The sequence below is a fragment of the Xenorhabdus innexi genome (assembly GCF_002632485.1).
GTDB classification, from domain to species: domain Bacteria; phylum Pseudomonadota; class Gammaproteobacteria; order Enterobacterales; family Enterobacteriaceae; genus Xenorhabdus; species Xenorhabdus innexi.
Genome location: NZ_NIBU01000019.1, coordinates 1 through 56,247, shown reverse-complemented (window position 1 = coordinate 56,247; position 56,247 = coordinate 1). Strand labels below are relative to the sequence as shown.

Genomic DNA, 56,247 nt, shown 5'->3' with positions numbered 1-56,247 from the left:
TTCGTCAAGGGGGTACTTTTCTAAAGATGAGACTTTTATTCCACTTTGTATAACCTTCTTAATTTTTTTACAGATAGTCTGAATATAGCTATCCACATCAGACGTGCTGAATACGGTCTTTGCGAGTACAGAGACAGATTCGTTATTGTAAGTTAATTCAGAAAGTAAACCTGTTTCATTGCAAATAAAACAGCCGTGCCCTTTACAAACAAGACAACGCGGTCTTGAGTCATGATAATTACCTGACATATCTTTCTCCTCTTGAAAATATATCTTTATTTTCTCAAGTACGGTATGTATGTCAAATAACAGATAAAAAAATAGCTCCATTATAATGGAGCCGAACTGTCTGATTAAGAATGAGTAATTAATCATTCAATATTTTGTACTACCAATCAAATTCGATTAAACCGGAAACTAAGAAGGCATCTTGGTCAAAAACGATAGAATAAAGATCAGGGTAATTCTCTTTTATTCGTTGCAGATTATTGAGAAAACCATCTGATAAGTCAAGAGTATTTGCTATCTCCTCCATACACTCTAAATGTTCGTCTGTTGCCAGACAGATTTCGATACCTTCCTTATAAAGACGTATTACTTTCTCAGGCATACGTACAACCATATCCCCTTCATCGTGGAAACGCTCAGTGTACTGTGTGAGTAATTCCATATCTGACTGTGATAAGTGTGCTGTAGAAATAACAGCAGACGTTCTCGTTTCGAGTTGAAGCTCTGGCATAAGAATTATTCCTAGTCGGTAGTTAATTGCGAGACAATACTATTTCGAATGCTCTCAGCGGATTGTTCAGATGTCGTATTCTGTCCGAATACCCAAATATGATAATCGATCATGTTTATGCGAAACGCATACAGTGCCTGCTCTGGTATATTCTCAATCTCTTCAGGAGTCATTGCGAGAATATGACTCGATGGGCCTTTCCGCACTTTCAGGACATTCGTTATATACACAATATTTGTCGGATTCACCACCTGTCCGGCTGGCAAAGTAATAAATTTTGCCATCGTTTTTCTCCTGTTATCCATCTGCGTGAATTATCTGTTATAAAAGATATGTTTTTCATAACATATATAGGTATCAGTAAACCGATCCTGTGTATAGGCATCCCAATCAAAATAAAGTCGGCATATCTCAGGGATCGCCTTATCATCTAAAAAATCACCTTCATACTCTATAACAAAATCGGACTCTGATTCCCCTTGAGCCAGAGTGGTAATATAGGCATTTTCAAAGGTCGCTTTATCGACAATATAAAGAAGATTCGTACAATACGCATAATAGGCATTGTGACGATCATCATTTAACTGAGAGAGTACGTCGATATATTCCCAGTTCACATGCCCTTCTTTGTTCAGTGCCTCTTTAGGAATGTCTATCCAATCGGGAAAAAAATAAGTATCGTCCTCATCTAGCTTTCCACAAGTTGCCTTTACGTCCTCTAAAAATTCCTCTTCATCGTAATAGTCCAATAAATCGAACCACTCTCCGTTACCTGGATCGCGCTCGAAACGTTTTTTTGTCGTGACAAAAATAGAAGGTGTCATATTTATACCTCACATATAAATCCTATTTCTTTCTCGATGAATATTATTTTCTTCCTGTATGCACCTATGTCAAATAAGCGTGGAATATCCTCCATGAACTTAATGACATAGATGCTATTTTGGTTTCATAACCGGGAAGTGTTGTCAGGCAGGGAAATTAATCAATTAAGGCTCGTATGGGTGTCCAGATTTCTTGTCCTAATCCTGCACCGTAATCGAGTAATCCTTCGTATTTACGACTAAAGTCCTCCGCCATTCTCTGTTCTTGTTCATAGGTTTTAAACATGAAATGATTCAGTAAAAAGAGTGTTACTGTAATACCCACTTGTTCTGATGATAAATCGTCAAAAGATTCACCATTAGGTGACCATAACGAATAACGCTTAGCAGGACAGATTAATATTCCACCGTTAGACAATTCATAATATGAATAATAATCGCCATTATAATCCGTAGCATATTTGTCCATCCAGTTATAAAGGTATGTCTCAGCGTTCATAAAATAACGCCCAAAGTGATGTGGCAAAAACTGCATTCTTTTGGCGTCGCTGACTTCTTTTTTCGTAATGGGTTCTCTCTCTGAAGACATAATTAATTCCTCAATGAAGGGTGTGATTAAAGATAAATAGCTGTCGTTAAAAATAGTGCTATTTAATTAATTTAATGAGGTTATTTTCTCAGGTAGGGTTTATATGTCAAATGAGGGAGGTGAAAACAACCCATGCGATAATTAACATGGGCTATTTATTCATTTTTGATGGGAAGTATAATCACCCAATGTCATATCGACATAAGCAGGCTCTGTAAGGGAACATTCTTCAGCAGAAATAATTGACGAAACAATCAATCGCATCGGCTTTTTTTGATTATCAATGTAGGGAACAGAGACTTCAATTGTCTGCGTGTACAATTGTCCCCATTCACCGAGTTGGATCGCATTCTTTCCACTGACTAATTTCGTTCTATTAATCAAAGAAGCGGTAGCTTTCTCACGATCCAATTCTTTCCCTTTTCGCAATTCGGCATCAATGACTTTTTGTGCCGCCCAGGAATCAACGGTTGCACAATAATCTAACGCTTTTTGAGAGGGTGTTTTAGTGGCAGAGAGGGCTATGCCGGGAAAACATAATAATGTTAACAGGATAAACTTTTTCATACTCATTCCACAATTAATTCTCTATCGACAGAACTAATGATAAATCCAAGCCATTTAAAACTCTTTTTTATATTTCGATGAATATTAAATAACATTAAAACTTCAACTTTATATTTTAAGTTTACATTAAAGCGATGGAAAGAGAGGTTATATTATTTTATCCCGAATAATATTGGTTATTTTTATCTACCTAATGGCAGCATCAATGTATAGGGTTCTAGCGGTGATTGGGTAAAACCAAGACGGGAATAAAACATGCGGGCATTCTCATCAAGAGCATGGACAATTATCGCTGAGATACCAATTTGTTCCGCAGTACTGGCGACACGCTTACAGGCATCCTGTAGCAGCAATGCGCCCAGTTTTTGCCCCTGATATTTTATATCGACAGCCAAGCGGCCGAGAAGAATAACGGGAATAGGATTCGGCATATTACGTTTAAGCGCGGGGATTGCATCAATATGATGAATTGATCCTGCGCTCAGGCAATAATAACCGATAACGTCTTTTGTCCCCTTTTTACAAATAACAAAGGTACGGCTTGCACCGAGCTTATTATTCTTTAAAGCCCGGCGTGCAAGCCATTCATTTAATGTTTCGTGCTGACAATAAAAATCACTGAGATTGTGGTCAGCCGTGAGTAATTCCGGTGCGCTTATTCCCACGGTGCTTTATACTCCATCAGTTTTTTAAAGCCTTCATTTTCAGAAAGGGGTTTCTCCAGCATCTGCATGAACGCTTGATATTTTTCCTCGTCAACGAAAAAATGACGTTGCTCAAGGATGGACTCTTCGGCTGCGCGACAAGCGGCATCCAAGATAAAATCAGTCCGCGTCTTTGAATTCAGACTGGCTGCGTGGTCAATCAGATCCCGTTGAAAGGCTTTTGCCCGGATATTAATTGGCGTTTCTTTCGGTTGTGTTTTCATACATCACCTGTATAGCTAATAGATATACAAAGAGTATAACAGGTTGTGTAGCTAATAGCTACACAGCGCGAATTCTTTCAATCATACAGAAAAATATGCGTCATGTAAGACGTCACCCATCGGGGTTCCGGGCTGAGTCGTGCGTGACCATGCTTTTGCCGCCGGGAAAATTTGTATCCATTTTGATAGCGTTTCGCGGCCATCTATCGTGCGGGGTTCGGGCAACCGGACATCGATATAGGAAAGAATACCCTCTGCACCCTCAAATTGTTCCGGTTTTGCCTCAATGCCATCGGGATTACCAAAAAAGGAGGAGATCAGACGACTGAATGTGAATGACCCTTTCAGCTCGATCACATCAAAGCGTGCTTCGTAGAATTGTGCGCGGTCAAAGAAGCCATTGAGTAAGATTTGTGTCCCCTGACACTGGTAAAACTCGGCATCATAGAATTGCCCCACCAACTTGGTTTGATTAAAGATACAATTCACGAACACCGTTTCATTGTACATGCCGTCTAATGTCGCGCCGGTAAAATCCTCATCGACAATCACATGTCGTGAGTAATCCTTGTTCAAACGGCGTTTATCAGCGGCTTCCATCCGATACACTTCCCGCGTTGGCCGCACTTTTCTAGCCGCACTTTTATCGTCCGACCCCGCTACATTACCGGGATCTGATAAACTCATGGGATATTGCGGACACATTGTCGCAATGGCGGCCTCTCGGAGCTGATCAATCACTTCGGGTTTGGCACCATGTTTCTTCGCGTTCACAATGGTATACCATATCTTGTCCAGCTCACCCTTTTTAACCATCTCATCCAGTAAGCCCATCGCCGCATAATACTGAGGCGCATCGGGATGGTGTTTAAAATACCCCGTTAGCAACCCCGCCCGCAGTAAACGCGGTGCCGTCATACCCACCTGCTTCTCCAAATCCGGTTTCAGGTAGTTCGTCGCAACGCTTGTCCGCTGTACCCCTAATAAACGCGCAATACCCACCGTATTCAGATCCAGTATTTCCATCCATCCGCGCACATCGGACGCTCGTGGACACGCAGCATTACTCGGTGCTAAACGTAATAGCTCCCGTGTGTGCGCCAGACTGCCCTTTATATAAAACCACAGTGTTTCTTTTAGCTTCGGGTGCATCTCTTCTGTGGGTTCTTTTAAATAACTGTTCTCGACGAATCTTGCCCCTTGTGACATTTGTCCCCCTTCTAGACACTTATGTCTTATCACTGTTGTAGAATTCTATGCCTAAACCGTCAGAAATTCTGTTATTCCGTTGGCGGCCATTGTTGCGCAGCATGAAGAATACGTAAAACCATCAGGATATCCCGTTCAACACGGTATATGAGTATATAGTGCGGTCTGACCACGATCTCCCGCGTCCCTTTCAGCCTGCCACGCTTGTACATCTCAGGTTGCAGACAAGCCCGCTCTGCCGATGCTTCAAACTCATCATCAAGCACAATCGCGGCCTGTGGATTATCCTGAGCGATATAATCCATGATCTGCTCCCTGTCCGCCAAAGCCATAGGTTTCCACTCAAGGCGCATTATAATCCCTTACGTAGACTGTCTTTTTTGGACGCAAAATGACGTTTAGCATCCTCGTGGGCTATCGCAGGACGCGGATCGTCAATGGACGCTTGCACCTGTGCCTTGAACCACTCGTCATAGGCAGCCGCTTCATGTGCACGTTTTAACGCGACGGCTCTATCGGGACGCGCATTCTTGCTCTGGTGTTCTGCGCTGTAGTTGGAGGCGTCAACATTAAACTGGGCAATCCCGATGCTTTGCAGATAATTCACCAGCGTTTCCAATTTTTTAAACAGACGTACCTGACCACTGCGCTGGGCGGCTAGCGCACACTCTGCGATGCCATACTTTACGGTCACTATCCAGCCATCAAGTGTACTCACAACCTGTGCATCACGCACCACACCCGCGTCAACCAAGCGGTAGAGGGTAGAATGATCTATCGTTTCTGTTGTCATAAGTTACCTCGAAAAGTTGCTGTGCAAGTTACAACATTAAGTATTGCAACTAATTGTAGCTCGCACAATAAAAAGAATAAAAAAGCACTGTGATTGTGTTTGTGTATATTTACGTGTAATCTGCACGATATGTTAATGGAGGAAATCAATCATGACAGTAAAACAAAGAAATACCCAAAGTGTCACAATGACCATAGAAAGAGGTTTACTGAGTCGGGCACGTGAGGCAGGCATCAATTTCAGCGCAACCTTTTCCGCTGCTCTGGATGCAGAATTACGTCATTATGAGGCGAAGAAATGGCAGGAAGAAAACGCAGAAGCTCTGGAAGCATTAAACCGTTTTCATGATGAACACGGCTGTTTCAGTGATGAATACAGGACATTTTAATTATGCAATTCACCGTTTATTGTAATACTGGAAGAACCTCTGTTTATCCTCTGTTACTGGATGTCACCAGCGACATTATTGGGCAATTAAACCGAAGAATTGTTATTCCATTGCTGCCTATTGAAAAATATCCCGATAACGCTCGCCCGGAGCGAATGATCCCGCTTGTCAGACTGATAGACGACAAAGAATATGCGGTCATGACGCATGAATTGGCAAGTGTACCTGTTCGCGCTTTGGGTGCGGAATTTTGTGATGCAACTCAGTACCGTGACAGAATTAAGGCAGCAATGGATTTTATCTTTGATGGTATTTAGAAATTTGTAAAGGAGTGTGCTCTATGACTGAGACTGCTGCGATAGTCATTTCTTTAACGCGGATAAGATCCCTTCAACAACAAGGAGGATCGCAGTAAACTTCATCGTCTCAGGCCACTCCAGCACAATATGCTCGATCACCGTTTCATTATGCCTAATGCCTACCTGCTCGTAATATTTTTTCACGGCATCCGATACTGCATCCGGCGTATCCCTACTACCACGATAATAACTTGCACTCGGTGCATCACGACAGCGTACTTCGATGCATGGCGGGTGTATATCAGTTGCCGGTATAAATTCCCCCTCGAGTACATATACTCTCGACAACGTTCCCTCTTTCGATAAATCCAGTAAAACATATTCTGGTAGCATCTTTTCAATCACTTTTGTTATATTCATTTTTAAATTCTCCGCTTAATCGGGTAAAGAAATAAAAAGAACGTCCACTGTGGGTTCATTGATAAATTCAAAATCTAATGACCATTTTGTCACAACCAATTCTTCCTGTTTTGGTCGCCCGGCCATATCCTCCGGCCAAATTACATCACACAAAATTGCAATGGATCTGAATGTGGGATGGTCTACTAATATTTGGCGTGCGGTAATGACATCATTGTTGTCATACGTCACCGTACAATAACCATGATTTGGAAATATCACATTCACTATAAATGAATCACTGGTTTCAAAATCATTAACATCAAATGTCACAGAACGCGTATCATTTTTCATGCGTGTCTCCGATATTACGTGAATTATTTTTACTATAACGTCGCTTGAACCTGATGATTTATGCAATCAGTTTTCGTAATTCGCCATCTTGATTTATTCCCGTTATTGTCGCTTCTATATCCCAACGTAGTGCTTTTATACTGCGACTCAATTCCTGATAATCCAGTACGAGGCTTCGAATAATGCTGTCTCTGCGTGATATGCTCTCGTCATATTGCGTAGGAAACGTTGTCGGCTCTGCACCTTTTAATAACAGCATATGATGTGTAATGGCCTCACGGACAAATAGAGATTTGTCGATATTCTTCTCCCGCAGGAATATATCTAATTCGCCGATCAATGATTCGGGAAGTTGTATATTGAGTTCATTGTATTTCATGAAATTAACCTTTTTAGAGTGCATAGGAATAATCTATTTTTTCAAGCAATGAATGTATGTCAAATAAAAAGGTTTCTATTTTGGTTTTGCATAAAAATGAAATAAAAGAATAAAGCGTACTATTTGATTTTGCTCTAACGCTTTCTAAAAATATTTAATTAAATCAATGTCTTATAAGACGCATCTTTAAGAGTGGTAGCATTTTTTGTTGTTTAAAATCAATGTATTGCATTGAAAAACTGCACACTACATGACACTTGCCAAAAATTGAAAAAAAGATCTCCTTAAAAATAGAAATGCAAAAAAGGGGAAAACAGAAAAAATGATTTTTGACACTTCAATTTTTTCATAGATGTTTTTTGCAAAAAACAGGGAAAAAATAGCACGTTAGGTAAATCAATACACGATACACTTATATATATATTTATAATTAATTAATGATATTATATATATACATCTTTTTTCTTTCTCTATGCCAATTATATTACGATTTTGATATGAAAAAATCGCTCTGTACAAAGCGCAGGCAGAGATAGTACGTGACATGCCGTGCGCCAGTACAGATAGCAAACGTTAGCACAGTTTTTATTTGCTGCGCACCCTTTAAAAACAATGAGTTACTGGCGACGCGACATAACAGCATCCGGTGCGCCTGTTATGTCGTATGATTAAGTACTTGATAATAAAAGAAATAAATAAAGCCAGTTGTTAACCGATTGTTAAAATATGTTAATAAAATGTTAAGCGTGCTTCCGGCTTGTACAGAGCGGCGTGCTCCTCGGCGCGTACAGAAAGAATCGCATTACAGGCTGCGCACAGCATGATTCTGCGTACAGACGGAACTGCTCTATGTCATAGAACATAGTTGCCCCACGCGATTTATACAGCGATTTGATAAAAATTTGAAGTGGAGTAGTAGCATTTCAAAATAATACTAGTGACTTCTTATTCATTAATAATGAATTATTATGCAATTTTATTGCGTATCACATACCCGCATTTTCTGTCGCTCAATAACGGCACCTTACCTATGTGATCGTAAAAAAGAAAAAGAGGTTAAAAAAATAAAGGAACATGATTGCGTTTTTGAAATTGAATTTTTAGAAAATGAGATCGTTTTATCTTGTCTTATTGGTCGCATGGTGTTTTTATATACAGTGTTTATATGTTGTTTAATAGTATCTTAGGTTTGACATAGGCGAATAAATGACCTATATTGATTACATGCTAGGCAATATTGCCACTTATAGAAGAGGTTTATCATGTTAACCAATACCGTTAAGACTCAAAAGAAAACAGCAGCAACGGCAACGATTGCCGCCGCCGCGATTGCCGAGATGAAAAAAGCGAAAGAGACAGTAGAAAAACATGACCAGTATAAACTTACTGGACTTACAGAGCGTAAGACGTTAATTAATGAAGTCTATCGCGTTGCAAAAGCTGACCATAAATTAAAAGCGGAAGTTTTTATTTTTTATGTCACGCAAATTGTGAAGAAAGGATCTGTCTTAGAAACGGTTCTACCCTTCTTTAAACAAGAAATTAAGGATATGTTTGATAGGGGTGAGCTGAAAGTAACCGCGATAGATAACAATACAGACGAATGCGTTAATGCAGAGGTGGTATTTAATAATCTAAGGCGATTATTTAATGCGGCGAAAAGTCGCTATGATACGGCGAAAAGTAGTAGTAAAGGTACGGATACGCGCGACGACGAGATCAAAGCGAAATCGTTTCTTGCCGTAACAAAGATGAGTGATATTGCGGAGGGGTTTACGATGCTCCCTCAAGCCCGCCAATATAAATTGATAAAGTCACTCTTTTTGCAGCTTGATCAAACTAACCGCATGGCCTTACTGCTAGAACTGGAAGCAATGAAAGAGCAACCGATCCCCGAAATTGACGACATTAAGTAATAATCAATAGACGGTATTAACTGCCTCGCACTAGCGGGGCTTTTTTGTGTCTATAAGTCAGCGTTAAAAGGCACAATGCTATCAATATCTTTAAGGCTATTTGATAAATCACATATAATAGGACTTTTGATAGAGTAAATTTGCGCATCTCAAAAAGTATACTTTTTGATAGATTAAAAATGCGTCAGTTATTATCAGCCTCGCACTATGCGGGGTTTTTTTGTGTCTGATAGCAAAGGGAACATTCGAGTGAAATAAGGGTAATAGAAGCTGTCACGCGGCGTTATGTTGTCATGTGATTATAATATTAAACTATAATATCAAGGGCTTATTTCGCGTTTTGTCTGGCGTCCAGAATACCTTTTAGCCGCGTGGGAAGCCCCCCTTATGGGAAATTCGGTGGCCGGTACGCCCGTCGCGCGGTGGGGCAACCTCACAAGATCCTCATCGTTTTTCTAAATATACCGATGCCCCCTATGTCAACCAACATGTCCCGATGTCAAAAGCACTCCCCTCCCCCTATTTTTATAATGAAAAACGAACATTTCCGATGAACGTTTAGACTGTTATACTTGTGTTAGTGATAAACGTATTAAGGAATGTCAATGAGACACTATACTATTGAAACTATTCTGGACGATATGGAAAAAGCATTGGCTTCAGTGCCAAAAATAAAGTACTTGCCTATTCCTTTGTCTATAGAAATGCATAGAGGAACACGGGGGCTGGAACGGTCTTACCCACTTGATGAGGTGAAACACCTGACAGATCACGACTGGGAAAAACTGATTATTGAAGCCCGTAAAAAAGAGATTGTTGTTATCGGGAAGAAAGATGAAACACAGCAATCTATTCAGTTTTGTCGCGGTGAATTCCAAATGACAATGCAGGATATTTATCTTGAAGCATTAGGTAAAATACCTTATGACGAGGGTGATCAAAGTTTTTATGAGTGGCAAAGAATCAACGTACCCGCCACGGAGTTAGGAAAATTACTCGGTGTCAGCGTGTTCTATGCCTGTTGTGCACCGGGGGGCGCTCTTGAGGGAACAGAGATTCCCCAACATATCGGGGAGCAAGCGCAACAAGCGTATCTGATCATAACGTTTCGACATCATCTTCGGGCGATCAATCACCGGAACCATGAACAGACGGAAGAAAAATAAAACGTCACTATTTTTCTCACCGGTGATTTTACCCCTGATAACAAATCGACTATCAGGGGCGTTTATTTAGAACTTTCCTGCCAGATTATTATAAACGGTGGATGTCTCAACGGTTTCCGTTATTTCAGGAGAAGCTGACGTGGACTCCGTTTCAGGTATCATGCTTGTCACTGTATTGATCGGAGCATTATCCGGTTTCCAGCCAGTCGTTTGACAAAGCAACGTATAAAGTTGTTCTGGAGTGAGTTTGCCATCATAAAGTGTGGTGATTAATATCGGTAAGCGAGGGTCAATTTGATGAAGCGCGGACATTAAAATAAGCGCATTGCGTTGAAATGTTCCCCGTTCCCGCTGTGGGATAGAACTCATCACCTGACTAGCATGACGATCTGCCGTATGGTCAAGTTGCAAGTAGCTGATAACTTTTTGTCGTGTGGGTGTTTGAGTGGTCATAGCATTATGATCCTTTTTGTCTCATGTACATCGCAATTTCTCTGGCTTGTGCGGTCTGTGCATTAGGAACGACAATGATTTTTTCCTTTGGAATCGGCCAGTTTTTCCGAATGGATGGTTCAATCACTTCCGCTGCTCCCCCCACGATCCAGACACGATTAACATCACGAAAATCGGATAATTCGTTGATAACAAGTTTGTTTAACTGTTCTATCGCTTGCTTCATGGTATCTAAAACGAACGGAATTTTGGCATGGTTATTGATAACCTGTTTTAAAAAATCGGTGTTATTGTGTTGGCGAATAACTTCATCAACCATATATTCACTCATATTACTATCTGCCATTTGTAACGCGGACATAACAGGCTTTGTGACAAGATTCATACCGATATTGGAATTGCCGTGAATATTGGTAATTTCTTCAAACTGTCCGAGAATAATGGCGTTATCTATAGTTGTACCGCCTAAATCAATCACCAGCGATTTTTCCATTGGGCCAACATTATATTTCGCTACCGCAGAAAAAATCGCAGTCAGTGATTCCGGCATGACGTCAACGTTGCGGATAGGAAAGCATTCACCGTTATTCAGCTTAATCGGACGAAGCACATTGGCGATTTTACGTTCGATGTTCAATGTGTTTTTCTGACAGTCTGCATTGTAGTACTCACTGATAGGCAGTGTGACGGTGAGATCAACGGGTTGTAGTGGAATGCCACTGGTTAGTAATGCATGGTGTATCGCCAGCAGATTCAGATCATTGTATTGGTATTCAATATTGGTACTGCTTAACGAGCGGCTATCAGCGTACCCAAAGGTATAGTTGGTATTCGCAATTTCAAAATTAAATAGTTGTCGTTTACCTATTCCGCTATTGACGGCCCATCCTTTACGAAAAGAATGCAGTGACGTAAACGTCTCTAATTTATCGTCTTCAAACCAGGCTAATTTAACGGCGGTAGAGCCATCATCACAAGCAACATGCATTTCAATACCCCTTTTTAATTTCTCAATTTGAGTCATACAAAAGTTAAAATTATAGCGTACAAAATCCATAAGTGCAAAATCGAACACACAAAGATATTTATTGAGTCTTTCAATGACTCAATTTGAGAAATATTCGTATGTTCACAAATAAGCGCACCGATAAAATCTCATATTGAGTCATACAAAGTTATTTATTGAGTCTTTATTGATATAGAAAGACAGAACATTAAAAGTTGTTGGTTAAGAGGTATACTGTTAAAAAATTGGTCTATTAAGGGTGATAAAATGAACGGCTGTGAAAATGATCGCACATTAGGTAATCGTCCCATGCGCCGTGGTAAACCCGGAGAATCTGCGTATGAATTTTGGAAAGAGCACCAGCCTTCGGGTTCGGATACATCGGAGTGTGCCTTTGAAAAATACATGGAAGGGAAGACCGGAGAATCTGCGTATGAATTCTGGAAAGAGCAGCAATCTCGGGGTTCGGATACATCGAAAAAAGCCTTTGAAAAATACATGGAAGGGAAGACTGGAGAATCGGCATATGAATTCTGGAAGTCGAAACAACCTGTCGGAGCCGATACATCAGAAAAAGCCTTTGAGAAATATATGGAAGGGAAGACTGGAGAATCGGCATATGAATTCTGGAAGTCGAAACAACCTGTCGGAGCCGATACATCAGAAAAAGCCTTTGAAGATTCGATGAAAGGAAAGGTAGGCCCTACGATAGAGGATAAAATCAGCGCAAAAGATGCATCAATTATCACTACGCAGACCACGGTTGATGAAACACATAAAACAACGACAATTGGCGTTCAACTGTCCAATCAAAAAGGGAATGCACTGACTTTGGAAAAGGATGGGCTCTTTAGTGCAGGAGGAACAGGAAAGGGGGCTTCCGTTAGTGCTAAAGAAGATAATGTACTATTTAGCGAAGATGATGGCCTTTATGTGCCAAAGCAATCTTTTCTTTACACACAGTTTCAGGTGAAGACAGATAGTCAAAAACCCGATGATCCTACCAAAGTCAGTTTATTCATTGCTAATGACGTTTCCAACGGGCTGACATATTCAGAAAAGGGATTGTATGTCGTGGGGATTACGAAAGAGGTGGCTCGCTATTTGTCTGTTGCGGCGGATTCTGAGGTGGGCGATCTGAGTGCTAATACGACTGCGCCTCATGGGGGGATCGCGCTAGGGGTAAATGCAACGGGAACAGGTGCGCAAGCTATTGCTCTTGGTATAAGTGCACAGGCCATATACGATCAGACTATTGCCATCGGACTCAGTGCACAATCAACAGAAAAAGGCGCAATTGCGATTGGTAAAAAGAGCAGTGCATTTGAAAACGCGATAGCGGTCGGCAATGAAGCACAAGTGACTGCGAAAGGAAGTGTCGCTATTGGATATCAAAGTAGCGTGACCACTCCGGATACCGTATCGATAGGCAACGTTGGTGCAAATTTGCAGAGAACACTCACCAATGTCGCAGCAGGAACATTGCCTTATGATGCGGTGAATGTGGAACAGTTACAAAAAGTGGTGAATGTAAAGGAATTACCTTCAACAAAAGAAAATCCGGTGGATTTTAATACGTTGTCGGGGCCAATGACCTACATTATTTGGGAAGGTGACTACGATGCAACAACGAATCCGACACCGAATACCATAAAAAATGGGCCAACCTCTGATCCTTCTGCCAAAATAAGAGTGATAGTCAGTGGTAATGGTTCGTATCAAATCGCACTCATACCAAACGGTGTTGTTGTAAGAGATTTTATGAGTGCTAGTATTGACTTCACTCAGTGGGCAGATCTTTTAAACAGTAATATGGCTCAAATTTATATACAGGATATTGCAGGGTCGTATTGGCTGGCTTCGAATAATATTTTCAGTAAGGATCAAGAAGATAAAGTTTTCACAGAAGGTAAACCTGATGTTATTTTTTCTGGCTTTAAAAAAGTCAATCCGCAGGACAAAATGGGGGAGTATAGAGGAGGCGTAATAGGCTTTGCCCATGATGGTCGTGTAAAGCTCTATCTTGATACGACGATTTTAGGAGATACATTGCCACCGCAGGATCTATACAGTTTGGCGACTATTTCTGATGCGTATAAAAATAATAAAGATAATATTGTCTCACTTCTTCCCGCAGACGCATCACTGGGGGATGTGATAAAGACCTTAAATCAGGTGATTCAGTTGTTGTCGAACGCAAATATGTTGACTCTTACGTCGAATAAATAGGATCATTTTTTGTGCGCCCCTGATAGGTGACCGGTGGTTTATAGGATTTACCATCATAGTCGGATTGATAAGATTGTGTATTATTCGTTTGATTTTTATTGGTAGCACAATCTGTTACGCGGACAGAAAGGGCTTCGCTGTCTTTTAATTGGATTCTGTTGTCGTCTAATTGATTCATGTTATCCCCCAGGAGGTATCTTTGACTTTGGCGGTATCGTGAGTAAAGCCATCGGGTTGTGAAGCGTCTTTCCAATTCTGACTTACACGGCAATCTGAAATAACCTGTCCTTTTGTGTACGTAATAGTACTGGATATTTGACATGAATTATTGTGATTATGTCCATCACCAACGATGGTGCCAAGACCTTGTGAGACAGGTTGATACATGGCCGGATTGCGTATTACATTAGCCGTACCCACAATAACATACATAAGGGTACAATTTTCTGCAAAAACATTGCCCTCACCCGTTTCATGAGGGGGATGAGGCTTATTATCAGGGACAAAATTAAGTGCACACCCTTTTTGAAAGAGACAGCCTTTACCAAAATAACAGGGATTTGAAAAGGAACAGCCAGGTGCGAAAATACAGCCATTACCAAATCGGGTGTAACGGGGAAAATTTTGGGCTGATTTAATAATAGTACCATTAGGATAGGACATATGACCTCTGAGGAATCGCGTATGTTCGGTGATAAGCCATTACATCTTATGCTGGGGCCAGATGATTTTCCTTTTTCGTTATTTGATGAAGAACAGCATGATCCGCTTTCCGCAATTAGTCAATTAGCAGAAACAACGTGGAGTGACACGGAAAAACTCTGGTCTGATGAGCGTACATTTCCGGATAGTGAACGGTCAAGCCAGGTGATCCATGATCGATTGCGCAGTGAATTGCAGACGATGTTGGCGACAGACGTGACATTGGCGCGAGATATTGCCTACTTTGGTGATAATAAAATTAGTCTTATTTGTAAAGCATATAGTCTGTCGGATGATGATGTGCTTTTAAAACTGAAAGAAGACGATTTTGCTTTATTGGTCAAAACGTTCCGAAAAGACATGGAAAAAGACGTGAACGGGATGTTACGTGCCAGGGCGAAGTTAATGGTGGATGCACAACTTGATGCCATCCACGATTTAGTGATGAATAAGAATACAAAAGATTCAGATCGTGTACGCGCCTTTACTGCAATGGCACAGGTGGCTGATGCCATACCGCGTAATGAGAAAAGCGATATGATAAATCCCGGCTCGGCGGCGAATATCGTGTTTAATTTTGGTGACCAGAGTCCCTTTTCACCGAAGTTAAAAGCCGTATCGGAACAGGAGATTGTGATTGATATGGAGGCGGATTAATGGCGCGTCTCGAAGTAGATTTAAGTTTTGATAAACATCAAACGCTATTACAGATGCACCGAAGTAATGCTTATATCCGGGGCGTCATTGGGCCAGCGGGATCGGCAAAAACGACGAAGGCATTTAAAGATTTGATCATCCGTTCTCTCATTCAGTCTCCGGCCAACGCAGACCGCACGCGTTATACCCGTTGGGTCGTCATTCGAAATACCAACAAGCAGTTAAAACGTAACACATTAGAAACGTTCAAACTGGCAATGGGTGGCCTTATGAATTACAGCCATGTGGTGGAAAGCCCCAATATTCTGGCGACGTGGCAGATGGATTTACCGGATGGAACGCGCATTCACAGTGAATGGCAATTTGCCGCAATGGACAGTGAAGCGGCATTAGGGGACGCGCTGGGTGCCGAAATGACGGGGGTGATGATTGATGAAGCCTCAGAGATACCTGAAGAAATTGTCGAAGTGATTTCAACACGTATCGGGCGTTATCCGTCAGCGGTGCGGGGCACTCCTACCTGGACAGGTATGTTATTTACCACCAACGGCCCCAAAGAAAGCCATTGGCTTTATACCTGGTCATTACAGAAAAAGCCTATCTGGGAAAAAATCGAACGCGAAATTGGTCGCCCGTATTTTGAATTATTCAAACAACCGCCTGCCTTGTTACGGCCGAAAGATCCCGGCGGAGAATGGATACCCAATCCAAAAGCCGAAAACATTCATAATCTGGCTGACGGCTATAATTATTATTATAAGATGCTGGGAAATTCCGATGACTATATCCGGGCTTATGTTGAAGGAATGTTTTCCCCCCTGAAAACAGGCAAGGTGGTGTTCCCGGAGTTTCGTGTTCCGCTTCATGTTATTCCCCGCAATAGTGTTCGTATTCCTGATGGTGCCCCGGTTTATCTTGCTTTTGACTTCGGACGAACCCCCGTCATGCTGATAGGCATTGGGACGAAGACAGGGCGTATTGTGATCACGGATGAAGTGATGGGGGAGGCGATGGCCGTCTCCACCTTGTTTGACGGTTATTGTCGTCCGGTTCTCATGCAGAAGTATACGCGTAATGTTATTGCGGGCGCGTGGGGTGATCCGGCGGGGGCCGATAAAGGACAAGCCGTAGAGCTGTCTCCTTTTGGTGTATTGCGACAGCGAAAAATTCCCATCTCCGTACCGTGGGATACCCGAAATAAACTGGAGCCGCGTATTGAAGCGGTCAGTCGTCGTCTCCGAACATTAGACAGCGAGGGAGTACCTATGCTGCAAATATGTGACAACTGTGTCATGACCATTAAAGCCATCGATGATAAATATATTTATGAAAATATCAAAGGTAAGACGGATACCGTCATGGAGACGCCGACAAAATCCCATATTGGTTGGGTGTCGGATCTGATGGACGCATTACAGTACTTATGTTTGGGTTATGATGTGGTGAACAGTCGCAGCGACAATGCCCCCGATGAACGGGTAAAACCACGCACCCGGTATCATTTTGTCCGGAGGAAAAGAGTATGATTAAGGGGTTAGATATTGATGGAACACGTGTTCTTCTGAACAGAATTCAATCAAATGTTAATGACTTACTGCAAATATGCGATACTATTGAGGGCAGTCCGACGAATGGGACAGAACTGCCCGAAGCCGTTACGACGCTTTGTCAGACGTTAATTCCGATAGAAACGCAGATGGCAACCGTATGGACATTACTGTTTGGATCGGCATCGGACATTGTGAAGAGTTATTTCCTTGCGACGAAAGAACCCGATATGGCAGTTGTTTATAACTTTATCTTAGTCACTGCACCACACTTAACATCACGTTTAAGATAGGAGGTTATATGTATTACGCGCGTTGTGGTAATCGTAAAACGGGTTGTCCTGCCCGTAGCAAAAAATACAGGGTGTAAATACGATGGCGAAGCTGTCACGCAGTAAGGAAAAGATGAATGCGACACTGGGAAATTTGATTGTTGCACGTTATACGCAAGCAGCATCGTCAAACAGTGATGCACATCGCCGCTGTCAGCGTAGCCTTGACCTGATGAAAGGACAGATTGACTCGGTGCCGGTAGATCCAGACGATGATGAGATTGAAGTTGCCATGAATATTACCGGCCCGATCACCCGAAATGTCCATGCACAGATTGAAGAAGTCCTTGACCCTATTCTTGAACAGCCTTTTGTTTTAGAAACCGATCCTGTTGCTCAGTTACCTGCGCCTGTACAGGATGAATTAATGAGTGCCATTGAAACCAATATCCAACGTATCATTGAAATGACGGGAGGCGATGAATCGTTATTCTCGAACCTGTTAAAGAATATGACGCAAACGGCGCTGACGTTTTATAACGAGGCAGCGAAGACAGCGGCAGATAATTTGTATCCGGTTGTTTTACAAAAGCTGAAAATGGCAAATTTCAAAACAGAATTCAGTCAATGGCTGTATAACTATGTTGCGTATCCGTTAGCCATTCTGAAAGGCCCCGTTTATGAAACCCGGAAGATGAAAGAATGGGACGGTATGGCAATGGTCTATCAGGATAAGATGGTTCATCGCGTCTATAATATTTCGCCCTTTAATATTTTCCCCTCCCCGAATGCCAAAGATGTACAGTCCTGTGAATATGTTATCGAACGTCAGCGACTCACGTCGAGTGAACTTCTCGATATGTCAGGCACCGTGGGTTTTGATGCCGAATCGATATTTTATGTCTTGCAGGATCATGAAAAGTACATTTTACCTTATGAAGCCACCGGTAGCGAAATAGAGCCGGATGCATTGGGTGATTCCGGCATTGCCAGTGTCTCTGACTTATCGTGGATAGGTATCTATGATGTCTTGATCCATTATGGCCGAATACAGGGTGCAAAATTAAAAGAGTACGGGGTTGATATCAGTAATGAATACCGACTTTATGAATCTGAAATATGGGTGTTGGCCGGTACAATTATTAAATGTGTTCTGAACCCTGATCCACTGGGGCGTCGGCCATTTTATACAGCGGCCTTTTACCATTTACCGGGCGAACTGTGGGGAAGCAGCATTCCGGAAACGATTGAAGATGTTCAAATCCAATGTACGACGGCGGGGCGCGCACTCGTGAACAATATGGATTTTTCTGCTGGCCCATTAGGTGAAGTGGATACGGCTCGTGTGAAAGGGGAAGGTGACCCGACTGAAATTTATCCCCGTAAGATTACGCCGGTTAAACAAGATCCGTTCAGCCAGAATGCACCGGCTTACCGGTTTTATACTATTCCCAGTCTTGCCGGAGAGCTGTGGAGTATTTTTGATAAAGCCCATGCGTCTGCTTACGAATTAATCGGGATACCCCGGTTGGCGTTCGGACAAACAGAAGGTGCGGCTACGCTTGGCCGAACATCGGGGGGCGTCTCTATGATGTTAAATCAGGCGAGTAAGGCGATTAAGCAACCCTTACTGTATGCAGAAAATCATGTGATTGAACCCATCATACAACGCTTTGTGGACATAGAATTACAGTTTAATCCGAACCCTTCGCTGAAAGGGGATGTGAATGTCCGGGCCAGTGGTGTTCGTGGAATGCAAGAAAAAGAAAAACAACAAGGGAATCTGACTTGGGTGTTGCAGTCTCTTGCACCGTTTGCCAAAGGATTTGAAGTGCCTCCGGCATTTGTTATGCGTATTCTGGAGCAGCTTCTATCACAGATGGGCGTTGATACAAAAGGATTACCCAATATCGCACTACAGGATGCCATGAATCAGGATCAGGGTATTATCGCGTCACTGACAGGCATGGCGGACAATGTGGGCGCGGGGCAAAGTGGGACAATCGAGGGGGCACCCGCGATGAATAACAGTGATTATACACAACCGCTGGATGGGCGGAGTGCGCAGGCGATCCAAACGATTAACCAGATGAATCATTCTTTGGGGAGATAGTATGGCGCAGGTAAAATGCCAGTACTTTGATTTTTCAATCACCACATTTTTTGAACCCGAAGTTTGCGAACCGCCTGCAAAGAATAAAAACGTCTGCTGTCCGGTCACTCAGCTTAGAAACATGAAGTATTCCGGGACACCGAGTGATACGGATGATAAACCGAATGGATTATCGCAATACCGTTTTATTACCAATACGATGATTCAGGTTCATCTGATTTGTGAGGATGTACCATTTTGCGAATCAGCAATCATGCTACGTGTGCAGAGAGTACTGGCCTGTCAGATAGGGTGTGAGACAGATTATAACGCCATTCTGGAACATTGGCGTGGCAGTGGCATGATGCTGCCACCGGGCGAATATATCATTGATATTCCGGTTGGCATCGCTTACGGCGCAGATCCGTGTGGCTTTCATATTGAAAAAACACCGGCAGGCCATGTTACCGTCGTAATAGAACCGGTAACGACGGAACATGTCTGGGCGATGTTGTATAACAACGCGAAGTGTTAGGAGAAGAAAAATGTCTAATTGTTGTTCCCCTATATTAACGCTTGAGCAGGTCAGTAATTATATTCAGTCGGTGATTAATCAGAAGATAATCTGTAATGAAATACAAGCGGGCCTATTGGATTGTCAGGGAAATGTCCTCGCGCCCGCAACCCACGTCATAAAATGTGATCAACTGAATAAATTGGCGCAAGATGCCATTCATAACGGCGATATTGCTATTCCGGGGATTGTGGCTTTCTCGTTTGACGGCGAACGTATCACGTTAGTAGATCAGAGGGGGACAACTCACGGAGTGAATCTCGCGTCAATCGTGCCACAAAGTGTAACGACGATGGGCATGACGGTAACGCTGACCCTGAAAGACGGTACACAGCTAACGGCGGATTTCACAAAAGCGGTGACAGAGGCCATTGCTGGTAAAACGCTCAAAAGTGCGGTTTTAACGAAAGATAATCACCTTGAACTGACGTTAGGTGATGGCAGTAAAGTCACTACGGATTTAGGTCAATTACTGAATGATGCAACGGTAACCAGTGGCAATATTGATACGAACGGGGATATCGAATTAGTCTTAGGCAATGGTAAGGTGATTAAAGTACTGGCAGCCGCTTTACGACGCGTTAAGATTGACCGGGATAGCCCACTGACCGGAAACGGTGACGATGTGCCTTTGAATATCGACTTCACGCGTGTCTGCTGGAAAGTGATTGATTCCATCACAATGGACGATACCGGGTTGCATATCAAGATTGATAACCAGTGCGATGCCATAACCTTATCGATGGATGAGATAAAAAAAGCCTTAGTCAATAAAGTCAAAGTGTGTGTTGCAAATACGGGTTTTATCACGGGGGATGGGACGGAAGGCCATTGTTTGGATCTGGATTTGCAAAAGGTGATTAACGCGTTTGTTGCCAATCAGAATGTCATGACGACACTGATTAATAGCCTGAACAATAAAATTAAAGTCAGTGTCAATAATTCTTTGACTGGTTCGGGTATAGCTGCTGATCCATTAGGGGTTAAACTTTCAGCCGATGGCGGTAATTTACTGACGATCCGCAACAACGGATTGTATTATGGCGTAGAGGCCACTAAAGATGTCTCGAAATTATTTGTCGACTCTGTAGCCGGGGATGATACCCATGCAGGGAACGACCCAAAGCAACCATTGAAAACATTACAAGAGGCACTTAAGCGTATTCCGGCAGATCAAAGTAATACTATTTTTTTACGTTGTGGTGGCGAATATATCTGGCCTGGTTTTGCTGTGACCAATGGGGCACAAAGAAATATTCAAGCCTATGGTGATCCCTTAATTGACGGTGATAAAGTGCCTAAATTGACACCGGAAAGACCCTCATACAATTGGTGGGCACACAGTGGTTTTACTCGGCCAAAAATATATTACCTGGCATATTACACACCCTCTATACAGGTTTACGACATATACAGTTGTTCACCACAAGGCGGCGGACAATTAGTGTGTACCGGATTACAGTTTATGTGTGAGGCGGTGAATGAGCCGGGCACCTCTGGCGCACCGAAAGAGTATACCGCCGACTGGGTACGGTGGGATACCTACGGGGTGTACGGTATGAGTGATGGAAAAGTGATCTATTATGGCTGTATCTTTCAAAACAAACATGCTCCTGCTGCTGCTCAGAAGAATCCTTCTGAGGGTAAGACAGAAACCTGGTGGGGTATCACTGGAAAAAATTCCGTACTTGAAGGGGCACAACAGACCTTCGTTGCCTGTTCTTATGCCAATTTGTCTCAAAATCCACATGAAACAAAATTTCCGGGCGATTTAATCGGGGAAAGTTCCGGCATGTCTCAGCTTTCAGTCACCAATTATACTGATAATTATGGTGATTTACCCGGTTATGAATATATAGACCAGAATATGGCAGCCGCTTTAAAGCTAGACGGACTTGTAACGGGGATTGTATTCGATAGTGAAGGTAAACCGAGAAACCTGATTTCTAACGTTATTTTGGGGAAACCATGAAGGAATTACAGGAAGCTATTGCCACCTTTCGCAGTATGCCCGAAGCCGAAGCGATTTATGAGTTACTGCGGGAGCGTTTAGAAATACCGGAAAATTATGCCGAGTTAGAACAGCAAGGAAAACTGCCCGAAGAACATCGGGAATCCCTAATCGTGTATCGCGCAATTTCACAGGAGGCACTATGATTACGGATGAACAGTATCGAGGAATTAACAGGTTACGTAATCATGTGATTGGGCGACATATCCGCTGGTTTTTAGAAGCCCAATTGGCACAGGCCCGTGAACAGTATGAAACCCATCCGGCAACGGAAGAACGTAGGCGATTATTACAAGCCTATAAAACAGTATTGAGAGTTCTATTTATAACACCAATGGAGAAATTGTAATGGCAAAAGGTTGCTATGCAAAAGTCCTCACCATTGGTGAGAATGATAAACCACAGACATTGATTGCCAGCGTGGCACAGGCCAGCAATCCTAAATACGGTTATCTGGTCTACTATGCCCCCAAAAAGAGTGATACGGTCAAAGACGTTGATTATCAACCATTTAATGTTGACGATAAACAGGTTAAAATATCAGCAAGTAGCCCGCAATTTGTCAGTACGTTACCGGGGACATATGCGTTTGCCTTAGATCAACAGCAGGATGTGGATTTAAATCTGCTTGTGGTGGATTATCTCGTGACCGTGAGAGGGACAATATGATCGATAATCGTGACGTACCGATAAGCGTTTTAAAACAGCATCGCGGTTTTCAGCAGTTCATAAAATGTCTGCAACAGGCATTAGCGGATGCCCGTGAAGCGTATGAAAATACGGATGCGAACGATTTTAACCGGGGACGTGTTGCTGTCCTGAAAGAGATATTAAACGATTTGAACGAATAAGGTGCCATTATGCCAGGTTTATTTAACGATGATACGAATCAGCCGGTATGGGAACAGCCTCCTGCGACACAGAACAATACAGCAACATGGACGCCCTCAACAGCGCAGCCCGCACAAAACGGTTTTCAGGGACAGCCGCAAGAGCCACGGAATGCACAAGGCCAGAACGACTATGATGTTATCAGTCTTTTTGATGATCAGGGCAATATTAAAGGGCTGTCCTCCACAGCAGGTACACCCCCCGCAGGGCAAGCCAATACATCAGGAGTGATAACCGATCCGAATTTGAGTGCGTTGCTGACCCAGATGCAACACAATCAACAGCAGCAACAGCTTTTTGAAGCACAACGGCTCCAGTTAGAGAACCAGCGTTTGCAACACCAACAACAACAGGATTTACAGATCAGACAGCAACAACTGGCCGAACAACAACAGAAAGAGCAAGAGCAATTTTTGCAGTCGCTGATACCCCAGGTCAATCTTGATGATATTAAGATCTCAGCCGAGGAAGAAAAAATCTACGGTGACTCTGCGCAATATATTCGGAAACAAGCCGCCGAGCAGACACAAAAGATACTTAAGAGTATGGCTCCGAATCTACAACGTATTGCACAGGAACAATTTCGGTTACAAGGTGAACTTAATCAACTGAAAGCATCACAGAATACGCCAGCTTCGCAAGGTATGACACCGGAGCAGGAAATGAACATTATCATCCGTTCTCAGGTGCCCGATGTCGAAACCTTAACAGCACATCCGGCATTTACGACATTTCGCAATTCGGAAGCCGCCGGAGGATATTCATACGGAAAACTCGTGGATATGGCTTGGAAACAGGGTGATGCACAACGGTTGATCAGTTTATTACAGACCTTTCGCAGTGGTCTAAATCAGGGCAGTCAGGGACAACTCCATCAGCCGGTCAATTATCAGGGCACGGCGCTGGGGAATACACCGCCTGTTCAACGCAAACAGGTGTTGAGTCAGCGCGAATACGATAAGGCTTACGCAGCATTTATGTCGGGACAAATGGACGCAGAACGCTATCAGAAGATAGAAGATCAGTTCCAGTTGGCAATGTTGCAAGGGCGTGTTGTTGATTAATGGCATAGCATAAATTGAGGAGTTCATATGCGACAGATGGGTGTAGTGCCAGCCGCGTCAGGGTATCCGAATTACAGTTTCCTGACGAATCCGATTATCGGAAAAGCGCTGATTGCACGATTTAAGATGAAAGGCATAACCGCACAAATCACGACAAGTCAGGCGGCGGATATTCCGAAAGAAATTAGTACCACGGGTAATGAAGTCATTTTACGCCGTGAGCCGGAGGCGGAAATCTTCGATTATCAGAAGAATCAGCCGTTAACACACAGTAAGTTAGCAACGGATATCTTCCGTATGACGATTGACCGGGCGAAATACTGGTCATTGAAAGTCAATTACATTGATACGCGACAAATCGAGAATATTAATACCTGGGTGAATTCCTGGAAAGACGACGCTGCGAACAAAATGGACTTGTCGATATCCCGCGAAATTCTTATTCAGACGCCTTGGCAGGTTTCACCGTTTAATAAGGGACAATGCGCAGGCAAACGGACGGGACAGTATAACTTAGGGACGCTCGGCCATCCGATCACGGTATCCGCTACGAATATCGGTGAGCAGCTTGCCAATGGGCGTGCGGTACTGGCAGAGCAGGGTGTGAGTGGCCCTTTTATTATTGTCACACCGTATGCGCTACAGCCGTTGATGTATCAAGCGAATTCTGTTTTGTACGATGCGTCAAAATCCGGTCAGGCGAAATCGATTGTCTTAATGAACGGCGAAGTTTGGCCGGATATGGTGGGATTTACCTTTGTGTTTACGCATGAATCCCCGACTTATATTGATCCTGAAACCGGAGATCGGTGTTATACCGTCCTGTTTGGCCGTAAAGATGCCATCTTGATGATCACGCAAATCAATTACAACCGTGTGATAGATTCGGATGCCACGGATTTTGCGACCTATTGGCAGGGGCTACAGGTTTATGGGTTTAAACTCATGCGCCCTGAAGCGATGGCCGTCATGTACATTACCCTGAAGAAATAAGGAGGAAAAATGTCAGCGAAACGCTTTGGCTTATTCGACGGGGGCAACGTACTTCGCCGGATTGATGATACGCTGTTTTCAGCCTTCAATGATGTTCTGCCCGTTCAACCGGCAGGGCATCAGAAAAAACGAAATCATCAGCTAGAAAACCATATTGATACCCAAGACTTTGCCTATACGGGTGCCTATGAAGTACCGGGATTGAGTGAGAAAACGGACTTTAAAATGCCCGATGGGGCAGAAATTGCCACGCACCTATTAGGAACAGGCTGGTTAATTAATGCCATAGTCTATCACGTCAAGCGCGTAGGCGCGGGCACCCTGACACCGTTTGTCGAGCTGTCTGTGTATGATGCGAAAACAGGAAAAGTCACCGGTGCGGATAAACTCCCTGTGGTGGATGGCGGCGGTAAACAGTTAGTGGTTGATTTAGGGAAACCCGGCTTTTACCTGGGGTACGTGCCAACCACCAGTACATTGCCTGAGCCACGAACGAAATTACCGAATGAGAAGTTGGAAAAACAAGATACAGGCAACACGACACCCGTCGATGTGGTTATTCCAGCACAGACGATTACGGTAAGTGATTTTAAGACAACCGATGGCACCGGGGTTACGGGAACGGTTACGGTGCCGTCACAAACGGTGACGATACAGATTCCACGCGGCGCTTCGGCAGACGGCACAGGAAGTGGTTTACCGGTGCCCGTACTGACGACCACCAACGGTTATCTGGTCAATACCTTTACAGCGGGAAAAGATAAGACAACGAAAGAAGCCTTACCGTTTGATGCGTGTGTGGGAATTTATGCGGATATTACGGAGTTTTTTGATGAACATCCGTGTAACTGTGCACCCGCACCGTGTGAAACAGTCTTCCCTGACCCAGAGTGTCAGCCACTGAATTAAGGTGTAGCATGAGGGGAAAATAATACGCCCCTTTATTTTAGGAGAGGAGCATGGCAGAAAAAGTCACACGCCGTACCCGGCGACAGACCGCCGGTAATGCATCGACGGCTTTAGCCTATGAAACACCCCAAACGCGGCAGCAAAAAGCGACTGAGGAATTGGAAGTTGCGTCTTCTGTAAACTCTCATAATACGCTTGTAGAATCCAAAGCCCCGCGTAAGCGCGTTCATTTTCAACGAGGGGGCACGGCATTACAGCCACGTCATAACCCGAATCAATTATTACAGGTACGTGGATATGATGAAAACGTGACGGCACTTCGTGAACGCATGAAGCCTCCCGTATCGCCAGGGGCAACACCGTTAGCTATCATTGATGCATATGGTCATATTATGCCTTTTGATGCAGAAAGCCCGATTGACCGAGTGGTTTTAGCCAGTGTCCCGGATATTTCCTATATCTATACGCATGATGATTTACAGGAAGCATTACGGATTAATCAAGAGAAAATACGGCAGCGACGATTCCATGAAACCGTACAGGGCGCAAGATTGTTCGTTGAACCGATAATGCCAACGCATGGATTTAGAAACGGAAACGAAGTCGTGTCGGCATTCTATGATGAAACGCGCATGGGAAATGATGCGGTTGTAATACAAGATCTTAACGACATGTCAAAAGACGTTTTTTAGTTTTCGGAGGGATTATGGCGACAACGAATAGCGTGATTGAACGTGTATCCCGTCGCCTTGAAGACCAAGAGCCGGGATATGCTTACACGCATTGGCAGGAGGTGGATCTGCTTATTGCTGTTAATTACGGCCTGCGGGTTATCGGGCGTTATCATCCACGGCAGTTTGGTGAAATGGTCATGTATGATTTGCCGCCCGATGGCCTGTTGCACACGTCATGTACGGCTTTCGTGCCCCCCTATACACTCACGAACCGTGCAGGACGACGTATCCGGTATCTGGCATCGCTGGAAGAAACACCCTCCGCATGGGATATGGATTTATGCAATGGAGAGGGCGGCCCACTATATTTAGTGAATCGTGCCGAGGGCGAATATGAAGCCTATCCAGTCAATCCACATGAACATTATAAAGTGCGGGGATTGTGTATCCAGATCCCAACCGTGACCAAAGATGAAAATGTCCCATTGACCGATGATCTGCTTCCCGCACTGGAAGAGATTATGATGTTTTATGCGTATTCTTACGATAAAACGTCCACAGTCTATACGGAAAAAGGACACGTACACTGGCAGAATGCGCTCTTATTATTGGGGGTGACCAATGGCAGTCGTCAATGATTTAGTGGCACCGTTGCAGTTGATGTGTCGAAGTGTCGGCCCAGCACAAGCGCAACTGGCGTTAGTGGAAGCCATGAAAACATTCATGCTCGAAACGGAAATTTTTACGGATACGTTACAGATACCTTATCAGACAGGGGTGTGTGAGTACTGGCTGGATGTGCCCGCATATCAACTTATCAGTAGTATTATTAACGTTTCCGTTAATGGCGAATCAACGACACAGTGGACACGTGACGGCCAGTATCAGGTAGTGCGGTTATTTGATGATTATCATGAAGGTGCCTGTGTTTCCGTGCATTATGCCTGGGCGATAACCGGTATTGATAATTGCCAGATCCCGGAAGAATTTTTAACACGTTTTCGGATGCCGATACTGGATGGTGCCAGACAATACTTACACAGTATGTATGGTTCTCAAATGGTTGATTACGACGTGGCACAGTTGGCCGCCCGTCAGTTCCATGATGCGATTGCGGATACGAAGGCGTCCCGGATCATGAACTTTTCTAATTCCCGACCCAAAATGCACTCAGGGAGAGTACGTCGTCATACCAGAGCGTCCGCCAGGAGATTACTATGAAATCGTACACGATTAACCAGACAGGAACACATTTGGACAGTGCGTGTGGTATCGACTGTGACCCCTGTGTCTTACCTGTTTATGATCCGGGCTGTGAATCGACAGGGCCAGTCTGTCCGGAACAAATGTGTAGACCGGAACCCTGCTATACGTTCAGCGCGCGTCAGGCGATACGTATTCAACAAGGGGAAATAGAACGACTCTTTGATTTTCGTTTTTATACGCAGGAACGTAATGATGTTTGGGTACGTCAGTCGATGATTATGCGTTTGCGACGAATAAATCATTGCCAGTGGCAATGGGCGATGTGTGCTATTTCGGTGACACCGAAAGGCGAAGTCCGTTTCCGGTGGCCCGATCTGTTTCTCAAAGCGCCACCGGGATATTACGAAAGTGAATTGATTGTGAATCATATAGCAGTCAATAAACGGCTTTATTTTTATAAACCCTTTATGACGGCCAATGTAAATGCGACAACGGCGGTGATGCAGGAATGCACCAGTGAGTGTAACCAATATGAAACGCAGTGTTGTGTGCCGGATTTAGAAGTATGGCCCGAAGATACTACGCCGATTATCGCCTGTGGAGATTGCCATGATCGATAAAACGAAGTATGCCCTAAGTACCACCCTGTCCATGAATATTGGGCCTACAGATCAGTTTCTCATGGTAGCGTTGGGATTAGCCGGTGCCATGACCCCGGCAGCGGGCACCCATTATTATTTGACCATGAAGGGTGTCGGCAGTAAGCGTGAAGTCGTTTTGGTGAATGGGGCGTCAGGTAATAAATTGCATGTAGAACGAGGCACAGACAGTACAACAGCACAATCATGGCCCGCAGGCACCTGTCTTTATTTTGACTGGAATCCGGCCCAGCTTTGCGAAATGATCGCACAGTGCACCGATAAAGGGATGGGAGGGTGTATAACACCGGGCTGTTATGCGTTGTCTTGTGACACCATTATTACGCTAGATGCAGCAGGCCATATCACCCATATTGATGGAGAGGCGAAGCCATGTACAGGGCAATCGTGACGTTTTCGGGCACCCTCGATCATTATATTACGGCGTCAGAAAACACCCTGAGTATCGCTAATGGACGCGCACGTGAGCTTGATGCCGTGGGTGTCGGCAATTATACGTATTTGATACTGAAAGGCCCAGGACGCGCGGAAGTCGTAAAATATCACCATACGACGAATTACGATGAGAAACCGTATCCGGATACTATTGTGGTTGAACGGGGTATTGAGGGAGGGAAACTCCCTTATTGTGCCGGGGACTGCATTACGTTTGTCTGGACAGAAACGGGGATTCTTGAAGTATTGAAACAGCAAACCAATTAGGAGTTGCGATGCCGTCATGTCCGAATAAGTATCTGGCGCTCCCATGTGATCTGTTAGGAAGTGGGACGTTGAGTGAATCCTTTTGTCAGTCAGGAAACGTCAAACTCCGTAGCGGACAAGGACGACACTTTCCTGAAATGCAGGCAGGCCAGATGTTTCATGCCTTGATGAGTCCACCGTGTGATCCGGGGTGTGAGGAAGTGATTGTGACAGGCCGAAACGGTGATACGTTGACCATATCCCGTTTTCAAAATCGTCAGGGGTGTTTTCCGGTAGGAAGCCGAATTGTTTATACCGCCTGTTCCGTCGATGCCATTCGGGCGATTGCACGGGAGTCGCGCCCGAACTATGCGCATCCGTTAGTTTATGATTGTGAAACAGACACGGTGTCTATTGATTGTGCGGGTATCAAAGAATTAGTCAGTAAGCCCTGTGGAGGCCCCCATGAAAATTAATAAGTTTCAGGGCGTCATTCCTAAAATCCGATCAGATAAACTGGGTGCGGGTTTTGCCGCTTTTGCTGAAAATTGCTTACTTCATTCGGGGGGAATTGTGCCCTTACGTGCCCCACGTCCCCTGTACAATGCGGTAGATATCAACGGAAAACCGATGAGTGGTGAGGTAAAAGCACTCTATAAAATTGGGGGAGCATGGCTCGGTTTCGAACACGTAACCCCCATTGCCGAAGATCCCATTCATATCGCGGGGCCGCAATCATTTCTTTTTGTCAGCGACAATCAGGTGTGGCGAAGCGGCTATGCATGGATAACCGATAAAGAAGGGCCGGTGGCATTAGGGATACCACGTCCAATTAAGGCACCGGATGTGAAAGTGACCGGGCAGAAATGTCCGGATGATATCCCTATTCCTGATGATTGTTGGCAAAAAAGTTTGCCGACGGAACAGGATTGTCCAAATCAGGAACTGCCCCCGCTGGTACTGACCTTTTGTTATACCTGGGTGACCGATTGCCAAGAAGAATCAGGGCCAAGTGATTATTCGGAACCGATCCTCGTTCCTTATACGGAGTCGGTCATGTTGGTGCCAACAGAAAAAGCGCCCGTTAATGCGGCAACTATCCGTTGGTATATGCTTTTGGTGGGCGATAAAGACGCCGAAATGGCACAGGTAGGTGAACAAGCAGCAACAAAACTGGCGTTTGTTTTTTGTCCCGGTCTGTTTGCCGGTGGCAATCCATTGATGACACAGACCTGGTATCCGGTGCCCTGTGCGGAAGGTGTCGCCAATATTGGCTATGGGGCGATTCTGGTTTGGTCTGGATGTCATATTTATGTTTCCGCACACAAACAACCTCATGCGTTTCCCGAAGCCAATACGTTGGTTGTGGATGATGAGATTGTTCGTATTGTTTCTTTCCGAACAAAGACCGGCGCGTATCAGGCAGTGGTATTGACCAAAGGCGTACCTTTTGTGATTACCGGGGAATTACCCGATAAATTGACCATCACTCGTATTAATCGGCGAATGCCTTGTCTGAGTGTGAAAGGGGTAATGTGTATAGGGGAGTCTGTCTATTATTGTAGTGAAGAGGGAATAGCAGTTGTCACCGGTGCGGGTGTGGGTTTGTTAACAGCAAACTGGATGGATAAAGAATGGTGGCTCAAAATGGCACCCCAGCATTATGTTCTGGGTTTTTATGACCAACGTATTTTTGCGTTCACGGATAACGCACAGAGTCTGTCGATTATGTTTCCCCTGCGAACGAATGATCAGGCGTATGCCGAAACTGATTTAGTGTATCTTAGCCATCGGACACACGCCTTATACTTTGGTGATGAAACCAGTATGGCGGTGGCATTCGGTTCGATGGTGTTTGGCTGGGAACAAAATGATTATGCGATGCAGGCTACCTGGAAATCAGCCCTTTTTTCCGCGACAAATCCGGAATCCATCGGCGTTGGTGTCGTTCATAGTGACGCCGAAGATGTCCCTTCTGATTATAGAGATTGGGTGTCATTGGTTTGGCGGCAATATAGACGTTTGTTGACACCTGCCGATACGGGTGAATTCTTGCAGAAGTATCCTGATGCCTCTATCGCACTCCCGTATATTGTTGCCCCTAAAGTGGCGTTAACTCTGATGGGAAATGAACGGATAAGGATAGATCGCCCTGTTTGGAGCGATAAACCCTTTAGGGTTAATGGACAGGGTTTAGTACGTCGTTGGCAGATTGAAGTGAAATCAACAGCGGTTGTATCTGAACTGGCGTTAGCGGCAAACATGACCGAACTTTAGGAGGTGTTATGGCAACCGATCCGGGCAAGCAAGCCGAATCTGTACAGCAGGTTACGGTAGATAAAAATACGGTAGACGGTACAAATAATACAGCTAACTCCACCAATACGATTATTCAGGTTCCTCGTCCTCCCCGCCGCGATGATGGAAAGTGGATGGCAATAGGTTCGCTCGTGGGTACGTTGACGGGGATGTTAACGAACAAAGATCTGATTAGCAAAGCAAAAGATGCAGAAAATAATTGGGAAGATTTAACGAAATTTTTCCGCGATAAAGGCTATGACCTGAATACCTGGGCGGATAAATTGCGCCCGTGTGACGATAAGTTACATGACGCGTTATGTGCCTTTGCGTTATGTGGGTATAAAGCAGATTACGAAGGTATCCTGCGCCGTGCGCGAGCCAATGCAAAAATATTGGCGAATAAAGCGTATATGGAGGCCCAGCAAACGGCGGATCGTTATCACTACGGTCTGAACTGTGATGTTTGGGCAGGTATTAAGCGTGCCGAAATCATAGCGACGACACTGGCAACGACACAGGCATTTGAAGAAGAACGGACGAAAGCCTTTGATCGAACCTTTGAAGTACTGGAGCGCACGACAACGCTTTTTGAACGGGATGTCATGAATCGCAAACAACTTTCTGCGGACTATTTAGCGGGCGCGGGCCAGAACTATGGTTTTCTTGCACAATCCTTACGGGCTACGGCAAAAGCGGATATGGGTGATATGCAAATGTTAGCAGCGGCACTCTCTGTCGTTTTACCGATGCTCTTTGGCTTTTGTGGTACATCTGCCTGTGATGATGGGGGAGAATCCCTATCAATGAAAGAGGACGCCGTATGAAAAAAATGCACCGGCATTTTGGAGAACTTCCTACCGTAACGTATACCCGTAGCCCACGTATGAGTGCGTATTTATCGCAGCATCCTAAGTCCGACGCGGAAGAAACGTCGCCCGCTGATGCGTTGATACAGACCATGCAGAAGACAGTGAAAGACGGGGTACTCGATGATACGACATCAACCGCATTCCAGAGCGATCAGTTTGATGGCGTTGCACAAATATTAGGGGGTTAACATGGTTTACGGATTCGTACCAAGAGGCGACAGTTGGGGCGGTTCGCTGGGTGGTTATGGTTCTTTGGGGATGGGGGCGGGACTTGCGAATGCATTAGGGGTGGGGCTTAACCTCGCTGACGGTTTTCGCCGTTATCAGAATAATGTGTATCTTGATCCCATGCGGTTGCGTAGTCAGGAAGCGGGTTTTGAAGCGGATTACGCGGGAAATAAATTTCAGCAAGGGCGTTACTTAAGCGGACTCAGTACGTTAATTGACCGAGATGGTATGTCGGCAGACCCTGGGCCGTGGAGTGACCCCGAACTGCAACGGCAATATCTGGAATTGCACAGGCAACTCACGCAATCAGATCAACCAATGGGCTTACAAATGCGACAACCGGCAAATCAAAATAATGCCCCCGCTTACGGAAGCGCAATTCCCGGTTTGCTCGGCACGTATCAGGAGCCATCAGGGGGGATGCCGCATCCATTCCAGCCATATGTTGGTAATAAGCCATTACGGTAGGGGGATATATGGCAAACACAACACCCATTGCGCCTTATATTAGCCCTGATGATAAAGACCTGTTTGATCAAGCAAAGGCACTCGGATTTGTCTATGACCCAAAAAGACCTTATTACGAAAATAAAGGTTATGCGCAGTATGCGGTCGGGCAGTCCCAGCTTCCCGATAATCATAAGCCGTTTAAAGACAGTCTTTTTGGACAAGGTTTAACCGCGTTGGGTAATGCGTTGCAGCGTCATGGGTTTACCGATACTGCGGTCAATCCTCCTTCGTCTGCGGATGCGCAAGCATTGAGCCGGTTGTTAGACCCCATAATTCAGGAGCACGGGATTCCTTCCGTATCGTCCGCCGTTACACGGCAAGCCCCACAAGCATCTTCCCGCATTATGCCGCAACGGGAATATCCGGGGATTAATACGCCATTACCGCCAAAAGAAACCACCAATCCGGGGATTAATACACCATTACCTCAACAGGAAACGACAACACCAGCCTATCAGCCGAGTGCGGATCATATGGCTCGCGCATTAGGCGTCCGTGCGCTGACAGACGTGGCTTATAACCCAACGACAAATTATGGTGGCCACCCTGTTTATATGACGGCGAACGGCATTTATGGGGTGCCTCAGAACAGTATTGGCGGCTTAGAAAGTTATGCCCATCTGATGGGAACCACACCCACACAATTGGTTAAGCAAGAAGATTTGCTAAAAGCCAGAGGAATGCAGGAATCCCCTTACTGGCAGCAGCAATATGGTGACACATTACGAAAGACGCAAAATCCGTATCTGGCGCGGGCAGATGCAAATTTGGCGGCAACGGAGGCATCGAAAAATGCGTATGGCGTGTTTGACCGCGTGTTAGCTGATCCGACGATGAAAGCCAGTGTGTTGGGTAATAATCAGATTAACGGACAGCTCTACCTGGATTCTGATGCGGGCAATGTCAACCGGGGTTTACTGTCTACCACGCCGCAAGCGTATGGATCGGGCACGGAGGGGCACACCCTTATCCGATTACCCAATGGTTCGGTGGTTGCGGCAAGAATATCAGCCAATATGCCGCCGATGCTGACGGCAACCGGTATTGGCGCAGACGCGGCCTATAAGCAGGATATGACTTACGCCCAGCAGATGGCGGCGTTAGAGGCGTTGAGGGCGAAAGCGGCAGGAAATCCTGCGCTGGCAAACGACCCTTTGTACCACCTCAAAATAATGAAAATGCTAATGGAGATTAATAAAGCACAACTGGAGTTAAATCATGGCGGAAAGTCACAGTCCATCAAATTGCCACAGGTGCCTTTTGAGCAAGTCCCTTCTGAGATGCAACAACAAATTTTAGAAAAATTGCAGAACGAATACGGGCTGGGCGGTAATGATCCCAATAAGGTGGGACTCGGTTAAGGGGACAGCGATGGCGTTTACAGACGGGTACTGGAAAGACAATCCACAATACGTTTCACGTATGGAACATTATGCACCTTATGTTAAACAGGCGGTACAGCAGTATGGTCTGGAACCCGAAGGTGATGCTAAAAATTTAATTCAGAGTATGTTGGGCGTTGAGTCGAAGTGGGGATTAGCGAAGGGGTTAAACACGCCGGGCGCCGCCGGAGAGCTGGGCATTGCACAACTGACGCCCGCCTACCGTCAAGAATATCACGTTCAAGATCCCCTCGATGCGCAACAATCGATTAATGGGATAGCGGCGTACATACAGGATGCACGTCGTCGTGGAGTCCCGTGGGACTTAATCCCGGTGGGTTACAATGCCGGGGATGGGCGTCTCAGACAATTGATGAGTGGTCAACGCTCATTTGCCAGTCTGCCCCAAATCACGCGAAATTATGTGGCAAGAGTTCGGCAGTTTATGGGAATGCCAACAAACCCGAATTTGGGGCTGGCGAACTATTCCCCGGCGATCACGCGAACATTGCAACAGTATGGTTTATCAACGGCCCAACCGACGACCGCGCAAAGCGGGTTAGATTTAGAGCTTTCTGGTTTGGGCGATATGTCAAAAATGCTCGGTGTCGGGTATGAATTACCCAAAGACACATCGCCATTTATGCTGTCCGACGGGAACCCAAAGGGTATGACACCGGCTGTACCGAATGTTAACCATTCTGACTATGATAATGGACAACCACCGGTGCCCTTAGCGGGACTTTTTGGTACGCGTCCCGCGACAGCAGCAGATATTGATCGCTTATTACAAGGGGTAACGTGATGGCAATAAATCCATTAAAAGTGCCTTTAGTCAATGACAGTGGGGATATTGGCCTTATCAAGCGAAATGTTCTGGCAACGCCGTCGCCGCAAACAATAACCAATCCATTGGCGCGACAGTTGAGTGAAGAAAATAATGCGCTGATAGCGACACTTCTGGCGCAAAAAGAGGGTCTCGGCAACACGCCGAAGAGTTCTGTGCCAAAGCCGAATTATGCGAACGATCCGAACCTTTTTCCGACAGATAACTTCGTTAATGTGACCGGCTACTTACGGGCAAAAAACTTTGGTGATAAATCTCAGGAAACACAACGTGAAATGTTAAACAGTCTTTATAAGGACGTGAATGAACGTTTCCCTGGAAAATTTACCGAAGCACAGCTCGCGCAACCGGCCAGTAGAATTAACGGGGCACTTTTTACCGTTAGTAACGATAAGATCAAAAACAGCGAACTACCATCAGGGTTCTGGCAGGGGATAGGTTCCACGGCGGCACAGGCGATTACGGGAACAGTCGATGCCGGTGCGGGATTATTAAACGTCCTTGTGCCGTCAACCACATCATCACAGATAGCGAAAAGTGTGCATGAGTTTGACAAAGAGACGCGTGAAAAGACGGAAACGCCCTCACGCCGAAATTATGTGAAACGACGTGATGAACTGCTTGAACAAAGTCGTTACGCGGAAGCGGTAGCCCATATGGCAAGCAATCCGACGGGATTGGTGGAAGATGCAGCTATTCTGGTTCTACCCTCATTAGGCGGTGGTTTTCTATTACGAGCCGGTGCCAAAGGCGGCGCGAAACTGTTAGGAAAGGAAGTTATTGAACAGACGGCAAAGCAGCGTGCCAAAACGCTGTTACGTTCACAGGTGGCAGCAGATGCTTCTTTAGGTACAGGCCATACCGCACAAAATACGGGGGAGAAGAGCGATTATAAACTCTCCGGGGAACAACGTGCCGCCGTCTTTGGCAAAGGTTTGGTGGATGCCGCGTTATCCAAGTTTGGTTATACCTACGGTATTAACCCGGAAAATTTACTCTTACGATTTGGGAAAGCTGCCGATCTCAACGGGGCGAAAGGCATCTTAAAATCCTATTTTGGATCAGCAGCGGTTGATGCAGCCAGTAATATGCCGTCGTCAGGTTTAGATGCTGCGCTCACAATGGGGTTCGATAAAAACGGACAGTTTGATGCCAATCGGGTGGACTGGGGAAAAGTCACCCAGGCAATGGCCTCTGCGGGGGTCTATGCACCTTTTACGGGGGGGATTCCCGGTGCACTCCATGCCCGTGAACAAAATGCAAATCTGGCTCGTATCGCACGGGATGATACAGTCTTTAATAATGCGACCGAATCGAAAACCCAACTGGCCGAAGCGTGGCCGTTAGCCGATGAAGCGGGAAGAAAAGAGATTGCACAGCAGGAACGGGCATTGAATGCCTCGCTGGAAGAGAATCTACAGGCCCGTCTTGCGGCAATGGATGCCACCGGTGCACGTCTGTTTCGTAAAGTGAAGAAAGAACAGCAGGCCACGGAACGCGCGAGCCTGGAAGAACGCTATCGTCACTTGATAGACAACAATCCGATTGCGGAGAGAGAACAGTATGGGCCGACTGCCGATGATGATGCAGTCATCCTGCAGAAAGAATTCGGCAATAAGCCATTGGATATGCACCCCGCCTATCTGGAACGCTATCATAAAATTTTTGCTGTCGATAATGATCCATTGTACAAGCGTCAAAATGAAACGGCGTCCACGACGGAGTTAATGCCGCCTCCCTTGTTATTGGAAGATAAAGGACAGCGGACGACACCACTAACCAGGGCAGAATATGATGGCAGCTTTATTGACTGGCTAAAGAACCGTACTCCCGAAGAACGGGCGAATACCCTGTATCACTTAGAGCAGACAGACCGCATTAAACGCGCGTCGGAAGAAGCGTTATTGGAGCGCTTACGTACTGAGCAGGACGTGGAACGCATCAAAGAATGGGATGATAAATTAGCGCAAATTCGTACTGAACGCATTGCAGCCAATACGGCATTACAGAAAATGCTTGCGGTGATGCCTGTGGATGATCCCGCACTGGGACTGGCTGATCATTTACGTCAGGAACAGGCACAGATACAAGACAACGTGCTTCGTGATATTGAACTGGCGACTATCGCACGGCAAAAAGTAACGGCCTCGGAACTGGCAAAAGCAGACAGTGATAAACTGGCTCGTCTGGCAGCAGAGCAGACTCTTCTTGCGGATGCCATTGACCAGCAGATTGCCGTAATGCCTGAAACCGTCAATACCATCAAAGCACAAAAACGGGTCACCCAGTTGCGGACAAACGCCAATGAATATCTGGCACAAGCCTATGAGAAAGCGACAGGGGAGAAAAAAAGTCCCTCGTTGGAGTTGGCGCGTTTTTTACCCGCCTATGAACAACGTTTGAAGGAAGCCAGTCGGACAGCACGTGCTGCGCAGTTACAGGAGGAACGGAGTTTACGGGACAGGCAAGATGAAGTATTGGCCCATCTGGACGCGATGCGCGTGCCGGAAAATTTAGGGCCACGTGAAAGTCACAGTTTCAATCATCTGCGACGAACAGAAGGACGTCTGCAACGTGAAGAAGACGCATTTATTAATACGGATGAAAGCCTTGCGCAGACAGAGAAAAGACAGCTAAATCAACGCAAGCGGAAAACCCTGCGTAGTCTCGCCGACGAGCAATCAACCGCCGCTGCCAATAATCTCATGCGTCAGGAACGCAGGCAAAATCCCTTAATCGCACAGACGCGTTCTGATGCAACGCATACCGCGACTACCGCTTTATCCCAACGCGCACAGCTCTTTGCAGAAACCTTGCGTAAGGAACCGAATGCACGTGATCCGTTAAATGTGGGGGCATTGGTCAATGACCGTGATACACGACTGGCGTTGCCGAGTGTGAATGATGCTACCGGTATGGTAGCTCTGTTGGCCGAACGAAAGGCAAAAGCCGAGGGTATGACGTCAGGAATACTGTATCGCAACCGGGCAATACTCAATGATATTTTGGCAGCTTATGAAACGGTGCACCCGAAAGCCTATCGGGCCGGAATGCGGCTTGCTGAAAAGGTACTCAAAGCCGAAGCATTGGGGAGATCGTTACCAGCGGGGGAGATTAAAGTCGGGTCATACTTAAGTCAGCCGAATATTGACATGCTGACTCGACTGAAAATGGGCGATATTCTCGGCGCACTGGAAGCGGTTAAAATCGACGGACATACCAGTCCGATTGTCCAGCAATTAATTAACATGCTGAAAGCCGCACGCAAAACGTATCCGGTTAATATTGAGCTGACGGCAGAACCTATCGTTGTCCGTAATGCGGAAGTGAATGCCACTTACGATCCTGTTAATGCCACCATCTATATTCGGGATCAGGTTGCAGACCAACCTTATTATCTGGTTCACGAGGCCACTCACCATGCACTTTATCAGGTCTTAAATGATGAAACGCGCTTACTCGAACTCAGTGCGGATCAAGCGAAAGCGCGTTCGAATCTCATCATGATGTACAGTGAGTTTGCGAAGAAACGGAATTTACCCGATGGCTTGCAATATGCACAGCGATCCATTGATGAATTTATTTCCGAAGCCTTTTCCAACCCGCAACTACAGGCTTATTTGCGCACTAACCCACTGGCTACCCACGCGATGCCGAAATTTCGCAGAGCGTTTGGTTCATTGGTTGATGCCGTGCGCCGTTTCTTGAACCTCAAACCCAAAGAATTCGATAACTTGTCCGATATTATTGGCCTCACTCGTTTGATTGTGGGGGCGGATATTATGCCGGTATCAGGGCAACTTACCGGCGAATTTAAGAATTTCGGTATTGCAAGCAGTAAGAATTTTCACTCCGGGATTTTGCGAATACCGCTCGAAAATTCAGGTGACTGGCAAACCATAGGACGTATCGATATGTTACCCAGTGGCCGCTATAAGGTCACGATTGATGGTGAAGATATGCCGTTTCATGAACATATCGTTGATACGGCGAACGAAGCATCAGAATGGGCAGCAGATAATTATGGTGCCCGTGTGGGGGATGTCAGTGAAAATCCAACTGCGCCACTTGTGGGTGAAATTCGTCAGGCGGATCTTTATGGTCAGGCATTTGTTGATATGAACAATAAGGTGCTGGATTCTATCGGCAAACGCAATGCAGTGGCCCAGGCAGTTGCCAAAGAAGTCACTACCCGGTTATCCAGTCTGTGGAGTTATTTTTGGGCAACCAACGTGGATGTGTTCAGTCCGGCGAAAGCCATAGACCGCATTGCTGACCGACTCGGTTATCGGGGAACCGATGGAAAGCCGCTTAATTTGTATGAAAAACTGACGGAAGGAATGGCGGGTGCGCGTGCCGTGACGGGCCGTCCGGGCGCGGACTTGAATCGGGTTGAACAAGGTATCATTGATGGCTTGCACGCGATTGGTATTCCGTATAACGTTTTCCATGATTATGCTTATGCGCAACGGGCCATCGAAATGGATCAGATAAAAAAGGAAATGGTCTTAATGGGGGTGCCAACCCGCATTCATGAAAACCCCACGGCATTTCACTGGACAGACAATAAAGGAAAAGTGCACTCAGGACTTGAGGGTGCTTATGAATTTTTGTCTACAGTGCCGGAAGAGAAACAAGCCCAAATCGAATCTATCCTTAAACCCATGCGGGATATCAATCAGATGTTATTGGATGAGGAACGTAAATCCGGCTTAATTTCTACGGAAAGTTATTACCGCATGAAACAGGCTTATCATTACGTTCCCCTGTTATCTACCGGAGAAAAGCGCCCGTCAATCCATAAAACCTTTCAGGGGCGTTATACCAAAGCCGCCGATCCGGTGGCGAATATGCTGTATCAAATGCAAACCCGTTATGCCAACGTTGCCCGTAATAATGCGTTGCGGGCACTCTACGAAATGGTGAACAGTATCGGGATGGCTGATCTGTTTAAACTGGAAACACACAAGCTGGAGCGGGATGATGCAGGCAATGTGATTGCAGTGGCAAACCAGAAATGGAATGATAAAAATGGCGTGTGGGTATTTTTAGGTGACAAGAAAGCCAAAATTGTCGTCGATACCCAAACACGCTTTGGCAAAGACTTGCTGCGGGCTATCCAGAAACCCGAAATGATGCCTTTACTGACCATGCTGCGTACCACGACAGGTTATATGGCCTCCAATATGACCACCTACAGTCCGTCGTTTTTATTAAAAGTGCCGGTCTGGAACACGGTTCTAACCTTACTGAATTTCTCCGGGGCATTTGACCGGAATATGTCCGCCAATGACCATTTCAGGCTTGCCACGCGATCACTTGTCGATGTTGTGCGTCTGCTACCGGAAATTGTACGGGATCAGGCATCCATGAAAACGGATAACCCGATGCGAAAACTCTTTGCAAAGGCAGGAGGGGGAAATAATGCGGGGGCGTATTATGGTTTGGATGCAGTCAGTCGGCGTTTAAATGCGGGAACAGCGACTGGCCCCATCGATATTATCCAACAACAAGGTATGAAGGGATTAGGCAGTGCCGCCTTAAATATGCATCACCGTTTTGTTCGTGCGGTTCATGCCAGTGATGAAGTTTTCCGTTATTCCGCTTTTTTGAATTTCTTAGAAGACAGGTCAGGCCGTGACCTTCGGAATATGACACAAAAAGAGCTGGATGCGTGGGCGGCAAATAATCAGGGCTTGATTACACAAGCGGCCAAAGGTTCACGTGAGCTGGCGGGTAACTTTACCCGACACGGTTCAGGTAAAGTCTTACCGGCATTTTTTGCTTTCTGGAATGCGGGAATGCAATCGTTGCCCTTAGTCGCCAGTATCATGTCCACACAAGCGGGCCGTTTCGGACTGATGGGACTGAGCATTCTGGCGGCGGCGGCCACACAGTCGGCGCTGGATGATCCTGATGATGAAGATACGGATGGAGGGTCAAAATTTGCCCGTAGTCCATCGCGCAAGAAATCGATTTGTTTCGGTGATGTCTGCGGAGAAATGCCCTATGAAGTGCGTCCCTTTATGATTGCGATGCAAAACCTCATCTTGCTGGGTCATGGCAAAATAGACATGGGAGAAGCCACCGGCTCGATCATCCGTTCAGCAGCGGAAACCTTTATGCCCGTTCAACCTGCCGGTGATATGGACAGTTACACTGTCACGCGTATGATGATACCCACCGCAGCACAGCCGTTGATCACGATAGGCATGGGAACGAACGAGTTCGGGCAAGAAGTGGATAATAAATATCCCGTAGACTGGGCGGGCAAACAAATCACCAATCCGGCGAACGTAGAACGGGGTAAGACGACAACGCCAGAGTTCCTTAAAGATATGACGCGTTTCTTCTATGAAAAATCGAATGGCATGGTTGATATTTCCCCGGCCAGAACGGATGCGTTGCTCTCCTCGTTATTCAGTGGCGTTTATAACATGGTACGCAATACCACGACGCCACCCCTTAAACCCGTTGGTTGGGGCGATAATGCCATTCTGCAAACAGCGACGAGTGCCTATCGCTACAAAACGAATGACTATGCGGTCACACAAAAATACCGCGAACTTATTACTCAGGCTAGTGCATCTGGCCGTCTTAATAATCTGAGTGATGATGGCTCGTATAATGTGCTGATGAAAAACGATCCGGTTGCTAAGATTGAAAACCAACGGGCAAAGGCCATGCGTAATCTACACATTGAGGGAATGACACTATCACAACTTAATGGGGCATTGGACAAAGCCTTTTATGACGGCGATGAAGTAGCAATTGCCCATTATCAGGAACTGATGCGTCAGTATTACGACCAGAGCAGTCTTATTTATGGTAATGCGCTGATTCAATTACAGGACATTGTTAATGAACACTAAAATCCCTTTACTGAAACGTATTCTATGTGGATGGTATTCCCCGCTCGGATATGTCTATTCGTTCTTTGTCGGTTCTGCCTATACCTGTCCGTGTTGTGCCTTTTGGCGAGGCATCTTGTGGGGCGCGATGATTATTGGCAGTCTTCATTATGCCCTTAATTGACATTCATTATATTTTTTTTCCTTAATCGTATAATCGAATAGTGATCTATCAAAAATAGCACCCTGTTCAGATTAAAAAATCACATAAGGAATCCTTTGCCAATTATTTATTTTAGTATTGAAGGTTTTCAATTAAACTTTTAATCTGATAATGTAGAAATACAAATAGGGCTAATATTGTTTCTCATTTAAATTATCAGCATAAGAATGAATTTTTAATCAAGAAAACATTCAAAAGGTAAAATATGAATAGGTCAGTAGAAGATTTAATTAAGCCGTTAATTAGGTTTTGGGAAAACAGTAATGATCCGTGGGGAGCAAAAGATAACAATTCACGATTTATCTATGCCAATGAAAAACATAATGAGATGCTTTGCCTACCTAAAGGGTATAATATAGAAGGGCGTTTTGATGGTGAAATTCCATCATGTACAGCAAATTTTCAGGAAGAATTCCAAAGACAGGACAGGAGGGTTGAAGCAATATTAGATAGGGTAACTTCAATTGAAATACATCCTTTTCAAAAAATGACTTATCTTCAACCGTGGTATTGTGATAAGTACCCCATACTCGATGAAAACGGGGTATGTCACGGCACCATCTTTCATGGAAGACCAGTAGATACAATAACACTCGAAAGACTAACCAAAATCAATGTGCCAACATCGTTAGTGTTTACGCAACCATCTGACTTTTTCAGTAAAAGAGAATGGGAAATCGTGTTTTATATTCTGCAAGGGTTTTTAACTAAGGAGATTGCTGAACGCTTATTTTTATCTCAACGAACCGTTGAGAATAATCTCCAACATATCTATCAAAAAATAGGTGGTAAACGTAAGCGAGATTTAGTTGAATATTGTTATGAAAATAACATAGCTAACTATATTCCCGAAAGTTTTTTCAAAGGATCAGTGTCTTACACTGTTTGAAAGATAGACATAAATGCAAATACAAATTGATGTGCTGTATTTTTTTAATATAAAAAATATTTTTCTGATTAAATAACTTTTTTGGGCATCGTGAACTTTATTATCTAATATTTCACCTGTCCAAATTTTTATTTAACTATAAAGTGTTATATGCGCCTCTTTTCCGCGATAGTGGTTATTGCCTTCAATTTTCTTCTCTGTATTGATTAGCGTAAATTTTCATCACAATACGTTTAAACAATATAATCTTTTAAGAACATAGGACGTATAAAAAATAATAACTTTATCACAATTGTATATCTTTATTTTTATTAAGAGTAGTTTCTACTCTGTTAGTCAGAATAATAATACTTAACATTAATGCATATACGGGAAAAGATATTCCTGTGGCTATCATAATATTGTCTCGTTTGTTTTCAAATATTAAGATTTTTCTTAACCAGGGAAAATCGTAAATTAAAATTCCGGAGATAATCAACGGTACTCCACGTTTTTTATCCGCTGTAACACACGCTGTTTCTGTGGTTTTCCTTAATCCACTGTGATGAAGGTACGGGTTTTTAATGTATTATTTGATGTTCAACAATCTATTAAAAAGTACCAAATACTTTTAATATCCCGTGAAGTATGGTCGCAAAAAGACTATCATAAGTAATCAAATGTCTTTAGAGCGATGATTAATTATGGCAAAGATCGGGTATGCACGAGTCAGTTCAACAGGTCAAAGTTTAGATATACAACTTGATAAATTAAGGCAGGCTGACTGCAAACGAATTTATCAGGAGAAACGTAGTGGTCGTACCGCACAGCGTCCACAGTTCCACGCATGTATGAATTATTTACGTGAGGGGGATACGTTGATTGTGACTAAACTAGACCGTCTCGCCCGTTCTGTGACGCACCTGTCACAAATTGCTACTCGCTTTCAACAAGAAGATATTAATCTCGTTGTGCTGGATCAGAATATTGATACCCGAACTTCGACAGGGCGTTTGATGTTCAATATGTTAGCGTCTATTGCCGAATTCGAAAATGATTTACGCAGCGAACGTCAGGCTGAAGGGATAGCCAAAGCGCAAGAAAACGGGGTTAAATTTGGGCGTCCCGCAAAATTAAATGATACTATACGAAACGACATTTATGCACGCCGTCAGGCTGGAGCGACAATCAGTGAAATCGCAAAGGAATTTGACTTCGGGGTTGCTACTATCTATCGGGTACTGAGAGAGTTTAAAACCCGTGATGGCGCAGAGCAGTCACAAAGTGTATAAAATGGGCACGCCTGATGAGGATAAATTGATCCTTATGCGTTAGAGTGCTAAAGTTAATGGCAGTTAATGTATGGTTTTGAATCAAAATTTCTGGTCAGTCACGCCGAAAGGTGACTAAACCCAGTCAGTAGTGTGTGAAATTATCTGACTGATAAAAAGCAGAAACCCCATAATCTGGACTTATCTTGGCGGACGGTTTCAGAGTTACGGGGTATCATGGAGCAGAAATCATTTGGTTTCTGCTTAGGAGTATAGAACGATGAGACTTCTATTGCAACTTTTTGATCCCCGCCATAAGTGCAGGGGTTGTGTATAAAGTTCAACACACCCCATCAGCTTCTGATAACCTTGTTCGTACCCGGCGTGGCGAGTCCAATGCCCTGCGAAAAGGGCAGTCTAAAATCCATCGGCGCAATACACCGAATCAGGATATTCCGGTTCCGAGAGGGACGCCTGCGCGTCTTTCGCGTACCCTGAAAGTTCACAACTGGTGGCTCGACAGGGATTTAATTGCCCTGCGTCAACAGGGCTATGTTCCCTATTCAGAGCGTAATAATACCCATTTTACGCGCAAGCCAATGCGTGTGCGTGCCCGGTCTGAAAGCCGTGAGGCCATGACATCACTCGCGCTGGCATTGGTGGCTCATGCGGATTTTTTCCCCAGCCATGATTATCTGTTTGAAGTGATGGTGCCTTTTGAATTTATTGCGAAAGCAATGGGGGTGCTGCATCAATACGAGAATGGGCGTAAAGCCTATGATACGGCGTTACATGCCTTATCCGTCTTTGAGCAAATGAAACATCTGGTGGTGCACAGAGATAAAGACAGTGACACGGGGCAGAATAAACCGGTACGTATTTGGCTGACACCGGACTTTTTTATCTCCAAAGGGATTCCGCATCAGGAAATCCGGCAAAGCCTGATCGACTTTCAAAATTGGGCGATTAAGAGTGGTCAGTTAGAAAATCTGGATAAGAAATATCAGCGCCATTTGTTACGCATGGAAAGGATGGGCATTGATATCCAGAATAAACATGGCCTGCGTAAACTGTTGAAGAATATCAAACGTTCCGTTGTCGCACCTGATTTACAGGAACAAAAAGAGAAAGCGATTAACGATATCAAAGACCAGATTGACGTGCTGGATAAGCAGGGTGCAGAAAATCTGGAAGCGGAACTGGAGAAGACGCAGCAGGCTGTATCACGCCTGCGCGGGAAAAAGAAATCCACGCGGCCTTACTGGGACTTATTTGTCCAGTGGGAACGCACAACAACAACCGTGGCGAGTTACCTTGCTCGGACTAAAGTAAAAGCCCAGCACCCCCATATCACGGAAAACTCAGAACAGTTTTACCGACTCTTGCTGGAGCAGGAAGGGGTCGTAGTCACGTAACCTGATTGGCGTCATCGCTTTATCAAATGAAACCGTGCCCATGCGCGGTTTTCCTGTTGCTCTCACCCTGGAATTAGCGCATTTTTTGTTCGTTTTACATAGGCGCGTTCCCATTGGTTATGTCATTTTTTCTGCTAAAAAAGGAGTTCCTGCCTTAAAACGTGCGGATTGGATAATAAAGCACCATTTAATTTCGAATAGTTATCCGTAAATACAGTTAATTTCGAAACTTATTTCTGAACAAAAAGCCTTTTAAAAAAAGGGATGGCATTGCGTTGGGCCTCTAAGAAAGGCCCCAACGCTATATGCTAGTCCTTTTCACTTTGTTCAAAGGAAAAACAGTGACAATAGAAATTCAGGAAAACATCAATAAAAAAGAAAGGACTTCGCTTGCAGCGGCTAACGCCGCGCCGCTCAGAAAAAATCAGAAGACAATAAAACCTTACAGCACTTCAATCTCAAAACCCGCGCGGTCAGATCTCATCAAAGACACTATGCTATCGAGTACAAGCATGTTCCGTGCAGAAAAGTTCGCTCCGCTCACGGCTTAGCAGGGAGGGGGCTGGATATTGCGCCCAATGATATTTCATAACTTATTGTTAAATAATTTATTTTTCGTTTAAATTTATACGCTATTTTATAATAGAAAGATTTTCTCAACGCGATGTCATCATAGTGATCACTGGAGGTAGATAAATAATGTCAAAGAGTAATAATTTAATGGATGATTTCAAATTTGGATTAATTTCTGCCGTGTTATTTTTTATTTCCGGATACTTACCTTACTTTTTAATTGGATTAGCGATTGGCCACTTTGGACATTTTGGACATTTTGGACATTTTGGACATTTTGGACATTTTGGACATTTTGGACATTTTGATAGAAAAAGCTCAGCGGTGTTGGTTGGTAGCGTTGGGATTTTCCTTACTGGAGTCATACGGATTCAACCATTCTCAATGATTGGGAGTATGTGTGCAATATATTCAGGCATCTATTTTTTTTAAGCTATTTATTACTTCTATAAAGGGGATTTTCGCCCTTTCCCTCGGAAAGTTCACTGTGCAGAATTAAATCATTTAGCGTGGGATATTTTCCGTTTTCCAAGCGAACCCCATTTTGACTATTTGTTAGGGATCACGGTTATGTAATCACTAACAAGATCTATCAGCTTTCTATCACTTGTGATCAGTGGAATTTTGATATACTTAGCCTGGGCGACAATTAACCGATCAAACGGGTCTTTATGTAGTTTTTCAGGTAAATCGTTCACAACAAGCACATGCGCGCTTTTTATAGGAATTTCAATCAAACCAGCCTCAAACAGTCCGTCCCGGAACTGTTCGGGATCGACGGAAAAATCAGCTTTGTTCAGATTGCTTTTAATGACGACTTCCCATATAGACGCCGCACTAAAGCAAAGCGTTTTGTCTGTATCTTCAAGAATATCAACAATATCGCTTTGCAATTTTTCCGGTTCATATACCATAAACAGCAAAATATTGGTATCTAACAGCAAATCCATTAAGAGTCTTTTCCTTCAAACATATCAACAAGTTCGGGGGCATTCATATCGTCAAAATTGGCGGGAATGATACCTTTACCTTTGAGGAATCCCAGTTTACGCTTCGGTTTATCTTCTCTGTATGCAATGATTTTAACCAGGGTATGACCATTCTTGGCAATCATCACGGGTTCACCCGTGCGAGCGACTTCCTGAACAATTCTGGACAAGTTAGTTTTCGCATCATATATATTAATCTTTTCCATAGAATGACCTCTCTTATGAATTCACACTTTTAAGTATACTACTTTCATTGGTCTGGTCAATTTGGTTAGACTAACTATTGATATTGACTATAAGGTCAGTTTGGATATCGAAAATTATTGTACATTAAGCCTGTTTTTTGAACAGGACTTGCTATAGCTATAGAGTGTACTCCCGCGCTATACACTGTTTATCGTGGAATTTGTTTAAAGGCACTAGAAAGTATAATGGATAAAGTTCTCAATAATGCAGAAAAACTAAAGAAAAAATAGCTAAATCCGATAAAATATAAATGTAATTAAAATAATAAAAAGGAATTAAAGGTAAGATATGAATAATAAAGATAAAAAAATCCACATAAGTATATTTAATAGAATTTTCTGTATTGTGATGTCAGTTTTTTTCTTGTTTATCACAACACTATATTTATATTTTTCTTGGGTTGATTTTTTATCATTAATTAAAATGAATAGTAAAATATATTTTTCTTGGAGGGTTTTTTTTGCATGTTTCGGGCTACCAATAGTCTATTATATGTTTATATCAGCAATAAAAAATCTATTAGTTAATAAACCATCTCCTTTTAGTGGTTTGTTTTTGAATTTTTGCATACTTATTTTTGCTTTATCTTTTGTATCTAGTTTTCCTGTATCTATATATGTTGATCATAAATTAAAGAAATCTGGATACGTTAAATGTAGCAGAACATCTTTAATTGCACCTAATAAATATGTCAAGAATATGGATGAATGTAACTAAGCATATGTAATATATGCTTAGTTTATATTTTTACAATACTCTATCTTCCCATATGCTATAGGCTGATGTGCCTGCTGTTATATGATTCCATGCGATGGCTTTGTAATTTACCTTTCATGTGGGATGGCATCGAAGTTATTGATAGAGTGAGGATATACATAAGAAACATCAGTGATAGTATCATCGGTTATTTTAACTTCATAAAATAACTCTAAAGGCACTGGAAAGTAAAATGGATAAAGTTCTCAATAATGCAGAAAAACTAAAGAAAAAATATCTGAATCCGATAAAATATAAATGTAATTAAAATGATATAAATAATAAAAAGGAGTTATAAAATGAAATATGATCCAAGATTAAGAACATGGGTTGAAGATGATTTCAACTATGAAGCGAATTTTAAAAAGCAAATGGATCACATTAATTATAAAGACCTAAAAAAACAATTAAATGAAAACATAGATTACCACGCTATATTAGATCAAGATGAAGCTATACTTTTTTTGAAAGAGTTAGAAGGTAATATGAAATCTATTCGGGATAATGTTTATCCAACCACTGATGTCCTTTCAAATTTTGCAGGGAACATTAGAGATATTCCAGGAGTTTTAAAAGTAGCATCAAATTTTAAACCTATAGATATTGGTATAATGACTCATATAGTAAATGAATTAAAAGGTAAAGGCGTAAAGGCTATAGAATATTTAGGAAAAAATGGAGTGAGGTATATAAAATTAACAGACACTCCTGGGGTAAGAAAATATTTAAATTCAACAAGATATCTTATAAAAAATAAAAAAATAATGGAGGTTGGTGTAGGTTCTGTCGCTATGGAAAGTAGTCTTGTTTCAGGTGTTAAATTTTGTATTGTATTCTCCGCTGCATATAGAGCAGTAGAACTATTACTTAAGGATGAATATGAATTAACAGATTTTTTTGTTAATTTATCAATGGATATGGCAAAGTTGATTATAGGAACCACAATAGCTAGGTTGGCAATTACAGGAGCAACTTCGCTCGTTATTACCACAGCTTTGAGTGCTACTGCTATAGCGTTTGGTGTTTTTGTAGTTGGAGCTATTGTCGTTTGGGGATTAATGGAGTTAGATAATGAATTAAAAATCAGTGAATCTATAATTAAAAAATTGAAAGAAAAAAGAACAGCGAAGCCTCCTACACCTTATCATCCCGATCAATTTTTCAATATGTGGGGGAGATCTCTACGTGGATAATATAAATTCTCCTTCGAAAGTGAAGATTTCTGTTTCGGCACTCATATTTATGGGTGCATCTATATTGGGGGCTTTAGCCTCTATAATTGATTATGTAGGTCTTTTAACTGGAAGTGATATTATTACATTCTCAATAAGAAGCGCTTGGTTTATTTGGTTTAGTCCACTATGTATGTATATATCTTTACTTCTTTTTAAGTCTATTTTAAGTAAAAAAAATATAGCGTTAATTAATAAAAAAAAGGTTAATTCGAGTAATAAATTGGGCGGATTATTTACCTTTATGGTTGTAATTGGTTTTGTTTTTACTTTGGTTTTTTCTTTTTATGTTGAATTTAAATTGAAAAGTGAAAATTATTTCTTATGTGATAAAACATCATGGATGGAAACTAATAAGTATGTGAAAAACATATCGTTATGTAAATAAGCATAGCAAAATGCTATGCTTACTCTATTAATAATTTCTATCTTCCCATATGCTATATGCTGATGTACCAGCGGTTATATGATTCCATGCGATGGATTTGTAATTTAGGAAAACCCTTTCATGTGGGATGGCATCGAAGTTATTGATAGAGTGAGGGTATACACAAGAAACATCAGTGATAGTAGCGTCAGTTATTTTAATCTCATAAAACAACTCTAATTGCCCAGACTGAGAAGTTCTGTAAAAAATAAATTTACCGTCTAGCGATTCGTTGGAGTCTATAGCCATTGCCAATAGTGGTGATGACTTATCTACGGGTTTAATAAACTGTATAGGTTGATGGCTGACATTTTGTTCTCGTGTAATAGTATGATTTAGGCTAAGTACCTGTATTTGATCCTCATGTCCTTTTTGATATCGATTTCCGATGGAATCGAGAGTTGAGCATCCAGAAGATATCAGACCTTGTTTTTTACCGTTTAACGATAGATAAATCATATATGACATAAAATCACCATCCTAGTTATTTTAATGATTTAATAAGAGGTGGTTAACTTAACATATAAGTCAAAATTGAAATAGACTTGCCAGTGTATTATTTTTTATTTTGAAAATTTTGATTAAGGGGTATTTCGCCCGATGCATCCAAAAGTTCCATAACGTTAAAATAAATAATATATTTCATATTGTTGAGTGTACAACGCATCAATTTTAAAACCAACGCGACTAAATCTCATCAAAGACATTATGCTGTCGAGTACGAACGCGTTCCGTGCAGAAGGTTCGCTTCGCTCATGGCTTAGCAGGGAGGGGGGATCATCCTATCAGAAGACTTTTACTCAAATAAAACCAAACCACACTCCGAACCCTCTCAGTACCCCCAAAGGAAACGTAGTAATATCAACGATAACCCACCAAATTAGTTTATGATAAGCATCTGATATTATCGAGGTTAGCCACCCCAATAAAGCCAGTCCCATAACCAAAAAACCTAATAATTCGAAAAATTCGTCGTTCATGTACTCTACCTTCAGTTTAGGAACGGAATAGCTTATTTACAATCATATTTGTTCACCATAACGATGGCTTGTGTGTTCCCAGACCCCTTGTAAAAAAAAGAAATCATTGGTGAATAAAGCGAATTATTAAACCAGCTTTCTTTGCACCAGGAGGACTTAATCGTACTAAGCATAGCGGCATTAATTTCATTTTTTATTTCTTTCGTGATAGGCATTAATACTGTTAAGATATAAACCAGTCCTATATTATCTGCTTCCACTTTTTCCAGTATCACATATTCATTAATCCTTTTTGGTAGATTCGTATTGAGTTCCATAACTTTCTCTTGCGTTTCTTTCAATGCTTTCTGAATTGTTTGTGCCTTATTGAATGTTTCTGCATAGGATACGCTCACATAAGTTGCCATACTGACAAAAATAAGAACAAGTGTACTAAGAGAACGAGTCATAATAATTTTATATTTCAAAATATTATCCTTTTTTATCTGGCAACAAGTAAGGTGTCTATGCTAACTATAGTGTGTTCAGAGGATTAGAAAGGAAATGATTCAGAATATTTATCTTTTGTTTAGTGAAATCAATTGTTTTTAACGCTGTTTTATTTATATAAAAAGCATATTTATCTAACAACATCATTTAAATTGATAAGCATTTCTGTATTCGGTGATGAGATCGAAATATGGATAACCGGCTCTGAAACCAAATGCACCGCATCAAATTTTTTACTGACACAACAGGCATCTTCTATGGCCTCTTTTGGCAACATACCATGATCAAGATTGCTGTATACCCGTGAGGTTATTTGTGGATCACCAATCACTATCCGTTGTTTTGGTACGGGGAAAAAGGGGGCAGAAAGTCCCGACGTTACCCACATATACGGCTGTTTTTCAGGGATAATCAATATATTTCCGGTATCCCCTTCCTCAGAATCTCGGAAATGCGTCAGCAATTCTGTGCGGGTTTGTTCGCAGAAATTCATCCCGCCGCACCGATAGGCATGAATAAGCGCATAACCTATTGAGGGGTCACCAACAAAACCCGCTAATCCGCGTTCATCATCATTTGTACGATCCAGGTGGTAAGTAAACACTTTTTGAACCGTCATGCGATGATAGTTATCGACACAAATGGAATCCGCATACAAACAATTTTCTTGGGCATCGTAGAGCACAACACTCATCGTGATTTTTCCTTTTTAATGGGCCACTCCTCAGCATTGGTGGTCAGAAGTGGCATGAAGGTATCCGTACTAACGGGGCCAGAGTTCCGTAAATTCCTGATAAATATGCATAGCCAGTGTCATATTTTGCAGGCGTTTGGCATTTTCACTCCGGGCACTCGCACGAGCCTGTAACATGGCATGGAGATCATCCAGTTTTTGATCAAACTCAACTGCATCAATATCTTTCAGTACGTGCATATAGTTCACGACGCCAGAGGTCACAAGACGCGGTGTCTTTAATGGCTGCTGTTGCGCTAACGCCGCCACGAGTTGTGACATAAGCTGGGTATCAAACGCGGGTTCAGATTGAACGATGGGTGCCGCTGTCACCGACGGTTTTATCAATGCTTCTGGTACGGGTGGTGCCGGATGGTTTACCGCAACCGCAACGTCTTCCGTGGCAGAACGTAAGAGAGCTGCCTGTGTTTCTAATTGTGCGGACTTCTGCAACGTATCCGGTGAAACATACGGTTGTTTATTCCGGGGCGCTTTGCTTTGTTTCGGCTCAATGGGGATCTCCTGCAAGGTATCGGCAGACGGGATCACCGATTTTTTTCGTGTCGAGGGTTTAGTCATGGGTTTCTCCTCTCAGATCAAGTTCCCAAACATTGGGCCTTTTTGATTTTGACGGAATACTGGTAACGCCTTCCAGCATGTGTTTACGGGTATCACGTGCACGCAGTATCTTCATGTGCTCTTTAAACAGGTCAAAAGGATAGTTATTACTTTCACACCAACGCCGTGCGAAACCTTTATTAATAAATAATTTATGGCTGTAATTTTCCTGACGTAAACCGAGTTCTTTCGAGGGGAGCTGGTTCGACAGGATCGGGGTGTTTGCTGCCCGGATTTCCAGCCGGTTCTCAAAGGTGGCCGAAATAAAGTGCTCAAAGATACTTGCCGGTGTAATTTTATCTTGCTCGACGTTGACTCGTATCCGCTCTAACTGGGCTTTGACTGCGGTCATCACCCGCCCTACATCAAAATCCCATATACCCAGCTCTTTACCGATAATTAATCCGGCGATCCCCAGTGAGACTGTCCATGTCCAGTAACGTTCTTTTTGTGTAAAATCAAAGAACTCCTGACATTCCCGACTTACGTCCTCACAGAGTTTTTTCACCAAATCCATATTCCGCATGAGGTTTCGTAACCAGAATCGCCCTGCGGCCCCTGCATGAAGGGTACGGGCTAACATAAACGTTTGTTCAACGAATTCTTTGTTCTCGTTGTTGCGTCCCCACAGGCTTGGTAGATTGCTCATGTCCAGTTCAATGACACGCGCGTTAAGCGCCTCAGACAGTGCGTTCATGTTTACCAGTTGTTGTGTCAGTGATAAGTTTCCTGTTGATAAAACCGCCATTGTCCAGGAACCATTATTCTCCTGCAAACGATTCGTATTCGGTAACCCTCTGTCCTTGTCGCGTCCTTGTGTGATGGAATAGACAAAATCCGTGAGTTCTTTGCCCTTACGTTCCGTGATTTCGTCAATGCACATGGCGATGGCGTTTAATTCGCCGAGTCGTCGATACAGGGCAACTGCGGTATCACGTGTCAGACCTTCAATGCCACTGCCGCCATCGACTTGGGGACGACCCCAAATCGATATCGCCAGACGTGCGGACGTTGTTTTTCCGACACCAGATCGCGTTGCATAACTATGGACAAGGCATCCCTGAACGCCCATGAGTTTAAATAAGGGAGCGGCAAAACTGACACCCATTAAAAATTGTGTCAGCTCCATATCCGGCACATTAATTAAATCCATCGCTTTACGAAAACCGGCGACTGACGCATCCTCACTCATGCGAAAGGCTTTATCCATACTGCCCCCATTATTCGCCAGTATCATTGGGCGTACCGAACCATCCCCACGAAACTCGGTATTGCCCAACAAAAACGCAGACATATCGTCTGTCCAGCCATAATGTTGGTGCTGCTTATCCGCCGCGCGGATATCGGCTGCCTGCTCTGCGGTTCGACGTAAAAAGGTCATAAGATTTTCCCACTGTCCTTTTGAAGTGACGGTGACCCCATGTTTACTTAATAAGCCCTGTAAACTATAGTCTTTGGGTAATTCTGATACGGGTAATTCAAAGACCCGTGCCGGATCGTGTGGCATGGAAACCTGCATCACAAATGACTCGCCGTTTTGTGGTGAATAGACCCGGTTAAGAAACAAAAGCGGGTATTTATAGATTAATGTTTCTTTTTCCTCTGTGCCTTTTGCCCGTTTCCAGATCCCCGATCCCATCTCGCTTGACGCAATTTTATAATCACGATGAAAGGGTAACGGTTGCTCGGTTATCTCCGCGACTTGTCTGCTCAGTAAAGTAATTGAGGGAAGTTGCCCTTCGTGTATCGTGACCGGGCGTGCTTGTGGGATATGGTTAATAATGGCCTTTAATTCTTCTTCGGAGGCTTCTTCGACTATCTTACCCAATACAATGGGGGAACGAATTTTACCCCAGTGAGGACAACCACCGCACACATCGGGATTAAGACGGCTGAACATGTCACAGGTGTAAGGTTTATCTATCACGGATTGTGCTTTAAATTCCGTCTCGGTGAAGGAGTAAGTCGGATATTGGTCGGAAATTTTATGTATCCATTCTTCCCCATCAAAACAATTTACCGCAATAGATAACGCCCCGCGCCATGTTGGTTCGTCGGTGGTACTTTGTTGTTCATAACACAAGGCGAGCTGGTCACAGCCGCCCGGTTTCGGTTTTTCACTGCCGATATCACAGCGAGCCATAATCTGAGCAAACGAAAATGACTTTTTTTGGACGCCCCAAATAGCCTCCTGAAAACCTATCTCATCTTGAAGAAAATCGGGAACTGCGCCCAACTCACCCGATTGCAGAGGAACATAGGGCAAAACTTCCTGCATTTCGGCAAGCGAATACGGTTGTGGCTCTGAGGCGATAATACGAACAGTATTCCCACTTTTGGTATGCAGGGTGCCCGGAACGCGTAAAATACCGCTGATCCGCATACTGGCCCCCGCATCCATTTTTAAACCGTGGGTACGGACGAGCTGTCCTAAACCCCCATGAAGCACCCGCCATTGTTCCGGTGATACGGGTTTATCCAACACCCAATAGATATGTAATCCTTCACCACTGGCAATAACGTAGTTCGGTTGCCACATATCTGCGTCAACCAGCCATTGGGAAAATGCTGTATGGGCCATTTCAAAGCTGGGATAGGCCCACTTTGGGTGTTTCTCAAACTTTTCTTTCCCAGCATCAATATCGAGCCATAGGGATTTAACGTCCTGTACCTGATCATCCCGACGCCCAGCATATTCCGTCCCTTTTGTGTTAAAGGAAGACATGGCAAAGTATAAGTCCGTCTCTCCTGACTCATGCTGCTGAATAAATCGGGCAGCATTACCATTTCGGATATTGACCCAGTAGTTACGAACTTCTTTACCTGTCGCTGTCCGGGGGTTTTTTTTAATGGTGACAAGAACTGTTTCACCCTCCGGAGGCACAACCGACGTTAAGAAGTCCATACGGTGCCTTATAGGTTGATACTATTTTTAATCGATGATTGAATATTTTTTAACCCGATAATATCCCAGTCCCGTTTTGAATCATTGAAAGGAAGCTCCCCGTCGTCACTGAGATCATGAACCCAGGCGCTGTCATTTTTCAGTTCTTCTAACGTGTACTGGTATTTCAATGCGGTCTGTACTTTTTCCGCAAACGCCAAAAGAATATGGGGATAAACCGTTTTAGGGCTGCACGGTAATGCGCCAATGGCATCGATTTCCTTTAAGAGGCTATTCAGAATCTTTTTCACCCTGAACAGTTTTTCATGTAACCTACTGGAATGAGAAAAGTTTATGCCAGTGATATCAGTCGAGAAGTCTTTCA

67 protein-coding genes and 1 pseudogene (1 of these 68 only partly in view) are annotated in these 56,247 nt (G+C 43.8%); 40 read left to right on the top strand and 28 right to left on the bottom strand.

Annotated elements, in window-relative coordinates:
- From Xinn_RS10015 to Xinn_RS09965, 11 genes are all read right to left on the bottom strand, one after another.
- Positions 1-249, bottom strand: partial view of a hypothetical protein gene (locus Xinn_RS10015; protein ID WP_143706599.1) — the 5' end (the start) only. 393 nt of this gene lie to the left of the window's left edge; only the first 249 of its 642 coding nucleotides appear in the window; the start codon lies at positions 247-249; the stop codon falls past the left edge of the window.
- A gap of 139 nt (positions 250-388) precedes the next feature.
- On the bottom strand, positions 389-739 hold the full coding sequence (locus Xinn_RS10010; RefSeq protein WP_086956750.1) for a DUF5983 family protein: 351 nt from the start codon (positions 737-739) through the stop codon (positions 389-391).
- An 11-nt stretch (positions 740-750) separates the two neighbouring features.
- Entirely contained in the window at positions 751-1,023 is a 273-nt protein-coding gene (locus tag Xinn_RS10005; protein ID WP_086956749.1) for a hypothetical protein, read from the bottom strand.
- Between the two features lie 30 nt (positions 1,024-1,053).
- Positions 1,054-1,563: an antirestriction protein ArdA gene (locus Xinn_RS10000; protein ID WP_086956748.1), complete on the bottom strand. Its 510-nt coding sequence runs from the start codon at positions 1,561-1,563 to the stop codon at positions 1,054-1,056.
- A gap of 157 nt (positions 1,564-1,720) precedes the next feature.
- A complete protein-coding gene (locus tag Xinn_RS09995; protein WP_086956747.1) occupies positions 1,721-2,152 on the bottom strand; it encodes an antirestriction protein in 432 nt (143 codons plus the stop codon).
- A gap of 159 nt (positions 2,153-2,311) precedes the next feature.
- On the bottom strand, positions 2,312-2,719 hold the full coding sequence (locus Xinn_RS09990) for a hypothetical protein (RefSeq protein ID WP_086956746.1): 408 nt from the start codon (positions 2,717-2,719) through the stop codon (positions 2,312-2,314).
- Positions 2,720-2,901: 182 nt separating this feature from the next.
- A complete protein-coding gene (locus tag Xinn_RS09985) occupies positions 2,902-3,384 on the bottom strand; it encodes a GNAT family N-acetyltransferase (RefSeq protein ID WP_086956745.1) in 483 nt (160 codons plus the stop codon).
- On the bottom strand, positions 3,375-3,647 hold the full coding sequence (locus tag Xinn_RS09980; protein ID WP_086956744.1) for a type II toxin-antitoxin system TacA family antitoxin: 273 nt from the start codon (positions 3,645-3,647) through the stop codon (positions 3,375-3,377). Before Xinn_RS09980 ends, Xinn_RS09985 begins: the two co-directional genes overlap by 10 nt.
- A gap of 81 nt (positions 3,648-3,728) precedes the next feature.
- A complete protein-coding gene (locus tag Xinn_RS09975; RefSeq protein WP_086956743.1) occupies positions 3,729-4,856 on the bottom strand; it encodes a hypothetical protein in 1,128 nt (375 codons plus the stop codon).
- A 71-nt stretch (positions 4,857-4,927) separates the two neighbouring features.
- Complete coding sequence (locus Xinn_RS09970) at positions 4,928-5,209, bottom strand: type II toxin-antitoxin system RelE/ParE family toxin (protein WP_086956742.1); 282 nt, start codon at positions 5,207-5,209, stop codon at positions 4,928-4,930.
- On the bottom strand, positions 5,209-5,649 hold the full coding sequence (locus tag Xinn_RS09965; RefSeq protein ID WP_086956741.1) for an antitoxin PaaA2 family protein: 441 nt from the start codon (positions 5,647-5,649) through the stop codon (positions 5,209-5,211). Before Xinn_RS09965 ends, Xinn_RS09970 begins: the two co-directional genes overlap by 1 nt.
- A gap of 151 nt (positions 5,650-5,800) precedes the next feature.
- On the opposite strand from Xinn_RS09965, the gene Xinn_RS09960 reads away from it, so the two are divergent.
- Both Xinn_RS09960 and Xinn_RS09955 read left to right on the top strand, forming a co-directional pair.
- Positions 5,801-6,037 carry a type II toxin-antitoxin system CcdA family antitoxin gene (locus Xinn_RS09960; RefSeq protein ID WP_086956740.1) on the top strand — a complete coding sequence of 79 codons (237 nt, stop codon included), beginning with the start codon at positions 5,801-5,803 and terminating at the stop codon, positions 6,035-6,037.
- 2 nt (positions 6,038-6,039) lie between these two features.
- A complete protein-coding gene (locus tag Xinn_RS09955) occupies positions 6,040-6,354 on the top strand; it encodes a CcdB family protein (RefSeq protein ID WP_086956739.1) in 315 nt (104 codons plus the stop codon).
- Positions 6,355-6,399: 45 nt separating this feature from the next.
- Here Xinn_RS09955 and Xinn_RS09950 read toward each other — a convergent pair whose 3' ends face one another.
- Genes Xinn_RS09950 through Xinn_RS09940 form a run of 3 tightly spaced genes read right to left on the bottom strand, consistent with a single transcriptional unit; the run spans position 6,400 to position 7,468 of the window.
- Positions 6,400-6,756, bottom strand: a complete 357-nt coding sequence (locus Xinn_RS09950) for a hypothetical protein (RefSeq protein ID WP_086956738.1) — start codon at positions 6,754-6,756, stop codon at positions 6,400-6,402.
- 15 nt (positions 6,757-6,771) lie between these two features.
- Entirely contained in the window at positions 6,772-7,089 is a 318-nt protein-coding gene (locus Xinn_RS09945; RefSeq protein WP_086956737.1) for a hypothetical protein, read from the bottom strand.
- A gap of 58 nt (positions 7,090-7,147) precedes the next feature.
- Complete coding sequence (locus tag Xinn_RS09940) at positions 7,148-7,468, bottom strand: hypothetical protein (protein WP_086956736.1); 321 nt, start codon at positions 7,466-7,468, stop codon at positions 7,148-7,150.
- Positions 7,469-8,730: 1,262 nt separating this feature from the next.
- Here Xinn_RS09940 and Xinn_RS09935 point away from each other — a divergent pair.
- Both Xinn_RS09935 and Xinn_RS09930 read left to right on the top strand, forming a co-directional pair.
- Positions 8,731-9,384 (top strand): hypothetical protein, encoded by a 654-nt coding sequence (locus Xinn_RS09935; RefSeq protein WP_086956735.1) that lies wholly within the window; start codon positions 8,731-8,733, stop codon positions 9,382-9,384.
- Positions 9,385-9,989: 605 nt separating this feature from the next.
- Positions 9,990-10,550, top strand: coding sequence for a hypothetical protein (locus tag Xinn_RS09930; RefSeq protein WP_086956734.1), 561 nt, complete (start codon positions 9,990-9,992; stop codon positions 10,548-10,550).
- A 66-nt stretch (positions 10,551-10,616) separates the two neighbouring features.
- On the opposite strand, the gene Xinn_RS09925 is transcribed toward Xinn_RS09930, so the two are convergent.
- Complete coding sequence (locus Xinn_RS09925) at positions 10,617-11,003, bottom strand: plasmid partitioning/stability family protein (protein WP_086956733.1); 387 nt, start codon at positions 11,001-11,003, stop codon at positions 10,617-10,619.
- A gap of 4 nt (positions 11,004-11,007) precedes the next feature.
- Positions 11,008-11,991, bottom strand: coding sequence for a plasmid segregation protein ParM domain-containing protein (gene parM, locus Xinn_RS09920; RefSeq protein WP_086956732.1), 984 nt, complete (start codon positions 11,989-11,991; stop codon positions 11,008-11,010).
- Between the two features lie 285 nt (positions 11,992-12,276).
- Here parM and Xinn_RS09915 point away from each other — a divergent pair, with 285 nt between their 5' ends.
- Entirely contained in the window at positions 12,277-14,238 is a 1,962-nt protein-coding gene (locus Xinn_RS09915; RefSeq protein ID WP_086956731.1) for a hypothetical protein, read from the top strand.
- Here the strand turns inward: Xinn_RS09915 and Xinn_RS09910 are convergent.
- On the bottom strand, positions 14,222-14,416 hold the full coding sequence (locus tag Xinn_RS09910; RefSeq protein WP_086956730.1) for a hypothetical protein: 195 nt from the start codon (positions 14,414-14,416) through the stop codon (positions 14,222-14,224). The two genes, Xinn_RS09915 and Xinn_RS09910, sit on opposite strands and share 17 nt — an antisense overlap.
- Positions 14,413-14,901, bottom strand: a complete 489-nt coding sequence (locus Xinn_RS09905; RefSeq protein WP_086956729.1) for an LbetaH domain-containing protein — start codon at positions 14,899-14,901, stop codon at positions 14,413-14,415. The genes Xinn_RS09910 and Xinn_RS09905 overlap by 4 nt, the downstream gene beginning before the upstream one ends.
- Here Xinn_RS09905 and Xinn_RS09900 point away from each other — a divergent pair, their 5' ends adjacent.
- The 32 genes from Xinn_RS09900 to Xinn_RS09745 all read left to right on the top strand — a co-directional run bounded on the left by Xinn_RS09900 (position 14,902) and on the right by Xinn_RS09745 (position 46,940).
- On the top strand, positions 14,902-15,597 hold the full coding sequence (locus Xinn_RS09900; RefSeq protein ID WP_086956727.1) for a hypothetical protein: 696 nt from the start codon (positions 14,902-14,904) through the stop codon (positions 15,595-15,597).
- The gene (locus tag Xinn_RS09895; protein WP_086956725.1) at positions 15,597-17,123 is read left to right on the top strand and encodes a hypothetical protein; all 1,527 of its coding nucleotides are present in this window, start codon (positions 15,597-15,599) and stop codon (positions 17,121-17,123) included. The genes Xinn_RS09900 and Xinn_RS09895 overlap by 1 nt, the downstream gene beginning before the upstream one ends.
- Positions 17,120-17,437, top strand: a complete 318-nt coding sequence (locus Xinn_RS09890) for a hypothetical protein (RefSeq protein WP_086956724.1) — start codon at positions 17,120-17,122, stop codon at positions 17,435-17,437. The genes Xinn_RS09895 and Xinn_RS09890 overlap by 4 nt, the downstream gene beginning before the upstream one ends.
- Before the next feature lie 82 nt (positions 17,438-17,519).
- The gene (locus Xinn_RS09885) at positions 17,520-19,529 is read left to right on the top strand and encodes a hypothetical protein (protein ID WP_086956722.1); all 2,010 of its coding nucleotides are present in this window, start codon (positions 17,520-17,522) and stop codon (positions 19,527-19,529) included.
- A gap of 1 nt (position 19,530) precedes the next feature.
- Complete coding sequence (locus tag Xinn_RS09880; RefSeq protein WP_086956720.1) at positions 19,531-20,043, top strand: hypothetical protein; 513 nt, start codon at positions 19,531-19,533, stop codon at positions 20,041-20,043.
- 10 nt (positions 20,044-20,053) lie between these two features.
- Entirely contained in the window at positions 20,054-22,054 is a 2,001-nt protein-coding gene (locus Xinn_RS09875; RefSeq protein WP_086956717.1) for a hypothetical protein, read from the top strand.
- The gene (locus Xinn_RS09870; RefSeq protein ID WP_086956716.1) at positions 22,051-22,239 is read left to right on the top strand and encodes a hypothetical protein; all 189 of its coding nucleotides are present in this window, start codon (positions 22,051-22,053) and stop codon (positions 22,237-22,239) included. Before Xinn_RS09875 ends, Xinn_RS09870 begins: the two co-directional genes overlap by 4 nt.
- Positions 22,236-22,442: a hypothetical protein gene (locus Xinn_RS09865; RefSeq protein WP_086956714.1), complete on the top strand. Its 207-nt coding sequence runs from the start codon at positions 22,236-22,238 to the stop codon at positions 22,440-22,442. Before Xinn_RS09870 ends, Xinn_RS09865 begins: the two co-directional genes overlap by 4 nt.
- On the top strand, positions 22,442-22,762 hold the full coding sequence (locus tag Xinn_RS09860) for a hypothetical protein (RefSeq protein ID WP_086956712.1): 321 nt from the start codon (positions 22,442-22,444) through the stop codon (positions 22,760-22,762). Before Xinn_RS09865 ends, Xinn_RS09860 begins: the two co-directional genes overlap by 1 nt.
- Positions 22,759-22,944 (top strand): hypothetical protein, encoded by a 186-nt coding sequence (locus Xinn_RS09855; protein WP_086956710.1) that lies wholly within the window; start codon positions 22,759-22,761, stop codon positions 22,942-22,944. The genes Xinn_RS09860 and Xinn_RS09855 overlap by 4 nt, the downstream gene beginning before the upstream one ends.
- Before the next feature lie 9 nt (positions 22,945-22,953).
- The gene (locus Xinn_RS09850; protein ID WP_086956708.1) at positions 22,954-24,048 is read left to right on the top strand and encodes a hypothetical protein; all 1,095 of its coding nucleotides are present in this window, start codon (positions 22,954-22,956) and stop codon (positions 24,046-24,048) included.
- Positions 24,049-24,075: 27 nt separating this feature from the next.
- Positions 24,076-25,041, top strand: a complete 966-nt coding sequence (locus tag Xinn_RS09845; RefSeq protein WP_086956707.1) for a hypothetical protein — start codon at positions 24,076-24,078, stop codon at positions 25,039-25,041.
- A 9-nt stretch (positions 25,042-25,050) separates the two neighbouring features.
- Positions 25,051-25,950, top strand: a complete 900-nt coding sequence (locus Xinn_RS09840; RefSeq protein ID WP_086956706.1) for a hypothetical protein — start codon at positions 25,051-25,053, stop codon at positions 25,948-25,950.
- A gap of 50 nt (positions 25,951-26,000) precedes the next feature.
- Positions 26,001-26,642 (top strand): hypothetical protein, encoded by a 642-nt coding sequence (locus Xinn_RS09835; protein WP_086956704.1) that lies wholly within the window; start codon positions 26,001-26,003, stop codon positions 26,640-26,642.
- A gap of 14 nt (positions 26,643-26,656) precedes the next feature.
- Positions 26,657-27,262 (top strand): hypothetical protein, encoded by a 606-nt coding sequence (locus tag Xinn_RS09830; protein ID WP_086956702.1) that lies wholly within the window; start codon positions 26,657-26,659, stop codon positions 27,260-27,262.
- Complete coding sequence (locus Xinn_RS09825; protein WP_086956700.1) at positions 27,246-27,845, top strand: hypothetical protein; 600 nt, start codon at positions 27,246-27,248, stop codon at positions 27,843-27,845. The genes Xinn_RS09830 and Xinn_RS09825 overlap by 17 nt, the downstream gene beginning before the upstream one ends.
- The gene (locus Xinn_RS09820; protein WP_086956699.1) at positions 27,842-28,450 is read left to right on the top strand and encodes a hypothetical protein; all 609 of its coding nucleotides are present in this window, start codon (positions 27,842-27,844) and stop codon (positions 28,448-28,450) included. The genes Xinn_RS09825 and Xinn_RS09820 overlap by 4 nt, the downstream gene beginning before the upstream one ends.
- Positions 28,440-28,880 carry a hypothetical protein gene (locus tag Xinn_RS09815; protein ID WP_086956697.1) on the top strand — a complete coding sequence of 147 codons (441 nt, stop codon included), beginning with the start codon at positions 28,440-28,442 and terminating at the stop codon, positions 28,878-28,880. Before Xinn_RS09820 ends, Xinn_RS09815 begins: the two co-directional genes overlap by 11 nt.
- Positions 28,862-29,191 carry a hypothetical protein gene (locus tag Xinn_RS09810; RefSeq protein WP_086956695.1) on the top strand — a complete coding sequence of 110 codons (330 nt, stop codon included), beginning with the start codon at positions 28,862-28,864 and terminating at the stop codon, positions 29,189-29,191. Before Xinn_RS09815 ends, Xinn_RS09810 begins: the two co-directional genes overlap by 19 nt.
- 8 nt (positions 29,192-29,199) lie before the next feature.
- On the top strand, positions 29,200-29,646 hold the full coding sequence (locus tag Xinn_RS09805; RefSeq protein WP_086956693.1) for a hypothetical protein: 447 nt from the start codon (positions 29,200-29,202) through the stop codon (positions 29,644-29,646).
- Positions 29,636-31,447 (top strand): hypothetical protein, encoded by a 1,812-nt coding sequence (locus Xinn_RS09800; protein WP_086956691.1) that lies wholly within the window; start codon positions 29,636-29,638, stop codon positions 31,445-31,447. Before Xinn_RS09805 ends, Xinn_RS09800 begins: the two co-directional genes overlap by 11 nt.
- An 8-nt stretch (positions 31,448-31,455) precedes the next feature.
- On the top strand, positions 31,456-32,295 hold the full coding sequence (locus Xinn_RS09795) for a hypothetical protein (protein WP_086956689.1): 840 nt from the start codon (positions 31,456-31,458) through the stop codon (positions 32,293-32,295).
- The gene (locus Xinn_RS09790) at positions 32,292-32,528 is read left to right on the top strand and encodes a hypothetical protein (protein WP_086956688.1); all 237 of its coding nucleotides are present in this window, start codon (positions 32,292-32,294) and stop codon (positions 32,526-32,528) included. The genes Xinn_RS09795 and Xinn_RS09790 overlap by 4 nt, the downstream gene beginning before the upstream one ends.
- 1 nt (position 32,529) lies before the next feature.
- Positions 32,530-33,036 carry a hypothetical protein gene (locus Xinn_RS09785; RefSeq protein ID WP_086956686.1) on the top strand — a complete coding sequence of 169 codons (507 nt, stop codon included), beginning with the start codon at positions 32,530-32,532 and terminating at the stop codon, positions 33,034-33,036.
- An 8-nt stretch (positions 33,037-33,044) separates the two neighbouring features.
- Positions 33,045-34,439 carry a hypothetical protein gene (locus Xinn_RS09780; protein WP_086956684.1) on the top strand — a complete coding sequence of 465 codons (1,395 nt, stop codon included), beginning with the start codon at positions 33,045-33,047 and terminating at the stop codon, positions 34,437-34,439.
- A gap of 10 nt (positions 34,440-34,449) precedes the next feature.
- Positions 34,450-35,265, top strand: a complete 816-nt coding sequence (locus tag Xinn_RS09775; RefSeq protein ID WP_086956682.1) for a lytic transglycosylase domain-containing protein — start codon at positions 34,450-34,452, stop codon at positions 35,263-35,265.
- Positions 35,265-42,179 (top strand): LPD38 domain-containing protein, encoded by a 6,915-nt coding sequence (locus Xinn_RS09770; protein ID WP_086956680.1) that lies wholly within the window; start codon positions 35,265-35,267, stop codon positions 42,177-42,179. Before Xinn_RS09775 ends, Xinn_RS09770 begins: the two co-directional genes overlap by 1 nt.
- Positions 42,169-42,342 (top strand): hypothetical protein, encoded by a 174-nt coding sequence (locus tag Xinn_RS21990; protein ID WP_169923562.1) that lies wholly within the window; start codon positions 42,169-42,171, stop codon positions 42,340-42,342. The genes Xinn_RS09770 and Xinn_RS21990 overlap by 11 nt, the downstream gene beginning before the upstream one ends.
- A gap of 244 nt (positions 42,343-42,586) precedes the next feature.
- Positions 42,587-43,270 (top strand): helix-turn-helix transcriptional regulator, encoded by a 684-nt coding sequence (locus Xinn_RS09765; protein WP_086956678.1) that lies wholly within the window; start codon positions 42,587-42,589, stop codon positions 43,268-43,270.
- Between the two features lie 683 nt (positions 43,271-43,953).
- Positions 43,954-44,541 (top strand): recombinase family protein, encoded by a 588-nt coding sequence (locus tag Xinn_RS09760; protein WP_086956676.1) that lies wholly within the window; start codon positions 43,954-43,956, stop codon positions 44,539-44,541.
- A 308-nt stretch (positions 44,542-44,849) separates the two neighbouring features.
- A complete protein-coding gene (locus tag Xinn_RS09755) occupies positions 44,850-45,935 on the top strand; it encodes a hypothetical protein (RefSeq protein ID WP_086956674.1) in 1,086 nt (361 codons plus the stop codon).
- A gap of 699 nt (positions 45,936-46,634) precedes the next feature.
- Positions 46,635-46,940 (top strand): hypothetical protein, encoded by a 306-nt coding sequence (locus Xinn_RS09745; protein ID WP_086956670.1) that lies wholly within the window; start codon positions 46,635-46,637, stop codon positions 46,938-46,940.
- 116 nt (positions 46,941-47,056) lie between these two features.
- On the opposite strand, the gene Xinn_RS09740 is transcribed toward Xinn_RS09745, so the two are convergent.
- The gene (locus Xinn_RS09740; protein WP_086956669.1) at positions 47,057-47,458 is read right to left on the bottom strand and encodes a type II toxin-antitoxin system VapC family toxin; all 402 of its coding nucleotides are present in this window, start codon (positions 47,456-47,458) and stop codon (positions 47,057-47,059) included.
- Complete coding sequence (locus Xinn_RS09735) at positions 47,458-47,703, bottom strand: type II toxin-antitoxin system Phd/YefM family antitoxin (protein ID WP_086956667.1); 246 nt, start codon at positions 47,701-47,703, stop codon at positions 47,458-47,460. The genes Xinn_RS09740 and Xinn_RS09735 overlap by 1 nt, the downstream gene beginning before the upstream one ends.
- Before the next feature lie 328 nt (positions 47,704-48,031).
- Here Xinn_RS09735 and Xinn_RS22695 point away from each other — a divergent pair, with 328 nt between their 5' ends.
- Entirely contained in the window at positions 48,032-48,460 is a 429-nt protein-coding gene (locus tag Xinn_RS22695) for a DUF1240 domain-containing protein (protein WP_339373500.1), read from the top strand.
- Between the two features lie 30 nt (positions 48,461-48,490).
- Here Xinn_RS22695 and Xinn_RS22690 read toward each other — a convergent pair.
- A pseudogene (locus Xinn_RS22690) lies at positions 48,491-48,675 on the bottom strand (type VI secretion system tube protein Hcp); the annotation flags it as partial.
- 123 nt (positions 48,676-48,798) lie between these two features.
- Here Xinn_RS22690 and Xinn_RS09720 point away from each other — a divergent pair.
- Positions 48,799-49,692, top strand: coding sequence for a hypothetical protein (locus Xinn_RS09720; RefSeq protein ID WP_086956665.1), 894 nt, complete (start codon positions 48,799-48,801; stop codon positions 49,690-49,692).
- On the top strand, positions 49,685-50,119 hold the full coding sequence (locus tag Xinn_RS09715; RefSeq protein WP_244590179.1) for a DUF1240 domain-containing protein: 435 nt from the start codon (positions 49,685-49,687) through the stop codon (positions 50,117-50,119). Before Xinn_RS09720 ends, Xinn_RS09715 begins: the two co-directional genes overlap by 8 nt.
- A 27-nt stretch (positions 50,120-50,146) precedes the next feature.
- On the opposite strand, the gene Xinn_RS09710 is transcribed toward Xinn_RS09715, so the two are convergent.
- The 7 genes from Xinn_RS09710 to Xinn_RS09680 all read right to left on the bottom strand — a co-directional run.
- Positions 50,147-50,626 carry an Hcp family type VI secretion system effector gene (locus Xinn_RS09710; protein ID WP_086956664.1) on the bottom strand — a complete coding sequence of 160 codons (480 nt, stop codon included), beginning with the start codon at positions 50,624-50,626 and terminating at the stop codon, positions 50,147-50,149.
- A gap of 332 nt (positions 50,627-50,958) precedes the next feature.
- Positions 50,959-51,138: a hypothetical protein gene (locus Xinn_RS09705; protein WP_086956661.1), complete on the bottom strand. Its 180-nt coding sequence runs from the start codon at positions 51,136-51,138 to the stop codon at positions 50,959-50,961.
- A 32-nt stretch (positions 51,139-51,170) separates the two neighbouring features.
- On the bottom strand, positions 51,171-51,605 hold the full coding sequence (locus Xinn_RS09700; protein ID WP_086956659.1) for a hypothetical protein: 435 nt from the start codon (positions 51,603-51,605) through the stop codon (positions 51,171-51,173).
- A gap of 152 nt (positions 51,606-51,757) precedes the next feature.
- Positions 51,758-52,321, bottom strand: a complete 564-nt coding sequence (locus Xinn_RS09695; RefSeq protein WP_086956657.1) for a hypothetical protein — start codon at positions 52,319-52,321, stop codon at positions 51,758-51,760.
- A 69-nt stretch (positions 52,322-52,390) separates the two neighbouring features.
- Complete coding sequence (locus Xinn_RS09690; RefSeq protein WP_086956656.1) at positions 52,391-52,939, bottom strand: hypothetical protein; 549 nt, start codon at positions 52,937-52,939, stop codon at positions 52,391-52,393.
- The gene (locus Xinn_RS09685; RefSeq protein ID WP_086956654.1) at positions 52,932-55,883 is read right to left on the bottom strand and encodes a DUF927 domain-containing protein; all 2,952 of its coding nucleotides are present in this window, start codon (positions 55,881-55,883) and stop codon (positions 52,932-52,934) included. The genes Xinn_RS09690 and Xinn_RS09685 overlap by 8 nt, the downstream gene beginning before the upstream one ends.
- Before the next feature lie 8 nt (positions 55,884-55,891).
- Positions 55,892-56,247, bottom strand: a 356-nt coding sequence (locus Xinn_RS09680) for a hypothetical protein (protein WP_211286009.1), incomplete at its 5' end; no start/stop codon positions are given.

What these genes read in the sequence shown, in the direction of transcription:
- Xinn_RS09835 (WP_086956704.1), top strand. Translation starts at nt 26,001, where the DNA reads ATGGCAGAAAAAGTCACACGCCGTACCCGGCGACAGACCGCCGGTAAT.
- Xinn_RS09945 (WP_086956737.1), bottom strand. Translation starts at nt 7,089, where the DNA reads ATGAAAAATGATACGCGTTCTGTGACATTTGATGTTAATGATTTTGAA.
- Xinn_RS09780 (WP_086956684.1), top strand. Translation starts at nt 33,045, where the DNA reads ATGGCAAACACAACACCCATTGCGCCTTATATTAGCCCTGATGATAAA.
- Xinn_RS09840 (WP_086956706.1), top strand. Translation starts at nt 25,051, where the DNA reads ATGTCAGCGAAACGCTTTGGCTTATTCGACGGGGGCAACGTACTTCGC.
- Xinn_RS09695 (WP_086956657.1), bottom strand. Translation starts at nt 52,321, where the DNA reads ATGAGTGTTGTGCTCTACGATGCCCAAGAAAATTGTTTGTATGCGGAT.
- Xinn_RS09850 (WP_086956708.1), top strand. Translation starts at nt 22,954, where the DNA reads ATGCCAGGTTTATTTAACGATGATACGAATCAGCCGGTATGGGAACAG.
- Xinn_RS09685 (WP_086956654.1), bottom strand. Translation starts at nt 55,883, where the DNA reads ATGGACTTCTTAACGTCGGTTGTGCCTCCGGAGGGTGAAACAGTTCTT.
- Xinn_RS09930 (WP_086956734.1), top strand. Translation starts at nt 9,990, where the DNA reads ATGAGACACTATACTATTGAAACTATTCTGGACGATATGGAAAAAGCA.
- Xinn_RS09975 (WP_086956743.1), bottom strand. Translation starts at nt 4,856, where the DNA reads ATGTCACAAGGGGCAAGATTCGTCGAGAACAGTTATTTAAAAGAACCC.
- Xinn_RS09800 (WP_086956691.1), top strand. Translation starts at nt 29,636, where the DNA reads ATGAAAATTAATAAGTTTCAGGGCGTCATTCCTAAAATCCGATCAGAT.
- Xinn_RS09735 (WP_086956667.1), bottom strand. Translation starts at nt 47,703, where the DNA reads ATGGAAAAGATTAATATATATGATGCGAAAACTAACTTGTCCAGAATT.
- Xinn_RS09830 (WP_086956702.1), top strand. Translation starts at nt 26,657, where the DNA reads ATGGCGACAACGAATAGCGTGATTGAACGTGTATCCCGTCGCCTTGAA.
- Xinn_RS09935 (WP_086956735.1), top strand. Translation starts at nt 8,731, where the DNA reads ATGTTAACCAATACCGTTAAGACTCAAAAGAAAACAGCAGCAACGGCA.
- Xinn_RS09900 (WP_086956727.1), top strand. Translation starts at nt 14,902, where the DNA reads ATGACCTCTGAGGAATCGCGTATGTTCGGTGATAAGCCATTACATCTT.
- Xinn_RS09765 (WP_086956678.1), top strand. Translation starts at nt 42,587, where the DNA reads ATGAATAGGTCAGTAGAAGATTTAATTAAGCCGTTAATTAGGTTTTGG.
- Xinn_RS09960 (WP_086956740.1), top strand. Translation starts at nt 5,801, where the DNA reads ATGACAGTAAAACAAAGAAATACCCAAAGTGTCACAATGACCATAGAA.
- Xinn_RS10010 (WP_086956750.1), bottom strand. Translation starts at nt 739, where the DNA reads ATGCCAGAGCTTCAACTCGAAACGAGAACGTCTGCTGTTATTTCTACA.
- Xinn_RS09795 (WP_086956689.1), top strand. Translation starts at nt 31,456, where the DNA reads ATGGCAACCGATCCGGGCAAGCAAGCCGAATCTGTACAGCAGGTTACG.
- Xinn_RS09860 (WP_086956712.1), top strand. Translation starts at nt 22,442, where the DNA reads ATGGCAAAAGGTTGCTATGCAAAAGTCCTCACCATTGGTGAGAATGAT.
- Xinn_RS09815 (WP_086956697.1), top strand. Translation starts at nt 28,440, where the DNA reads ATGATCGATAAAACGAAGTATGCCCTAAGTACCACCCTGTCCATGAAT.
- Xinn_RS09805 (WP_086956693.1), top strand. Translation starts at nt 29,200, where the DNA reads ATGCCGTCATGTCCGAATAAGTATCTGGCGCTCCCATGTGATCTGTTA.
- Xinn_RS09785 (WP_086956686.1), top strand. Translation starts at nt 32,530, where the DNA reads ATGGTTTACGGATTCGTACCAAGAGGCGACAGTTGGGGCGGTTCGCTG.
- Xinn_RS09875 (WP_086956717.1), top strand. Translation starts at nt 20,054, where the DNA reads ATGTCTAATTGTTGTTCCCCTATATTAACGCTTGAGCAGGTCAGTAAT.
- Xinn_RS09790 (WP_086956688.1), top strand. Translation starts at nt 32,292, where the DNA reads ATGAAAAAAATGCACCGGCATTTTGGAGAACTTCCTACCGTAACGTAT.
- Xinn_RS09970 (WP_086956742.1), bottom strand. Translation starts at nt 5,209, where the DNA reads ATGCGCCTTGAGTGGAAACCTATGGCTTTGGCGGACAGGGAGCAGATC.
- Xinn_RS09740 (WP_086956669.1), bottom strand. Translation starts at nt 47,458, where the DNA reads ATGGATTTGCTGTTAGATACCAATATTTTGCTGTTTATGGTATATGAA.
- Xinn_RS09890 (WP_086956724.1), top strand. Translation starts at nt 17,120, where the DNA reads ATGATTAAGGGGTTAGATATTGATGGAACACGTGTTCTTCTGAACAGA.
- Xinn_RS09855 (WP_086956710.1), top strand. Translation starts at nt 22,759, where the DNA reads ATGATCGATAATCGTGACGTACCGATAAGCGTTTTAAAACAGCATCGC.
- Xinn_RS09905 (WP_086956729.1), bottom strand. Translation starts at nt 14,901, where the DNA reads ATGTCCTATCCTAATGGTACTATTATTAAATCAGCCCAAAATTTTCCC.
- Xinn_RS09745 (WP_086956670.1), top strand. Translation starts at nt 46,635, where the DNA reads ATGTCAAAGAGTAATAATTTAATGGATGATTTCAAATTTGGATTAATT.
- Xinn_RS09825 (WP_086956700.1), top strand. Translation starts at nt 27,246, where the DNA reads ATGGCAGTCGTCAATGATTTAGTGGCACCGTTGCAGTTGATGTGTCGA.
- Xinn_RS09995 (WP_086956747.1), bottom strand. Translation starts at nt 2,152, where the DNA reads ATGTCTTCAGAGAGAGAACCCATTACGAAAAAAGAAGTCAGCGACGCC.
- Xinn_RS09910 (WP_086956730.1), bottom strand. Translation starts at nt 14,416, where the DNA reads ATGAATCAATTAGACGACAACAGAATCCAATTAAAAGACAGCGAAGCC.
- Xinn_RS09870 (WP_086956716.1), top strand. Translation starts at nt 22,051, where the DNA reads ATGAAGGAATTACAGGAAGCTATTGCCACCTTTCGCAGTATGCCCGAA.
- Xinn_RS09810 (WP_086956695.1), top strand. Translation starts at nt 28,862, where the DNA reads ATGTACAGGGCAATCGTGACGTTTTCGGGCACCCTCGATCATTATATT.
- Xinn_RS09770 (WP_086956680.1), top strand. Translation starts at nt 35,265, where the DNA reads ATGGCAATAAATCCATTAAAAGTGCCTTTAGTCAATGACAGTGGGGAT.
- Xinn_RS09720 (WP_086956665.1), top strand. Translation starts at nt 48,799, where the DNA reads ATGAAATATGATCCAAGATTAAGAACATGGGTTGAAGATGATTTCAAC.
- parM (WP_086956732.1), bottom strand. Translation starts at nt 11,991, where the DNA reads ATGCATGTTGCTTGTGATGATGGCTCTACCGCCGTTAAATTAGCCTGG.
- Xinn_RS09965 (WP_086956741.1), bottom strand. Translation starts at nt 5,649, where the DNA reads ATGACAACAGAAACGATAGATCATTCTACCCTCTACCGCTTGGTTGAC.
- Xinn_RS21990 (WP_169923562.1), top strand. Translation starts at nt 42,169, where the DNA reads ATGAACACTAAAATCCCTTTACTGAAACGTATTCTATGTGGATGGTAT.
- Xinn_RS09950 (WP_086956738.1), bottom strand. Translation starts at nt 6,756, where the DNA reads ATGAATATAACAAAAGTGATTGAAAAGATGCTACCAGAATATGTTTTA.
- Xinn_RS09865 (WP_086956714.1), top strand. Translation starts at nt 22,236, where the DNA reads ATGATTACGGATGAACAGTATCGAGGAATTAACAGGTTACGTAATCAT.
- Xinn_RS09895 (WP_086956725.1), top strand. Translation starts at nt 15,597, where the DNA reads ATGGCGCGTCTCGAAGTAGATTTAAGTTTTGATAAACATCAAACGCTA.
- Xinn_RS09820 (WP_086956699.1), top strand. Translation starts at nt 27,842, where the DNA reads ATGAAATCGTACACGATTAACCAGACAGGAACACATTTGGACAGTGCG.
- Xinn_RS10000 (WP_086956748.1), bottom strand. Translation starts at nt 1,563, where the DNA reads ATGACACCTTCTATTTTTGTCACGACAAAAAAACGTTTCGAGCGCGAT.
- Xinn_RS09705 (WP_086956661.1), bottom strand. Translation starts at nt 51,138, where the DNA reads ATGAACGACGAATTTTTCGAATTATTAGGTTTTTTGGTTATGGGACTG.
- Xinn_RS09775 (WP_086956682.1), top strand. Translation starts at nt 34,450, where the DNA reads ATGGCGTTTACAGACGGGTACTGGAAAGACAATCCACAATACGTTTCA.
- Xinn_RS09990 (WP_086956746.1), bottom strand. Translation starts at nt 2,719, where the DNA reads ATGAAAAAGTTTATCCTGTTAACATTATTATGTTTTCCCGGCATAGCC.
- Xinn_RS09955 (WP_086956739.1), top strand. Translation starts at nt 6,040, where the DNA reads ATGCAATTCACCGTTTATTGTAATACTGGAAGAACCTCTGTTTATCCT.
- Xinn_RS22695 (WP_339373500.1), top strand. Translation starts at nt 48,032, where the DNA reads ATGAATAATAAAGATAAAAAAATCCACATAAGTATATTTAATAGAATT.
- Xinn_RS09710 (WP_086956664.1), bottom strand. Translation starts at nt 50,626, where the DNA reads ATGTCATATATGATTTATCTATCGTTAAACGGTAAAAAACAAGGTCTG.
- Xinn_RS09940 (WP_086956736.1), bottom strand. Translation starts at nt 7,468, where the DNA reads ATGAAATACAATGAACTCAATATACAACTTCCCGAATCATTGATCGGC.
- Xinn_RS10005 (WP_086956749.1), bottom strand. Translation starts at nt 1,023, where the DNA reads ATGGCAAAATTTATTACTTTGCCAGCCGGACAGGTGGTGAATCCGACA.
- Xinn_RS09885 (WP_086956722.1), top strand. Translation starts at nt 17,520, where the DNA reads ATGGCGAAGCTGTCACGCAGTAAGGAAAAGATGAATGCGACACTGGGA.
- Xinn_RS09880 (WP_086956720.1), top strand. Translation starts at nt 19,531, where the DNA reads ATGGCGCAGGTAAAATGCCAGTACTTTGATTTTTCAATCACCACATTT.
- Xinn_RS09925 (WP_086956733.1), bottom strand. Translation starts at nt 11,003, where the DNA reads ATGACCACTCAAACACCCACACGACAAAAAGTTATCAGCTACTTGCAA.
- Xinn_RS09915 (WP_086956731.1), top strand. Translation starts at nt 12,277, where the DNA reads ATGAACGGCTGTGAAAATGATCGCACATTAGGTAATCGTCCCATGCGC.
- Xinn_RS09980 (WP_086956744.1), bottom strand. Translation starts at nt 3,647, where the DNA reads ATGAAAACACAACCGAAAGAAACGCCAATTAATATCCGGGCAAAAGCC.
- Xinn_RS09845 (WP_086956707.1), top strand. Translation starts at nt 24,076, where the DNA reads ATGCGACAGATGGGTGTAGTGCCAGCCGCGTCAGGGTATCCGAATTAC.
- Xinn_RS09760 (WP_086956676.1), top strand. Translation starts at nt 43,954, where the DNA reads ATGGCAAAGATCGGGTATGCACGAGTCAGTTCAACAGGTCAAAGTTTA.
- Xinn_RS09690 (WP_086956656.1), bottom strand. Translation starts at nt 52,939, where the DNA reads ATGACTAAACCCTCGACACGAAAAAAATCGGTGATCCCGTCTGCCGAT.